44 protein-coding genes, 1 tRNA gene, 1 pseudogene, 2 riboswitches and 1 other annotated feature are annotated in these 49,598 nt (G+C 36.2%); of the genes and pseudogenes, 30 read left to right on the top strand and 16 right to left on the bottom strand.

The genetic code is table 11. From position 1 onward, the window contains the following. Nucleotides 1-121 precede the first annotated feature (121 nt). Nucleotides 122-478, top strand: a complete 357-nt coding sequence (locus tag HNR32_RS09480; RefSeq protein WP_196611117.1) for a NifB/NifX family molybdenum-iron cluster-binding protein — start codon at nucleotides 122-124, stop codon at nucleotides 476-478. A 103-nt stretch (nucleotides 479-581) separates the two neighbouring features. Here HNR32_RS09480 and HNR32_RS09475 read toward each other — a convergent pair whose 3' ends face one another. Further along, nucleotides 582-1,217 carry a GntR family transcriptional regulator gene (locus tag HNR32_RS09475; protein WP_183862022.1) on the bottom strand — a complete coding sequence of 212 codons (636 nt, stop codon included), beginning with the start codon at nucleotides 1,215-1,217 and terminating at the stop codon, nucleotides 582-584. 396 nt (nucleotides 1,218-1,613) lie between these two features. Between HNR32_RS09475 and HNR32_RS09470 the strand changes: the two genes are divergently transcribed. The 7 genes from HNR32_RS09470 to HNR32_RS09440 all read left to right on the top strand — a co-directional run bounded on the left by HNR32_RS09470 (nucleotide 1,614) and on the right by HNR32_RS09440 (nucleotide 8,785). After that, a complete protein-coding gene (locus HNR32_RS09470) occupies nucleotides 1,614-2,111 on the top strand; it encodes an L-2-amino-thiazoline-4-carboxylic acid hydrolase (RefSeq protein WP_183862020.1) in 498 nt (165 codons plus the stop codon). Nucleotides 2,112-2,135: 24 nt separating this feature from the next. Beyond that, nucleotides 2,136-2,537 (top strand): hypothetical protein, encoded by a 402-nt coding sequence (locus HNR32_RS14370; RefSeq protein WP_311636725.1) that lies wholly within the window; start codon nucleotides 2,136-2,138, stop codon nucleotides 2,535-2,537. Beyond that, nucleotides 2,512-2,661, top strand: a complete 150-nt coding sequence (locus HNR32_RS09460) for a hypothetical protein (protein WP_183862018.1) — start codon at nucleotides 2,512-2,514, stop codon at nucleotides 2,659-2,661. The genes HNR32_RS14370 and HNR32_RS09460 overlap by 26 nt, the downstream gene beginning before the upstream one ends. A gap of 152 nt (nucleotides 2,662-2,813) precedes the next feature. Then, nucleotides 2,814-3,908: a YkvI family membrane protein gene (locus HNR32_RS09455; protein WP_183862016.1), complete on the top strand. Its 1,095-nt coding sequence runs from the start codon at nucleotides 2,814-2,816 to the stop codon at nucleotides 3,906-3,908. A 243-nt stretch (nucleotides 3,909-4,151) separates the two neighbouring features. Then, the gene (locus tag HNR32_RS09450) at nucleotides 4,152-4,517 is read left to right on the top strand and encodes a DUF134 domain-containing protein (RefSeq protein WP_183862014.1); all 366 of its coding nucleotides are present in this window, start codon (nucleotides 4,152-4,154) and stop codon (nucleotides 4,515-4,517) included. 30 nt (nucleotides 4,518-4,547) lie between these two features. Continuing rightward, nucleotides 4,548-5,312: an EFR1 family ferrodoxin gene (locus tag HNR32_RS09445; RefSeq protein ID WP_196611116.1), complete on the top strand. Its 765-nt coding sequence runs from the start codon at nucleotides 4,548-4,550 to the stop codon at nucleotides 5,310-5,312. Nucleotides 5,313-5,482: 170 nt separating this feature from the next. Next, a complete protein-coding gene (locus HNR32_RS09440; protein WP_183862010.1) occupies nucleotides 5,483-8,785 on the top strand; it encodes an EAL domain-containing protein in 3,303 nt (1,100 codons plus the stop codon). A gap of 56 nt (nucleotides 8,786-8,841) precedes the next feature. Here HNR32_RS09440 and HNR32_RS09435 read toward each other — a convergent pair whose 3' ends face one another. Then, on the bottom strand, nucleotides 8,842-9,246 hold the full coding sequence (locus HNR32_RS09435) for a hypothetical protein (RefSeq protein ID WP_183862008.1): 405 nt from the start codon (nucleotides 9,244-9,246) through the stop codon (nucleotides 8,842-8,844). A gap of 417 nt (nucleotides 9,247-9,663) precedes the next feature. Between HNR32_RS09435 and HNR32_RS09430 the strand changes: the two genes are divergently transcribed. Together HNR32_RS09430 and tkt are read left to right on the top strand one after the other, a co-directional pair. After that, nucleotides 9,664-10,005: a winged helix-turn-helix transcriptional regulator gene (locus HNR32_RS09430; RefSeq protein ID WP_183862005.1), complete on the top strand. Its 342-nt coding sequence runs from the start codon at nucleotides 9,664-9,666 to the stop codon at nucleotides 10,003-10,005. 459 nt (nucleotides 10,006-10,464) lie between these two features. After that, the gene (gene tkt / locus HNR32_RS09425; RefSeq protein ID WP_183862003.1) at nucleotides 10,465-12,456 is read left to right on the top strand and encodes a transketolase; all 1,992 of its coding nucleotides are present in this window, start codon (nucleotides 10,465-10,467) and stop codon (nucleotides 12,454-12,456) included. Nucleotides 12,457-12,507: 51 nt separating this feature from the next. Here the strand turns inward: tkt and HNR32_RS09420 are convergent, their stop codons facing one another. After that, nucleotides 12,508-13,398 carry a hypothetical protein gene (locus HNR32_RS09420; RefSeq protein WP_183862001.1) on the bottom strand — a complete coding sequence of 297 codons (891 nt, stop codon included), beginning with the start codon at nucleotides 13,396-13,398 and terminating at the stop codon, nucleotides 12,508-12,510. Between the two features lie 117 nt (nucleotides 13,399-13,515). Next, nucleotides 13,516-13,602, bottom strand: a riboswitch (cyclic di-GMP riboswitch). 174 nt (nucleotides 13,603-13,776) lie between these two features. Here HNR32_RS09420 and HNR32_RS09415 point away from each other — a divergent pair. Together HNR32_RS09415 and HNR32_RS09410 are read left to right on the top strand one after the other, a co-directional pair. Beyond that, the gene (locus tag HNR32_RS09415; protein ID WP_183862000.1) at nucleotides 13,777-14,994 is read left to right on the top strand and encodes an EAL and HDOD domain-containing protein; all 1,218 of its coding nucleotides are present in this window, start codon (nucleotides 13,777-13,779) and stop codon (nucleotides 14,992-14,994) included. 122 nt (nucleotides 14,995-15,116) lie between these two features. Next, on the top strand, nucleotides 15,117-15,629 hold the full coding sequence (locus HNR32_RS09410; RefSeq protein WP_183861998.1) for a ferritin: 513 nt from the start codon (nucleotides 15,117-15,119) through the stop codon (nucleotides 15,627-15,629). A 69-nt stretch (nucleotides 15,630-15,698) separates the two neighbouring features. Here the strand turns inward: HNR32_RS09410 and HNR32_RS09405 are convergent, their stop codons facing one another. The 4 genes from HNR32_RS09405 to HNR32_RS09390 form a co-directional block, all read right to left on the bottom strand. Further along, nucleotides 15,699-16,076: a hypothetical protein gene (locus HNR32_RS09405; RefSeq protein ID WP_183861996.1), complete on the bottom strand. Its 378-nt coding sequence runs from the start codon at nucleotides 16,074-16,076 to the stop codon at nucleotides 15,699-15,701. Between the two features lie 113 nt (nucleotides 16,077-16,189). Further along, a tRNA-Gly gene (locus tag HNR32_RS09400) sits at nucleotides 16,190-16,263 on the bottom strand. An 88-nt stretch (nucleotides 16,264-16,351) separates the two neighbouring features. Continuing rightward, a complete protein-coding gene (locus HNR32_RS09395; protein WP_183861994.1) occupies nucleotides 16,352-16,960 on the bottom strand; it encodes a DUF2284 domain-containing protein in 609 nt (202 codons plus the stop codon). 107 nt (nucleotides 16,961-17,067) lie between these two features. Continuing rightward, a riboswitch (cobalamin riboswitch) is annotated at nucleotides 17,068-17,246 on the top strand. A gap of 350 nt (nucleotides 17,247-17,596) precedes the next feature. Beyond that, complete coding sequence (locus tag HNR32_RS09390) at nucleotides 17,597-19,255, bottom strand: acetolactate synthase large subunit (protein WP_183861992.1); 1,659 nt, start codon at nucleotides 19,253-19,255, stop codon at nucleotides 17,597-17,599. A gap of 253 nt (nucleotides 19,256-19,508) precedes the next feature. Here HNR32_RS09390 and HNR32_RS09385 point away from each other — a divergent pair, with 253 nt between their 5' ends. Continuing rightward, complete coding sequence (locus tag HNR32_RS09385) at nucleotides 19,509-20,378, top strand: NAD(P)-dependent oxidoreductase (RefSeq protein ID WP_330999298.1); 870 nt, start codon at nucleotides 19,509-19,511, stop codon at nucleotides 20,376-20,378. A gap of 298 nt (nucleotides 20,379-20,676) precedes the next feature. Here HNR32_RS09385 and HNR32_RS09380 read toward each other — a convergent pair whose 3' ends face one another. The 3 genes from HNR32_RS09380 to HNR32_RS09370 form a co-directional block, all read right to left on the bottom strand. Then, nucleotides 20,677-21,663: an asparaginase gene (locus HNR32_RS09380; protein WP_183861988.1), complete on the bottom strand. Its 987-nt coding sequence runs from the start codon at nucleotides 21,661-21,663 to the stop codon at nucleotides 20,677-20,679. Nucleotides 21,664-21,784: 121 nt separating this feature from the next. Then, entirely contained in the window at nucleotides 21,785-22,774 is a 990-nt protein-coding gene (locus HNR32_RS09375; protein ID WP_183861986.1) for an L-lactate dehydrogenase, read from the bottom strand. Next, nucleotides 22,775-23,206 carry a MarR family winged helix-turn-helix transcriptional regulator gene (locus tag HNR32_RS09370; protein ID WP_183861983.1) on the bottom strand — a complete coding sequence of 144 codons (432 nt, stop codon included), beginning with the start codon at nucleotides 23,204-23,206 and terminating at the stop codon, nucleotides 22,775-22,777. Between the two features lie 232 nt (nucleotides 23,207-23,438). Between HNR32_RS09370 and HNR32_RS09365 the strand changes: the two genes are divergently transcribed. The 3 genes from HNR32_RS09365 (at nucleotide 23,439) to HNR32_RS09355 (ending at nucleotide 28,566) form a co-directional block, all read left to right on the top strand. After that, nucleotides 23,439-24,629: an efflux RND transporter periplasmic adaptor subunit gene (locus HNR32_RS09365; protein WP_183862026.1), complete on the top strand. Its 1,191-nt coding sequence runs from the start codon at nucleotides 23,439-23,441 to the stop codon at nucleotides 24,627-24,629. 13 nt (nucleotides 24,630-24,642) lie between these two features. Then, nucleotides 24,643-27,798, top strand: a complete 3,156-nt coding sequence (locus HNR32_RS09360; RefSeq protein ID WP_183861981.1) for an efflux RND transporter permease subunit — start codon at nucleotides 24,643-24,645, stop codon at nucleotides 27,796-27,798. A 114-nt stretch (nucleotides 27,799-27,912) separates the two neighbouring features. Beyond that, on the top strand, nucleotides 27,913-28,566 hold the full coding sequence (locus tag HNR32_RS09355) for a hypothetical protein (RefSeq protein WP_183861979.1): 654 nt from the start codon (nucleotides 27,913-27,915) through the stop codon (nucleotides 28,564-28,566). A 175-nt stretch (nucleotides 28,567-28,741) separates the two neighbouring features. On the opposite strand, the gene HNR32_RS09350 is transcribed toward HNR32_RS09355, so the two are convergent. Both HNR32_RS09350 and HNR32_RS09345 read right to left on the bottom strand, forming a co-directional pair. Further along, on the bottom strand, nucleotides 28,742-29,404 hold the full coding sequence (locus tag HNR32_RS09350; RefSeq protein ID WP_183861977.1) for a TerC family protein: 663 nt from the start codon (nucleotides 29,402-29,404) through the stop codon (nucleotides 28,742-28,744). 265 nt (nucleotides 29,405-29,669) lie between these two features. Beyond that, a complete protein-coding gene (locus tag HNR32_RS09345) occupies nucleotides 29,670-30,554 on the bottom strand; it encodes a LysR family transcriptional regulator (protein ID WP_183861975.1) in 885 nt (294 codons plus the stop codon). Between the two features lie 422 nt (nucleotides 30,555-30,976). Between HNR32_RS09345 and HNR32_RS09340 the strand changes: the two genes are divergently transcribed. The 10 genes and pseudogenes from HNR32_RS09340 (at nucleotide 30,977) to HNR32_RS09295 (ending at nucleotide 39,011) form a co-directional block, all read left to right on the top strand. Continuing rightward, entirely contained in the window at nucleotides 30,977-31,186 is a 210-nt protein-coding gene (locus HNR32_RS09340) for a cold-shock protein (RefSeq protein ID WP_183861973.1), read from the top strand. 221 nt (nucleotides 31,187-31,407) lie between these two features. After that, the gene (locus HNR32_RS09335) at nucleotides 31,408-32,190 is read left to right on the top strand and encodes an MBL fold metallo-hydrolase (protein WP_183861971.1); all 783 of its coding nucleotides are present in this window, start codon (nucleotides 31,408-31,410) and stop codon (nucleotides 32,188-32,190) included. 50 nt (nucleotides 32,191-32,240) lie between these two features. Further along, on the top strand, nucleotides 32,241-33,377 hold the full coding sequence (locus HNR32_RS09330) for a S1C family serine protease (RefSeq protein ID WP_183861969.1): 1,137 nt from the start codon (nucleotides 32,241-32,243) through the stop codon (nucleotides 33,375-33,377). Then, nucleotides 33,377-33,856, top strand: coding sequence for a 23S rRNA (pseudouridine(1915)-N(3))-methyltransferase RlmH (gene rlmH, locus HNR32_RS09325; protein WP_183861967.1), 480 nt, complete (start codon nucleotides 33,377-33,379; stop codon nucleotides 33,854-33,856). Before HNR32_RS09330 ends, rlmH begins: the two co-directional genes overlap by 1 nt. A gap of 195 nt (nucleotides 33,857-34,051) precedes the next feature. Then, the gene (locus tag HNR32_RS09320; protein ID WP_183861965.1) at nucleotides 34,052-34,276 is read left to right on the top strand and encodes a hypothetical protein; all 225 of its coding nucleotides are present in this window, start codon (nucleotides 34,052-34,054) and stop codon (nucleotides 34,274-34,276) included. Continuing rightward, nucleotides 34,254-34,727, top strand: a complete 474-nt coding sequence (tadA, locus tag HNR32_RS09315) for a tRNA adenosine(34) deaminase TadA (RefSeq protein ID WP_183861963.1) — start codon at nucleotides 34,254-34,256, stop codon at nucleotides 34,725-34,727. The genes HNR32_RS09320 and tadA overlap by 23 nt, the downstream gene beginning before the upstream one ends. Before the next feature lie 139 nt (nucleotides 34,728-34,866). Beyond that, nucleotides 34,867-35,289 (top strand): universal stress protein, encoded by a 423-nt coding sequence (locus tag HNR32_RS09310; protein ID WP_183861961.1) that lies wholly within the window; start codon nucleotides 34,867-34,869, stop codon nucleotides 35,287-35,289. A gap of 114 nt (nucleotides 35,290-35,403) precedes the next feature. Further along, a complete protein-coding gene (locus tag HNR32_RS09305) occupies nucleotides 35,404-37,467 on the top strand; it encodes a methyl-accepting chemotaxis protein (protein ID WP_183861959.1) in 2,064 nt (687 codons plus the stop codon). Between the two features lie 496 nt (nucleotides 37,468-37,963). Next, a pseudogene (locus HNR32_RS14480) lies at nucleotides 37,964-38,294 on the top strand (MFS transporter). A 36-nt stretch (nucleotides 38,295-38,330) separates the two neighbouring features. Beyond that, nucleotides 38,331-39,011, top strand: a complete 681-nt coding sequence (locus tag HNR32_RS09295) for a FadR/GntR family transcriptional regulator (RefSeq protein ID WP_183861957.1) — start codon at nucleotides 38,331-38,333, stop codon at nucleotides 39,009-39,011. A 63-nt stretch (nucleotides 39,012-39,074) separates the two neighbouring features. On the opposite strand, the gene HNR32_RS09290 is transcribed toward HNR32_RS09295, so the two are convergent. Next, the gene (locus HNR32_RS09290; RefSeq protein ID WP_183861955.1) at nucleotides 39,075-42,959 is read right to left on the bottom strand and encodes a phosphoribosylformylglycinamidine synthase; all 3,885 of its coding nucleotides are present in this window, start codon (nucleotides 42,957-42,959) and stop codon (nucleotides 39,075-39,077) included. A gap of 369 nt (nucleotides 42,960-43,328) precedes the next feature. Next, nucleotides 43,329-43,527, top strand: a binding site (T-box leader). 118 nt (nucleotides 43,528-43,645) lie between these two features. On the opposite strand from HNR32_RS09290, the gene HNR32_RS09285 reads away from it, so the two are divergent. Together HNR32_RS09285 and HNR32_RS09280 are read left to right on the top strand one after the other, a co-directional pair. After that, the gene (locus HNR32_RS09285; RefSeq protein ID WP_183861953.1) at nucleotides 43,646-44,125 is read left to right on the top strand and encodes an Lrp/AsnC family transcriptional regulator; all 480 of its coding nucleotides are present in this window, start codon (nucleotides 43,646-43,648) and stop codon (nucleotides 44,123-44,125) included. Beyond that, the gene (locus tag HNR32_RS09280; protein WP_183861951.1) at nucleotides 44,122-45,291 is read left to right on the top strand and encodes an aminotransferase class I/II-fold pyridoxal phosphate-dependent enzyme; all 1,170 of its coding nucleotides are present in this window, start codon (nucleotides 44,122-44,124) and stop codon (nucleotides 45,289-45,291) included. Before HNR32_RS09285 ends, HNR32_RS09280 begins: the two co-directional genes overlap by 4 nt. Nucleotides 45,292-45,359: 68 nt before the next feature. Here the strand turns inward: HNR32_RS09280 and panD are convergent, their stop codons facing one another. The 3 genes from panD to HNR32_RS09265 all read right to left on the bottom strand — a co-directional run bounded on the left by panD (nucleotide 45,360) and on the right by HNR32_RS09265 (nucleotide 47,182). After that, nucleotides 45,360-45,758, bottom strand: coding sequence for an aspartate 1-decarboxylase (panD, locus tag HNR32_RS09275; RefSeq protein WP_183861949.1), 399 nt, complete (start codon nucleotides 45,756-45,758; stop codon nucleotides 45,360-45,362). Between the two features lie 2 nt (nucleotides 45,759-45,760). Next, nucleotides 45,761-46,612 carry a pantoate--beta-alanine ligase gene (panC, locus tag HNR32_RS09270; RefSeq protein ID WP_183861947.1) on the bottom strand — a complete coding sequence of 284 codons (852 nt, stop codon included), beginning with the start codon at nucleotides 46,610-46,612 and terminating at the stop codon, nucleotides 45,761-45,763. A gap of 273 nt (nucleotides 46,613-46,885) precedes the next feature. Continuing rightward, the gene (locus tag HNR32_RS09265; protein WP_183861945.1) at nucleotides 46,886-47,182 is read right to left on the bottom strand and encodes a YciI family protein; all 297 of its coding nucleotides are present in this window, start codon (nucleotides 47,180-47,182) and stop codon (nucleotides 46,886-46,888) included. A 96-nt stretch (nucleotides 47,183-47,278) separates the two neighbouring features. Between HNR32_RS09265 and HNR32_RS09260 the strand changes: the two genes are divergently transcribed. Together HNR32_RS09260 and HNR32_RS09255 are read left to right on the top strand one after the other, a co-directional pair. Then, the gene (locus HNR32_RS09260) at nucleotides 47,279-47,872 is read left to right on the top strand and encodes a TetR/AcrR family transcriptional regulator (RefSeq protein WP_183861943.1); all 594 of its coding nucleotides are present in this window, start codon (nucleotides 47,279-47,281) and stop codon (nucleotides 47,870-47,872) included. A gap of 149 nt (nucleotides 47,873-48,021) precedes the next feature. After that, the gene (locus tag HNR32_RS09255; RefSeq protein ID WP_183861941.1) at nucleotides 48,022-49,479 is read left to right on the top strand and encodes a DASS family sodium-coupled anion symporter; all 1,458 of its coding nucleotides are present in this window, start codon (nucleotides 48,022-48,024) and stop codon (nucleotides 49,477-49,479) included. Nucleotides 49,480-49,598: the final 119 nt, after the last annotated feature.

Here is a 49,598-nt window from a genome sequence, read left to right as displayed (position 1 = left end):
GCTACGCCAAATAGCCTGAAATATTGCTATTTAAATAACGCCAATTATTGAATTTTCAAGGTACATCGACTTTTATTGATGTGCGAAGTTTGAGTAAATAACTATTATAGGAGCGATGAAGATGAAAATAGCAGTTGCCAGCGAAAATGAAATGGTAACGCAGCATTTTGGCCATTGTGCCAATTTTAATATTTTCACGGTGGAAAATGGACAGATTGTCAGCAATGAGTCTGTAGCTAATCCAGGCCATAAGCCAGGATTTTTACCAGTCTTTTTGCACGATAAGGGTGCTGAAGTAGTAGTGTCTGGCGGAATGGGACAAGGGGCTATTGATATTTTTAATGCCAAAAATATTGAAGTAATCACTGGAGCATCCGGTAAAGCTGCAGATGCAGCTTTGGCTTATGCTAAGGGGAATCTTGTTTCTACAGGTTCTGTATGCCATAGTCATGAACATCACGACGAATGCAGCGAATAAGCTGCTTTAAAAATCTAAACTGTATATAAAAAGGACTGCTGCACGTTTTGGGTGCAGCAGTCCTTTTTATATACAGTTTGAGAGGGGATAAATCTAAAATTCATTAAGAAAAATTATCAGTATGTGAAGTGGTTGATAAAAGAAATTGTCCGATATCAGCCTTTAAAATATTTATGGCGGTATCAATATCCTTTTTTTCTAAATAATCAAGTATAGTTAAATGCAGACTTGTCGAAGCATAATGGCGGCTTTGGACAAAAAAGAGTGTTTGGATAGATAGGGAATTTTCTAATGAGGTATAAGCATAATCATTATTGTAAGTGGAAAATAGTTTTAAATGAAATTTACAATTATAATTCCAGCGAGTCATGAAATCATTAATAGGGCAGGCATCAAATAATTTACAAAGCTTATGCAGTTCATTAATAGTATCAGGGGTAATACAGGCATGATATATTTGTAAAAATGCTGGTTCTAAAGCTGTACGGAATTTCACGATATTGTGTATTTGTGTTAAGTTTGGTGAAATTATTTTATAACCCTGCCGTGGAATGCTGCATAATATAGAAGTGCCGGTCAGCTGCATAAGAGCCTCACGGATAGGTGCCCGGCTTACATTATAGGTATCCATAAGGAATTTCTCGGTTAATATTGTATTTACCGGATATTTGCCATTTACAATAGCAGTAAATAAATCGTTATAAATGTGTTCTTTTAAAGTAGTAGATGCTGTATTCATGGGAACCTCTTTATATATAAATAGTGTTAGTTATTATAAAAATGCTGATATGATTAGCAGATATATTTATTATAGCTTATATTATAGGGATTGCAAGTTATCACGAGCAATCTTTAATGACAATAGCTAAAATGTTTATTCATAAACATGAAATATGGTAAAATATGTGAGAAAACAGTTGTTGCAATTAAAATATATAATATAAAATAATTTTATAAGAATAAAAGTGTTTTAGAAAAAGAAAAAAATGTAATTTAAATAAATAAAAGTGTTGCGTTGTTTTCTCTGCCGTGATATGATTACGACAAAGAGATGAATATGAATCATTAATTTATTTAAAGCAATGGTACTGTTATTAGCATTTGATTCTAATCATATTAAAGGAGGAGACGGACAATGAATGATGACATTAAAGAAAATGACAAGGTGATTGATTTGCAAAGGGGTGCTATTGGCCATAGAGCTATTTGGATGGGGTTAACCTATGTGAAGGCCAGAGAGGCTGGCCGGGCTAAAGAAGCAGAAGAATATATTCGGGCGGCGATTGCCCAAACTGGAATAATACAGGGCAATGATATAAAAGATAAATGTGCTGATCCCAATAATGTGGAATGTTTTGCTGACACTTTTCTTACCGATACTACGGTAAAAACTTTTGCGGTGGAATTCGCTGTGAAAACTGCCGATAAAATCGAAATGGATTTTCATCATTGCCCGCTGCTTAAAGCGTGGCAGGATGCCGGCTTTGATGCAGGCACTTGTGAAAAGCTTTGTGATATGGCGATGGATGGAGATAGAAATATAGCTAAAGCTATGGGATTTGATTTTAAATTAACTGATACAATTGCAGATGGCTGTCCAACCTGTAAAATTGCTTTTTCCAAGAAAGCATAATAGTAATTATTGAAGGAGTGGGCTATGGAAAATAAGCAATATCAAAATTATATAAAAATTCTCCAGGGAGAATTACTGCCAGCAATGGGCTGTACTGAGCCAATTGCAATCGCTTATGCTGCTGCTAAAGCAAGGGAAGTACTGGAAAATATGCCGGAAAAAATGCTGGTACGCTGCAGTGGTAATATTATTAAAAATGTAAAAGGTGTTGTAGTTCCCAATTCCGGCGGACAAAAAGGCGTGGCAGCAGCTGCTGTTCTGGGCATGGTAGCGGGAGATGCTGTACGATTTTTCTTTCCAAAAGGAACTAATTTCCATAACGTTACGCAAAAAGAACTAGATGATGTTCTTTACCTTATTAATTCCAGACCTAGAAAATGTCTGCATTGGCTTTCTCCTATTGAGTTTATTAAGTGTTGCACTTAATTTGACAATCTGTCGTGTAATAGAAGAAAACTATGAAAAAAGTATTCGTAATATTGGCCGTATTGGTAAATACGGCATGAAGTCGACAGATGTAGAAATATTGAATATTATGCTGGGCCATTAAAAAAATATAGAAGAAACGTATTCAACGAAGAAGCCGTTAAAATAAAGTATGCATTATATTTAGATTAATTAAAGATGAGTACTTGTATTTTGACGGCTTTATATTTAAATTAATTAAATGAAAATTGCAAATATTGAAATGGAGTGGGAGAAATGGGCGATAAAACGATAGACATAAAAAAGGTATTCTTATTAGCAGGGGCATTGGCTGCTTATTGGATAGGTTCGGGCTTTGCTACAGGGCAGGAAGCTCTGCAATTTTTTGCGGTATATGGCATAAAGGGAATTGCTGGCGGGATAGTGTTTTTAGTGATAATGGGCATTATTACTTATATTTTATATGGTGCAGGACAAAAAAATAAATTTGCCAATCCTTATGATGTTTTTGAATATTATTGTGGAAAAGTTTTAGGCCAGATATATATATGGTATAGTTTGACGCTGATATATTGTATTTTTGTTGTAATGCTTGCTGGCGGTGGCGCTACTATAAACCAATATTATAATTTACCGACATATATGGGAACAGCTGTTATTGGTGTTTTGGCCTTGGGTACAGCATTATTGGGAGTAGAAAAGCTTATTGATATTATTGGTGTTATTGGCCCTGTTAAAATAGTTTTTTTGGCGATTATCGGGATAGCAGGACTTAGTCTATTGTATGGAACTCCACATTTATTGGCAGAAGCAGATAGTGCTATGCCGAATCTAGGCTTTAAGGCAGCATCTTCAAATTGGCTGTGGTCAGCTGTCTTATATGCTTTTTTGGCACTTATTGTAAGTATTCCGTTTCAGGTTAACTGCGGGGCTTCAGCCAATAGAGTGAAGGAAGCAAGGATGGCAGGGATTTTAGGAACAATAGCATTCGCGGCAGCCATTATATTATTGGTAATAGGCGAAATGGTTTATTATAAGCTGATAATAAACCAACAGGTTCCTACATTGGCGATTGCTAAAGATATTTCACCATTATTGGGATTGCTGTTTTCCATACTGATTGTAGTGTCAATATATTCGGCAGTAGCATCATTTTTACTTATGGTAGTAAGAAAATTTGCTGTTGATAAAACAAAGAAATTTAATATTATAGCTACAGTCTTGACGATGGTTGGTATATTTTGCGGCGGAATTATTCCTTTTGACGAATTAGTTAATATACTTTATCCTATTGCGGGATATTCGGCAATTGTATTTTTTGCTTTTATGTTGTTTAAGGAACTAAAAATGAAGATCATCGCTAAAGACTAATTTTATCCTATCGGGATTATTGACATATGTTATAAAAATGTTATTATTAATAATAGATGGCATATGTCGATAATACTTATATTGAAATAGTATATTTTACAAGTAGAATTACTAAATGAAAAATAATATAAAATAGCAGCCTGCCATGAAAGTAAAGTCTTTTGCGGCAGGCTGTTTTGCTGTAAAATATAGTAGTTAGAGGATAAAAATGATCAGGAATAAGAACATATAGGAGAAATGGATATGGCTAGACCAAAAAAATGGCGCAAAGTCTGTTGCCTGCCTAAGCAAAATCGTTTTGGCCCAATGGGAAATAAAACAACGGATATAGTAACGATGTCAATAGATGAATATGAAACAATTCGTTTAATAGATGCGGAGGCTTTTACGCAGGAAGAATGTGCTCGCCAAATGAATATCGCACGAACTACAGTTCAGGGGATATATAATGCTGCCCGGGGAAAATTAGCAGAAGTTTTGATTCATGGCAAAATGCTGGTGATAGAAGGCGGCGATTATAAATTGTGCAATGGCACTGAAGAATACTGTAGCTGCGGGGGATGCCATAAGCATCGCTGTAGAGATATGAGCGATGCGAATAGTATATAATTTAAAAAAAGGAAAATGAGGAATGGAAAAGTGAGTATAGCAGCAATATTTTTTTCGCCAACAGGAACATCGAAAAAGGGGGCAGAAGCAATAGCTCAAATATTACAGAATGATGCTGAAAGTATAGATATGACCCTTAATAAAGAATATAAAAAAAGAAGTTTTTCAGAAAATGATGTAATTGTTTTTGGTGCGCCTGTTTATAGTGGCAGGATGTTTAAGGGGGTCAAGGACAGATTAGCAGCAATAGAGGGTAATAATACGCCATGTATAGTCACTGTGACATACGGTAACAGGGATTATGATGACGCATTATTGGAGCTTTCTGATATGGTTAAAGCTAAGGGTTTTATACCTATTGCAGGAGCTGCATTGATTGGTGAGCATACTTATGGGAAAATTCAGGTGGGGCGACCTGATGGTGAGGATATCAAGGAAGATAGAGTTTTCGCTCAAAAAATATTGGCTAAATTGTCTGCTGGTGATAGGAGTGAAGTCGTTTTTCCCGGCAATATAGAATATAAAAATAGTGAAGGCAGCGCTGGTGGTAAATTTAGACCGCTTACTAATGATAACTGCACTAATTGTGGCTTATGTGCCGAGCAGTGTCCGGAAAATGCCATTGATAAAGGAGACTATAATCAGATAGATGATGATAAATGCATTGCCTGTTTTCGTTGTATTCGTATTTGTCCCGTGCAGGCTAAGCATATGGAAACGCCTGAATATATGACTTTTGCGGCGGAGTTTACTAAAAAGCTGGCACAGCCGCGTATTAATGAATATTTTATGTAATAATAATTTTTTGGTTGAAAGCTTTATCTTACATTTTTAATGATAAGATAGAGCTTTTTTATATAAAATAGTGAAAGGATTTTGTCTTAAAAAAAGAGAATAAAAAACTAATATCAATAAATTTGAAAATTAATAATTAGCATTTGTTGTATATAAATGGGGTTGGGCATATGAAAAAAATCATAAAAGGAGAAAAAATTAAGAAAATTTTTAAAATAAAAAATACTCGTGTCAGACTTCTGCTATTGGTGACAGCGATTATGATTGTGTCATTATTAATAATGGCAATAGTTAATTATATATTTTTTGATAATGTTATCCAAAAGAATGTTAATCGCAATGCTGCCTCAATTGGAGCAGATTATTCTAGCCGCATTTATGGTTTTTTAAATAGAATAATTGTATATGTAAATAATGTGGCAGTAGATACAGATTCGATAGATGTCAATGATAAAGCTGAATTAATAGCAATATTAGCTGAAGCACTGCACAGAAATGATAATTTTACAGAAATAAATTATATCGATATGTACGGCAATATGATACGGGCGGATGGTTTGGAAACAAAGGTAAATAAAGATTATTATCAAAAACGGGTTCAAGGAAAACGGATATCAATAATTACGGATTCAGTGCGCTCACGTGAATCAGACCGGATGTTTTTGGAAATTATATCACCTATAGTAAAAAATGGACAAATGACAGGAATAATACAAGGCATAATGCCTGTTGATAGCTTGATGTCAATTATTGGTGATATTAAATTTATGAACCATGGTTATGGTTATATAATAGATGAATCCGGTTTGCTGATAGCACATGAATTACGATCAAGTTTAAATGGCAGGATAAATGTTTTTGCACCATCTAAATCGGAAAAGGCAGCATTCCGTTCTATTGATACGCGATTGGTAGTATTGCTGAAAAAAGCATTAACGAGCGATAAACCTATATATGGACAATATAATGTAGATGGTACAGACGTTTTTACAGTGATTACACCACTGGATTTACCCGAAGGCTCGCGTTGGCTTATGGCAATCTCAGCACCTGATTCGGAAGTTGCTGAGATAATCAGCCGACATAATATGACTTTGTTGTTTACGGGGATTTGCTGTATGGCGGGCGGGATACTTATTGTTTTTCTTATAAGTAATATATTTGTCGAAACAGAAGAAAAATATTTTAAGACATTTCAAAAAGTTACTGATGTTGTTGGACTAATAGATAACAAAACAAAAAATGTTTTTGAAGTTAATGATGCATTCTATAAGGTTTTTGGTTACACAGAAGATGAAACCATTGGTAAAAAAATAGATTTTTTTTGGCAGGATCCTGACAAAACGACAGAAAATATCATCGCAGAACAAGAAGTTTGCTGGCAGGCTAAGGATGGCAGCAAAAGAACAGGTATTTTGTCGGCAGATACTATAAAAATAGGTAAAAAAACATATGAAGTATTTGTATGGCATGATATTACAGAGAAAAAGAAAAATGAGTTAAAATTGCAGCAGGCATATGATTTGTTGGAAAAGAAAGTTGAAGAACGCACACAGGATTATTATGCAGCTAATCAGGAATTGACAGCAATGAACGAAGAAATGATTGCGATAAATGAAGAGCTTGGTCAAAGCAATAAACAGCTGCATCAAGAAAATCATATTAGAAAGCAGGCTGAAAATAAGCTGCTACGCAGAGAAAAACAGTATCGGGCGACAACAAATCTATTGATAAAGACGGCTGATGCTAATGATAATTTACCAGAAATTGTTTTATTTAATGCCCTTCAGCTTGTAGAAGCCCAGGATGGTTTTATTGGCAGATATGAAAATGAAGGTCAGTATTTTATTTTGCATTGTGGCTTGGGTATCTATGAAGACAAATTCAATTATAAATTAGATGTTAGAGAAGGTCCATTGCAAAAAATATATGAATTGGGAAAAGTAATAAGCAAAATTGACAATGAGCAATATGGCGTATTGTTTACTGAAGTAAAGCGGGCAGTTGAGAGTGTTATATTAGTTCCTTTTAAAAAAAGCGGGAAAGTAAAAGGCCTTTTAGCCGTGACTTGGAGCAATAAAAAAAATATATTATCGGAGGATATAGAAATTTTGCGGCAATTTGCTGATTTGGCTTTTTTAGCTATGGAAAAAGCGCAGATTCAAAATCAAATTGAAAAGATTGCTTTTAATGATGCCTTAACAGGTTTGCCTAATAGAATAAACTTAAATATGTATTTGGCTGAGGAACTGGAAAAGGCTGAACAGGGAGATGCCAGCGGGATAGTATTTTCTGTGGATATTGACGAATTTAAAACAGTCAATGATACTTTTGGTCATAACGCTGGTGATAAGGTTATTATTCAGACAGGGCAGCTGTTGCAGGAATTTTTTGGTGTTAATACTTTTGTTTCGCGTATTAGCAGTGATGAGTTTATTATAGTTAAACGCGGTGAGTATGGGCAGGAAGATATGGATGATATTGCTACGGCACTTTCACAGAAATTGCGGCATAAATATGATGTGGAAAATGGACAAACGACGCAATTAGCGGCAAGTATTGGTATAGCTATATATCCTAGTCAAGGAAATAATGTAGAAGAGATTTTAAAAAAAGCTGATGCTGCTATGTATGCAGCAAAAACAGCTGGTGGAAGTTGCTGGCGATTTTTTATGCCGGAATTATTAGAAAAAACTACAGAAGATACTATTATGATTAATAATTTACATCGTGCTTTGGAAGAAAATGAATTTTTCCTGCAATATCAGCCGCAGTTTACAGCTGATGGCAGTAAATTAGCTGGATTTGAGGCGCTCATACGCTGGAAGAGCCAAAAGTATGGACTGGTTTCACCTGGCAAATTTATTCCGTTAGCAGAACGCAGCTGGCTTATTAATAAAATTGGTGAATGGGTTTTAGCCGAAGGCTGTAGGTTCGCCCAAAAATTAGCACAGCTGGGGCATGAGGAAATAAAAGTAGCAATAAACATATCACCGCGACAAATAAAAATGAATAATTTTGTTGATAATGTGCGTCAAATAATTGATGCAGCTCATGTATTTGCGCCGCAGATTGAAATAGAGGTTACCGAAAGCATGATTATGGAAAATCTGGACGCCAATATTCCCAAGCTGGAAACTTTGCAAAAAGATGGCATGAATTTGGCATTGGATGATTTTGGGACAGGTTTTTCATCGTTAACATATCTGCGGACATTGCCAGTAAACTATTTAAAAATAGATAAATCATTTATTGATAAAATTGCAATTAGTGAAACACAGGTAAAATTAGTGGCGACAATTATTGAGCTGGGGCATGCATTAGGCATGAAAATTGTAGCAGAAGGGGTGGAAGCGGAAGAACAGCTCGTGAAAATTCAAGAATGTGGCTGTGATTACGTGCAAGGTTATGTCTTTGGTAAGCCGTTATCAGAAGAGGCTGCTGTAGCCTTATGCAAGCAATATGACAAATAAAAAAGTTGCTATGATTGTAAAATCATAGCAACTTTTTTATTTAAGTATTTTAGATATTAGCAGCTGCCGCCAAGGTTTAATTTAGGTGCTTTAAATGTATTATTAGTTATATGAACATCATTGCTGTAACCGTACTGACTGTGGTTGTTGGAATTTACAAATGGTGTTGCACTTTTTTCCAGACCATTATCAATAGTGGTTTGTTTGGTTATATTACCATCAACAGCAGTATAAGCAATATTGTTTTTTACCCAGCTTTCCAAAACATGGCCGTTAACTTCACTTTTGCTATAAGAAGTAGGATTGTGGTCGATTACCTGAGTGGTACCATATTCACTGCTGCTCATATTATTCATGGTGATTGTTTCTAAACCATTATTAGCTACAGGATTAGCATATACCATACTGCTAAAAGCCATACCGATTAAAATTGATGATAAGGTAAATAATTGTTTTTTCATAAAAAAGAACTCCTTCATAATAAAAAAATATTTAATAGTAATTTGTTACCTAGTAACTAATTAACTATATACACATAATAAACTAGTACAATGAAAAAGTAAAGTAGTATATTTTAAGTTCCTAGATATTTAAAGTATACTAAGAGAGGAAATATTGGTAAAACTTGTTAGGTAGTGTATTTATAAATAGTAATAGTAGGGAACGAATATTAGAATAATACTTGATGTGGACTCTAAGTCAAGTGTTATATTTTTTTATAATCATGTAAATGTATACATAATTACTAATAAGAGAGCATAAAAGACGATTGTAATGGAGTTTTTTATATGATAGTATAATAAATGTATGCACGATATAATTTTTATGTATAATATTTTCAGGCATTAGTATTTAAAATATACTATAGGGGTGCTTTTATGAAAAATAAAAATTTATTTGGAACATGTCCTTATTTTACTGCGCAAAAAATTTTGGTAGGTAAATGGTCGTTATTAATTTTACATTATTTAGATGGAGAAGTTTTACGTTTTAAACAACTGGAACGCTTGCTGGCACCGATAGCGCAGACAACTTTGACAAAACAACTGCGGGGCTTGGAAGAACATGGCTTAATTGAACGAAAGGTATATACGCAGATTCCGCCTAGAGTTGAATATTCTTTAACGCAAGTCGGGCGGGAATTTAAACCAGTATTAGAAAAACTAGAACTATGGGGTGAGATTTATATAAAATATTTGGAAAATAAAAATAAAACCTGAATTTACTGTCAAAAAGCAGTAAAATACAGGATTATGATTTATAGCTAATTTTTTTGTTGAAATATGGGGATAGCTAAAAATATCGTAATAAATTACAATAGGTAAGGATAATATTTATCCAGTGGATAGTTAATTCCAGAATAAGTGATATTTTTTATTGCATTTTATTCTAGCTTATATGATAATATATGTTGTGTAATAATTAGAAAATTATATACTTACATAAGAAAGTATACTCTGGCAAAATGAGTATTCGTATAATTGCATTAAATTATTATATGATTTATTTTAGCTAAAAAATTTGATTTTGTTTGAAAATTATTAATTGCTATCCAATCTGTTATATGAATATATGAATTCTAGTGGGAGAGGTTTACAAAGTTGAAGGAAGGCTTTATTCATAATTCTCAGTTGTAAGTAATTGAGAAACAGATAAAATAAATAAAGAGGAGACATAGTATGAGTAATATTGATGTAAAATGTGTTAATGCTATTCGTGTGTTATCTGCTGAAGCGGTACAAAAAGCAAATTCGGGGCATCCAGGACTACCATTAGGATCTGCGGCCATGGCTTATGAATTATGGGCAAACCATATGAATCATAATGGGAAAAATCCTAATTGGGAAAATCGTGATCGTTTTATTTTATCTGGGGGTCATGGATCAGCATTATTATATTCATTGCTTCATTTCTTTGGATATGGACTTACTTTAGATGATATGAAAAATTTCCGCCAAGATGGGTCCCTTACTCCAGGGCATCCTGAATATAGACATACTGTAGGCGTTGAAGCAACTACTGGCCCATTGGGTGCCGGTATGTCGATGGCTGTAGGAATGGCTATGGCTGAAGCTCATTTAGCAGCTACTTTTAACAAACCAGAATTTCCTGTTGTAGATCATTATACATTTGCTTTAGGCGGCGATGGCTGTATGATGGAAGGTATTTCCTCTGAAGCATTTTCTTTGGCTGGAACATTGGGTCTAGCAAAATTAATCGTATTATATGATAGTAATAAAATTTCTATTGAAGGCAGTACTGATATTGCCTTTACTGAAAATGTACAAAAACGTATGGAAGCATTTGGTTTCCAGACAATTACTGTTGAAGATGGCAATGATTTAGCACAGATTGCTAAAGCAATTGAAGAAGCTAAAGCTGATAAAGTACGTCCTTCCTTTATTACAGTGAAAACACAGATCGGTTATGGCTGCCCAGCTAAACAGGGTAAAGCTAGTGCTCATGGTGAACCACTTGGTGAAGACAATGTAAAAGCACTCAAGGAAAACTTGAATTGGCCAACTCAGGATGCGTTTGCTATTCCTGATGATGTTTATGCACATTATGAAGATGTATGTAAAAAAGGCATTGACGCTGAAGAAAAATGGAACAAATTATTTGCTGATTATGCAGCTAAATTCCCAGAAGCTAAAAAATTATGGGATAAATTCCATGGTGAAGTTGATGCCGACGCATTATTAAGCGATGAAGAATTCTGGGCTTATGAAGATAAACCACAGGCTACAAGAGCTCTTTCTGGTACAATGATAAATCGTATAAAAGATTTATTGCCACAGCTTATCGGTGGTAGTGCTGACTTGGCACCATCAAATAAAACTCATATGAATGATGAAGGCGACTTTAGCAAGGAAAATTATGCTGGCCGCAATCTGCATTTTGGCGTAAGAGAATTGGCCATGGCAGGTATGGCTAATGGCCTTGTTTTACATGGCGGCTTGAAACCATATATTGCTACTTTCTTTGTATTTAGTGATTATATGAAACCGATGATGCGCTTGGCAGCATTGATGAATATTCCGGTTACATATGTCCTTACCCATGATAGCATTGGTGTTGGCGAAGATGGCCCAACACATGAACCAATTGAACAATTAGCAATGCTTAGAGCTATGCCGAATATTAATATCTTCCGTCCAGCCGATGCTACGGAAACAGCTGCTGGCTGGTATCTTGCTATTACCAGTAAAACAACACCAACAGCACTTGTTCTTACTCGTCAAAACTTACCACAACTTGCCGGCAGCAGTAAAGATGCACTTAAAGGTGCATATGTTGTAGCTGATGCTAAGAAAGACATTCCTGATGGTATTTTCTTGGCTAGTGGCTCAGAAGTGTCCTTGGCTATTGAAGCTAAAGAAGTATTGGCTGCTGCTGGAATGGATATACGTGTAGTAAGTATGCCTTGTGTAGATTTATTTGAACAACAAAGCGATGAATATAAAGAAGCTGTTTTACCAAAAGCTGTACGCGCTCGCGTAGCAGTTGAAGCAGCTACTGATTTTGGCTGGGGTAAATATGTAGGTATTGATGGAACTACTGTTACCATGCAAGGTTTTGGCGCATCAGCACCAGCAGGAATATTATTCAAAAAATTTGGTTTTACCAAAGAAAATGTTGCTGCAGCAATGAAAAAAGTTTTAGCAAAATAAGCTGTTAGAAAAAAGGGATTGTACACATTTATGCTGTGTACAATCCCTTTTTTAAGCTGATTTATTAGTCATAGTCAATTGTAAAATAGGAAGATGTTTATTTGAAAAATGTTGCTGCTGGGAAAATTTTCTTTGAAAAATATCCTCTACTTTATTTATATATAAGGCGGGGATAGCTGCAAAGGGCATATTGCTTAAATGATAACGTTGTAATACGTATTGCAGAATGTGCAGATAATAAAGAGTTTTTTTAAATTCTGTCTGGACCAAGTGATTATTATTTATTATGGGCAAGGATAAGCTGTTATTATAAATATGGCAGGCAGATATATATTTTCCCTGTGCTTTGTAAATATTGGCAATGGAAATAATTATAAAAATGGCATAATCGTTGTTTTTATAGTAGATTAGAGCATTATGATAGAGATAAAGAGCTTTGTCATAATGCTTTTTATTTGCTTCAGTGAATGCAAAATTAATGAGCTGTTCGTTTAAATACTCCAGGCAGTAGTTTGTATGATTGCTATAAAAATATTTATGAACGAGTGTAAAAGATTGCTGAAGATATTTAGGCAGTCTGATTGATGATGTTTTTGCAGTGTTTATAGAAGGAAGCAATAAAATATTTTGTGAATGCATAGGAGTTTTTATGGCAGAGGTCGGTAGGCGTCTATGCTTTAAAAAAATTTTAAATATAAAGTAATTTTCATTATAATATGATACGCTAATGATGGTGATTATTAAAAATACTAGAATATTAACTAAATCAAGCACCTTGAATGAGGGGAATGCAACAAATGTTGAAAAATTGGCATAAGCTGCAATACACGCATATAGTAGTAAGGTTTTATATTTTGTTTTGATATTAAAATAATGAGTCAGTAAAACGATACAGGCTATGTCAAGTAAAGTAATTATGACTGTAGTATAGAAAAAAAACATATGAATCACCACTTTTTCAAAATATAAATAATTATTCTAAAAAAAATAACACTATATACATAAAAATCATAAAATTTAATAAATTCATAAAAAAATTGCCAGACTGCACTTATCTATGAGTGCAGCCTGGCAGTCATAGATAATAATATCGGTAGACCCATAGCTTTGCGTCACTGATTTTCACCAGTTTTGCTAAAATATAATAATTTTATACTAATGATAACATAAATAAAATTAAAAGAAAATAAAAAAATATAATATAAGGAAAGTGCCAAGTTATTAGTATAAAAATACTTATAATAGCAGGTAGCGATTATAAATGTGGCGAATTACTCTTAGTGTAAACTTGTTGCAAAGCTGAGAAAGGAATAAATCTCAATGAATGTATATGTAGCACGTCAACCAATATTGGATAAGAATAGGGAAACTGTAGCCTATGAATTGTTGTTTCGTGATGGAACAAGCAATTACATGAGTGGAAATACTGATGGCTATACAGCAACAAAAAATATTTTAACTAATAGTATGGTATCACTAGGTTTAAATACATTGACCAATAACAAAAAGGCCTTTATTAATTTTACAGGGAAAAATATTGAAGATGGGAACGTACAATTACTATCAGCAGAAACATCATATATAGAGATATTGGAAAATACAGAACCAACACCATCTTTGATAGAGTCATGTAAAAAATTGCGTCAAAAAGGTTATAAATTTGTTCTAGATGATTTTATTTATGATAAAAAATATAAGCCATTGATAGATTTAGTCGATATAATAAAAATTGATTTTCTAATTACAACTAATCCGACAGAACGGCGGATGATGCGCAGTATTATTCCATCACACATCAAGCTTTTGGCAGAAAAAATTGAAAATGAAGAAGATTATTATCAAGCGGTAACATTTGGTTATGAATTATTTCAAGGGTATTTTTTTTGTAAGCCACTCGTTATTTCTCGTAAAGCGTTGCCAACAAAAGAATTATCACAGTTGTTATTATTGCGGGAAGTAAATGCGGAAAATATTGATACCAAGAAATTGGAAAATATTATTAAACAGGATATTTCATTGGTACATAAACTTTTAAACTACATAAATTCACCGGGAGTCGGTTTGTCCAATAGCGTATATAATATTAGGCAGGCTATAGTATTGATGGGAATAGAAAAAGTGCGCAATTGGCTTAATTTGATCTTTTTACAGAAATTTATTGAAAACAAACCAAATGAAATATTTATAATGTCAATTATACGGGCAAGATTTTGTGAACTTATGGCCGGCAATATGAATTGCTCGGAAACAGAAAAAGATGCAGCTTTTTTGGTGGGTGTATTATCATTAAGTAATATTGTATTGGATGAATCATTGGAACAGGCTGTGATAGATTTAGGTCTTAGCGATAAGATAAAAGAAGCATTGTTTAATGAAAAAAGTTTTTTGGGTCAGTTATTGGAAATTGCTGTAATATATGAAAAAGGACAATGGACTAAAGTGGATGAATGGTTGAAAAAATATTCTTTTTCAGCGGTAAAAATAGCACAACTGTACAATAATGCACTGGTATGGGCTAACGGCATAAATACTGATTAATATATGATAATAAACATATTGGATATGAGCTAGGGGTAGATATGTTATAAATAAAACTTGTAAGTTTTATTACAGTAACTAATTATAAAAAATTTAGTATATTAAAATGGGAGGTATTTTTAATGCTCGACAAAAAATTGGCAGCAATGCTAAACAAACAAATTAATTTGGAATGGTACTCAGCGTATTTTTATCTTGAGGTATATGGTTATTACAGTGAGCAAAGTTTAGATGGTTTTGCTAATTGGTTCAAGATACAGGCGCAGGAGGAACGCGATCATGCAATGTTGTTTATGGAGTATGTTTTAAACAATAATGCCCATCTTGAACTGCAGGATATTAAAGCACCAACTATGAAATTTAAGGATTTTAAGGAACCATTAAAAGAAACATTGGACCATGAACTAAAGGTAACAAAATCTATTAATGAAATATATGCTAAAGCTTATGAATTAAAAGATTTTCGTACTATGCAATTTTTGGATTGGTTTATAAAAGAACAGGGCGAAGAAGAAAAAAATGCTGAGGACAATATCAGTAAATATGATTTATTTGCCAAAGATGCCAAAGGACTCTATTTATTGAACTCAGAATTGGCAGCACGAGTGTATACTCCAGCAACACTGACATTATAATGATAATTGAAAAAATAATGGGGCTGTTTGATTATTAATAATCAAACAGCCCCATTATTTAAATGTGTATTAAATTGCTGAATTAAATAAAGAACCAGCAGTAGTGGCAGTACTGGCAGAAGAATCATTAAATTTATCAAATTGATTCGAAACTAATGCAGAACCAACTTTTCCTTGTTTACTGGAATTTGAATCGGGAGCAGGTAGCTTTGTTTCGGATATAATGGTATCACCTTGACTTACAATTACTAAAGTGGAACCATCCGCTAAAGTTTGAGTTGTAGTTGTGGTATCATTGCTGCTGCTGTTATCTCCAGAAGATGATGAGGAGGACGCAGCTGGTGTGGCACTGGAAGTACTGGAAACATTTGAGGAACTGTCAGTACTTTGAGGATTAAGAATACTCAGCAGAGATGAAGCTCCGCTAATAGGAACAATACTACTCATAATTTAACCTCCTTGATATTATTGTTATATATAGAATATCGTAATCTTTAAAAAAATATTAAATAAAAATAAAAGACCTCGCAGCAAAATGCCGTGAAGTCTTGAGTTTCCTATGGAGCGGGCGATGGGAATCGAACCCACCTCTTAAGCTTGGGAAGCTCACGTTCTACCAATGAACTACGCCCGCGTAACTAACTTAATTATTCTAGCATATTAATCTTTATTTGTAAAATATATTTGGTAAAAGTTATGGCTATTATAAATTTTTTATTAGGTTATTTAAGAACAGGCGCATGGTCGTCTAATAAATGTTCTAACTGGGCTTGGCTGATAGACTGCTTAGCCAGTAAACCATGGATTAAGGTTGTATAGGCAGGCAGCTTTTCACTGTTCCATAAAAGTTTTATATTTAGGATATCCTGCGTGATTTGACTAAGATCGATGCCAAAAGCATCTAAGGAATAGCGCATTTTTTCTGGTTTGCGGCAGGGTTCGTTTTTAATACGGCTGCAACGACAGCAAAAATCACAGCCGCCAGCTGATATGGATAAGGTTTGTGGGAAGATTTTTTCAGCAGTTAGCAATATTTCACTGATTTGTTTTTTTAGTGATTTGGCTGTTTTTATGGGAAAAGCAGTGACTTTTTCTGTAGTATTTACAGCAGCGATAGTAGCATCATCATAAAAATATTGAATGCCAATAAGATAAATATAAGGATAGGGCTTTAGATATTCATTAGCAGAAAAATTAAGCGGGGGACATGACCAGCGGCTATTATATTTGTGACACTGCTTGCAGTATGCCATGAATTTTTCTTGCTGCTGATAATTACTTAGTAAATCATTTACCGTAAATTTTTTTATAGTAATTTGCAAATTATTCATAATGCCTCTCCTATATACAAAAATTGTTTTATAGAGATTAATATACAGTTATTTTATTTTTGTTGCAAGATTGACAAAAAATATATGAAGTGCTATTATAAGAGAAAATTAATACCGGGGGATTAGGCGTCAGAAATGACTTAATAGGGAAATCGGTACAAGCCGATGCGGTCCCGCCACTGTAACACGGAGCAAACCCGCAAGCTATCCATTAAGAGAAATCTTGAGAAGGAGCGGTAAGGTTATGATGTGAAGCCAGGAGAACTACCTAATCAGCAATCACCGTTTATGCATTTTATTGCATAAGTACCTGCGAGCGATGGGAAGGGGATTATTGAATAAATAATTTGGAATATTATTTTACCCTCTTTTAGCTTTTTAAAAGAGGGTTTTTATTTTATCCAATGACGAACCTCTGTACTCAGAACTTTTATAGGTAGTGAGTATTAGGACGGTTGTCCCAAGGTAAAAATTTTTAAAGCCTTTATATCATCAGCTAATATAGAGGTTTTCATGCTCATAGAGTCTTACTTTCCTCTAAAACACTGCAGTAGCAGGGCCTTGCTTTTAGCAAGGCTTTTTTTTATAAAAACAGCAGGGCATAGTAATTTTACTAAGCTCTGCTGTTTTTATAGATTATAAGGTTTCCATAAGCTCTTTTAAGTGAGCGGTAAGTTTTAAATTTTCATCATAATCAACACGACAATCAATGATGGCAGGAACATCTAATTTAAATGCTTTTTCCAAAGTAGGCAGAAGTTCTTCAGCTGATTCAATACGGAATCCGGCTGCATGCATGCTTTCGGCAAATTTAACAAAATCAGGATTGGTGAAATCTACCCCATAAGAGTGATTGTATTGGTTTTCCTGTTTCCATTTTATTAAGCCATAGTTACTGTCGTTAAAGATTAAAGTAACGAAATTTGTACCAAGACGAATAGCAGTTTCAAATTCCTGGCAGTTCATCATAAAACCGCCGTCACCACTAATGGCAAGGACTTTTTTATTAGGATTGATGAGTTTGGCAGCAATTGCGCCGGGAACAGCTATACCCATGGTAGCAAAGCCATTAGAAATGATGCAGGTATTTGGTTTATAGCAGTTGTAATGGCGGGCAATCCATACTTTGTTGGCTCCGACATCGGAAAGAACGATATCATCGGGTCCCATTACTTTGCGTACATCATTTAAAATACGCTGTGGCTTCATCGGGAAGGAATTATCATCAGCATAGCTTTCATGTTCGGCGACCATTTTCGCACGCAATTCTAAAGCTTCTTTTGGTTCCTGCAGGCGGGCTGCCCGTTCGGTTATACGTTTTAAGGAATCACGGATATTGCCGACAACCTCAATTTCGGCTTGATATAATTTATTTATATCGGCGGCTGAGGCATCAATGTGGATAATATCGACATTACCGTTTTTATTCCATTTGGATGGAGCATATTCAATAATATCATAGCCAACAGCGATAACCAGGCTGGCTTTTTCTAGTAATTTATTTTGATAATCGGAGTGTGGAATACCAATAGTCCACATAGCGTATTTGTTATCGAAAGGAATGGCACCTTTAGCCATCATAGTATTAATTACTGGGATTTTTAGTTTTTCAGCAAATGCAGTTAATTCTTTGGCAGCATGTGCGCGAATTACGCCACTGCCAGCGAGAATTACTGGTGTTTTAGCGTAAGAAATCATTTCGGCAGCTTCGTCTATTGTATGGACGGCAGCATATTCCTTTATTGGATATTGTTTTTGTAATGGTTTTTCGTCATCGGGAATTGGCATCATACCAATATTAACTGGTAAATCAATATGGCAAGCACCTGGTTTTTCTCTTTCAGCGTATTTAAAAGCTAAACGAACAATTTCATTGACAGTATCAGGACGGACAACCATTTTAGTGCGACGGGTTATCGGTTCAAACATTTTTACAAGGTCAAGAAATTGATGGGATGTAATATGCATACGTTCGGTACCAACCTGTCCGGTTATTGCTACTAATGGAGCACCATCACTGTCAGCATCGGCAACGCCGGTAACGAGATTGGTAGCACCAGGTCCTAAGGTAGCAAGGCAAACGCCGGCTTTACCAGTTAAGCGGCCATAGACATCAGCCATGAAAGCGGCACCTTGTTCATGACGGACAGTTATAAACTGTATTTTAGAATTTTCTAAAGCCTTCATAACAGCAAGATTTTCTTCACCGGGAATACCGAAGATGTATTTGACACCCTCTTCTTCCAGACATTCAACTAATAAATCAGCGGTACAACGATTCTTTTTTTCACCCATAATATTTTTAGCAAAGCCTCCTAAGAAAATAAATAGTAATATCATACTTATGATAACGACTAAACAAAAAATTATCAACAGTAAAATGCCAATAAATTGTATTATATTAGAAAAAAATCAGTAAATATATATTTTTTTAGATAAAACAGAGATGAGACCTAAAAAATATAAAGCGTATAAATGAAATCTCATTATCTTTTTAGTAGAATTATTGTTATTATATAAGTATATTTTAATGATGCCAAATAGGAGGATGACTATGAATAAAATTGGTTTTATCGGGACAGGGATTATGGGAAATGCTATGGCTGAACATTTACTGGCTGCTGGCTATGAACTCAGTGTTTATAATCGGACTAAAGCGAAGGCAATGAACTTAGTGGAAAAAGGAGCTGTATATTGTGAAAGTGCCGGTCAATGCGCTAAAGACCAGGATGTAGTCATAACTATTGTAGGTTATCCCCAGGATGTGGAGCAACTATACTTGGGTGAGGATGGAATTATTGCTAATGCTAAAGAAGGTGCATATCTTATCGATATGACAACATCTTCACCGGTATTGGCAGATAAAATATATAGTGAGGCAAGTAAAAAAGGACAGCAGGCATTAGACGCACCAGTAACAGGTGGAGATAGCGGTGCTAAAAATGCATCATTATCAATTTTAGTCGGTGGCGATGAAGCGGCATATGAAAAAATGTTGCCAGTTTTTTCCTGCATGGGAAAAAATATTGTTTATGAAGGCAGTGCTGGTGCTGGGCAAAAAACCAAAGCCTGCAATCAGATTGCTATTGCTGGAGCCTTAGCCGGAGCGTGTGAGGCTTTTGCTTATGCCAAGGCATCGGGACTTAGCATAGAAAATGTTTATGATGCTATTTCGCAGGGCGCGGCAGGTAGTTTTCAGATGAATAATGTGTTAAAACGAGCATTTTCTGATGATTTTGAACCGGGATTTATGCTGAAACATTTTATTAAGGATATGAAAATCGGTACCGATACAGCAGAACAGTTTAGTATTAAATTACCAGTATTAAGTCAGGTGCTGTCTGAAGCGGAAGAGCTGCAGCAAGATGGCATGGGGGAAAAGGGTACACAGAGCTTATTTAAATTTTATGTAAAATAAGTTTGAAAAAATATTAGATATATAGGGTTGTCGCATGTATTATATATTAATGTTTCATCCCAAAAGGCTCCCATATATGCTATAGTTCTTTGCGCTTTAGCGCTTAGAAATATAGTACACGTTGTGTGCGGAGCTGGCAGCTTTAGCTGACTGAGGGGTTAAGTTATAAACCCTTCCGTCACTGCTTTGCAGTGCCACCTTCCCTGAAGGGACGGCTTTAACAGCATAAAAGATGGAAGCAGACGCACATAGTTATTAATATGCATCTGCCTCTTTTAGCAACGAGTATAATAGAAAATTACAAGATTTGTTCCACATATTCTTTGATGAGTTTATTATCGCTGGTCTGTGCCAATATTACCATAAGACGGATGGTAAGTTCTTCGGTAGTGAGGGTAGTGCCGGAGATAGCACCAAGGCGGGCTGCTAATATGCCAATGGGATATTTATCCAAATGGACACCATCGTATAGGCACTGTGTGGTGCAGACGATGCTGACATTTTTAGCAATTGCTCTTTTTATAGCAGGAAGGAAATTATTAATGGCTTTATCAGTGGGGACACCGCCGGCACCATAACCTTCAATGATGATGGCTTTATAGTCATGCTCAACTAATATATCGAGAATGTCAGGCTTTAAGCCGGGGATTAGTTTTAATATATATATTTTTTCTTCTAATTTATCAATTAATTTTAAGGAAGGATTTACTGTAGAAATAGTAGAATAAGAACTGAGCCAGTTGATACTGTTTTGAACGATTGTTCCTGCGGGTTGTTCATTGATACTGGCAAAGCCTGCAAAGTTTTCGCTGTAGACTTTTTTCACGACGGAACCTTTGTGGATGTTGCCGTTGAATACGAGAAAAACGCCGGGAATTTTGTCGGCAGCCGTAATGAATGAATCAATGATGTTTTGTGCAGCGTCGGTGGGGGTGGCTTGCAGTGGCTTTTGTGCGCCGGTTAAGATAACAGGTTTATCTAGATTGATTAAAAGATGGGACAAGGCAGCTGCGGTATAGGCCATGGTATCGGTGCCGTGGGTTATGACGAAACCATCATATTTATCGTAACTTTCATAAATAGTTTTAGCCATAAGCAGCCAATTGTCAGGACAAATATTGGAACTGTCTAAATTCATTAATTCGAGACATGTTATATTGCAGATGTTTTTTAAAGCAGGAATCATTGTGAGCATCTTTTCGCCGGAGAGTTTTGGCACAAGACCATCAGCAGATGGTTCACAGGCGATGGTGCCACCAGTAGCCAACATTAGGATATTTTTCATGAGAAGTCCTCCTGATAATAGTAACGATTTTCTTATGTAAGTATATCATTAGGAAATAATTATGGAAATAGAAAACACCCTAAGCATAGGTTATTATGCTTAGGGTGTTTGGCCAAAGTAATTAGTTGATAAGATTATTAGCTTTTAAAACAGTTTTTATACTGTCAGCGCTTTTGTGCAAGTCAGTTAATTCACTGTCAGGTAAATTAATAGCCAGGCGTTGCTCAACACCATTTTCGCCAATAATACTAGGCAGACTTAAAGCAACATCATTTAGACCATATTCGCCATTTAATGGCAGCGAAACAGGGGTAATGCAACGGCTGTTAAATAATACTGATTTTGCCAAATAGCAGGCTCCCATTGCAATGCCGGTATTAGTCCAGCCTTTTGATAATAAAACATCATAAGCTGTCTTTACTACTAAATCGGCAGAAGCAGCTTTATCGAATGGCATTGGGGGATTATAGTACTTATCAAGCTCGTTAAAAGGAACGCCACCGATACTGATGGTGCTCCAAGCAGGGAATGCTGAATTTCCGTGCTCACCGAGCATAAAGCCCTGCACATCTTTGGCATTTACATTGTAATGATTAGCGATAATGCGTTTTAACCGCAAAGTTTCAAGTGTAGTGCCAGTGCCAAAAAGTTTGCCCGGTGCATAATCAAATTTGCTGGCGGCAAGATAGGTGGTGATATCTAATGGATTAGTTATCATAATAAATATAGCATCTTTAGTATAAGTGGTAACTTCAGTCATGATATCAGTGATGACCTTTATATTGCGTTTAGCCAAAATAAGACGATCAAGTTTTTCGTCAGGCAGGATGCTTGGGCCACCGGCACAGATAATAATATCGGCATCCTTACATTCTTCAAATCCGCCTGAACGGACACTAACTGTTGGGCTGCATAATGCAGGGGTAGCATGTGTCATATCAAGAGCTTCACCATGAGCCTTTTTTTCATTAATATCCACACAGACTATTTCAGCGGCTAATTCCTGTGCTACTGCTTGTACTAATACAGCTGAACCTACATTTCCCATTCCGATGATTACAAGTTTATGCTTTTGCAATATAAACGTCCTCCCTAAAGATAAAAATGTCATTTATGACATTTTTATTTTACCAAAAATTTTCATTAATGTCTTTAGGGATTGCCCAAGTTCTTTGATTTCTTTTTCACTGAGTGTTACCATGTCACTTTCCAGATGTTCTTTAACCATGGATTGGTGACGATTTATAAATTCATGACCTTTGGGAGTTATTTTAATGTTAGTGCGGCGTTTATCATGTGAATCAGGCAGGCGCTGCACCAATTCATTAGCTTCGAGACGATTTATTAAAGGTGATAATTGTTGTTTAATGATAGCTAAGCGTTTGCCAATTTCAGAAAATGTCAGACTGCCTTCATCTTCTAGGATACATAGTACGACAAATTGGTTAATAGGAAGTGGTATGGAAATATGCCGAAAAATACGATGGCGCATTAAAAAAAGCATTTCAAGAAAATCATTGGAAATTTCATTTTTGTCAATCATTATATAAACCCTTTCATTCTAATAAAGTATTGACTTTTCAATAAATATACTATACTATAATGTTCATTGATAGTAAATAATTATTTACTATGTTTCAATGTGATAACGGATTAAAATGTTAGTAAAATAATATTTTGGATAAAATCTATCAATTGCTTTTATAAGAGTGTAAGACAGATTATACTACTATTTATAAGGACTATTTAATAATGTATGGGGGTAGAACAAAGTGATGGTAAAAAGCTGGAGGAAATTTGTCGGTGCATGCACATTATTAATGGCGGTGCCAATGATATTTGCTGGCTGTGGAGCGAATAAACAGCAGGCTGCTGGGGCTGTACAAGTAAAGACAATGGCAGCTATTCAACAGAATACACCACTTTCTTTTGAATATGCAGGTACGGTAAAAGGAACAAATGAAGTTAGTGTACAGTCAAGAGTTTCAGGCTCAGTTGTGGCTAAGTATATTCATGGTGGGGAGCAGGTTACAGCAGGGCAGGCGTTATATAAGGTTGATGATGGTAATTATATCAATTCATTAAACCAGGCTAAAGCAAATTTAGCGCAGGCACAGGCAACTCTTAGCAACGCTCAGCAGGATTTATCGCGTTATGCTCAGCTGGTAAATAATAATGCAATTTCAGAACAGACATATACAAATCAACAGCAAACAGTTGCGTCGTATCAAGCTGCAGTGGAAGCTGATGAAGCATTAGTGGATACAGCAAAGAAAAATTATAATGATACGATTGTTCGGGCACCTATTTCGGGACGACTTGATGTTAATGATGTTGCTACTGGTACATATGCTACTGGCGGCAGTACAACGCTTGTTACACTTGGTGCAGTAGATCCAGTATATGTGCAGTTTAGTTTGAGTGAAAATGAATATTTAAAATTCAATCAGGTATTTAACGGGCAATTTATTGGTACTGCTGTAAATATTGTTCTAAGTGATGGCAGTAAATACCCAATTGCCGGTAAAGTTGCTCAGGTTGATAGATCAATGACTGATAATACAGGAACATTAACAGTAAAAGCAGTATTTGACAATCCTAATACATTGTTATTACCAGGGATGTTTGCTCGTGTTGAATTGACAGGTGAAACAGTGCCTAATGCTATTTTGGTTCCACAACGTGCAGTACAGCAGGTTTTGGATAAATCATTTGTCATGGTAGTAGGTGCTGATAATAAAACAATATCACGCGCTGTAAAACTTGGCGAAAAAATTGGTAGTTACCAGATTATTGAAAGCGGTATTAAAGCTGGTGATAAGGTGATTGTAGAAGGTCTTACCAAGGTTAGGGATGGTGTTCTTGTAAATCCAACAATGACAACAGCAAAAGAACTGGGGTTGACAATGCAAAATAGTGCAGATATAAAGGATGCTTCTTCTGCAGGCGCTAGCCAAAAACAGTAAGGGGTGAGAGATTTTGTCAAGATTTTTTATTAACAGGCCGATTTTTGCTATCGTAATATCGTTGATAATCGTCTTATTGGGATTAATTTCAATGTTTAGTTTGCCGATAGCACAGTATCCGCAGATATCACCGCCGACTGTCAGGGTTAGTGCTACTTATAATGGTGCTAATGCCAGTGTTATAAATGAAACAGTTGCGCAGGTTATAGAAGAACAGGTAAATGGCGTTGACGGAATGGATTATATGTCCTCAACATCAAGTGATAATGGTAGTTACAGCTTGCAGGTTGTCTTTAAATTAGGTACAGATGGTGATATTGACTCAGTAAAAGTTCAAAATCAGATTTCTGCGGCTAATGCCAGTCTGCCAAGCGATGTTCAATCAAATGGTGTAACGACAGCTAAAGCGTCTACCGATATGGCATTTATTTTCGCTTTATCATCACCTAAGGGAACATATGATAAAACTTTCCTTAAAAACTATGCCGATGTTTATTTGAAAGATAAAATAAAACGAGTTTCTGGGGTAGGGGATCTTAATGTATTCGGCTCGGATTATTCGATGCGTGTTTGGATAAATCCGGATAAAATAGCTGAATTGGGACTTACCGTAAGTGATTTGACAACGGCAATTACTGAGCAGAATAAACAGGCACCAGCAGGTAGCGTAGGCCAGCAGCCAACACCGGATAAACAGGAATTCCAGTATACCGGCAGAATTGAAGGACGTCTTTCAACACCGGAACAATTTGGCAATATAATTGTAAAATCTAATTCTGATGGATCTTTTATAAGATTAAAAGATGTTGCCAGAATAGAAACAGGTGCTAAGGATTCCAGTATAGTTTCTAAAATGAATGGTGAAAATGCTACAGGTATTGGTGTTATGCTGACAAATGATGCTAATGCTATGCAGACTGTAGCCGGAGTCAAAAAAGTAATAACTGAAGCGGAAGCCAGCTTCCCACCAGATTTGAAATATAGTGAGATTGTTGATAATACCAATTATATTCAAGAATCCATTGTAGAAGTTGTGAAAACCTTTGCCGAAGCATTGCTTTTGGTTATGGTTATAATCTTTTTGTTCCTGCAGACATGGCGGGCAACTCTCATACCAATGCTGGCAGTTCCGGTATCACTTATTGGTACCTTTGCTACGTTTACGGTATTAGGGTTTTCAATTAACACGTTGACGTTATTCGCAATGGTACTGGCGATAGGACTGGTTGTCGATGATGCGATAGTTGTTATTGAAAATGTGGAGCGTCATATTCGTGAGGATAAACTCAATGCTAAAGAGGCTACACGCCGTGCGATGGATGAGGTATCCGGGCCGGTTGTAGCGATTGCTTTTACTTTGGCATCCGTATTTATCCCGGTAGCTTTTTTAAGTGGAACAACAGGGGTCTTGTATAGACAGTTTGCCTTGACCATTGCAATTTCCATGGGTCTGTCAGCGTTTGTGGCACTGTCGCTGACACCGGCACTATGCGGTATTTTATTAAAGCCGCATGATCCTAATGCTCATGCTGGGAAATTAGCTAAGTTTTTTGATGCTTTTAATAATTGGTTTGATAAAATTACACGCGGCTATGTAAAAAGAGTAGCTGTGTTTATTGGCAAAGCTAAGTTCTGTGTAGTTTTCCTTGTTATTATCATTGGACTGATGGGCTGGTTGTTTAAAACACTGCCGTCGACTTTTGTTCCTGATGAGGACCAAGGCTTTTATATAGTATCAATAAATTTGCCGGAAGGCGCATCGGCTAATCGTACACAGGCGGTTATTGATGATTATACAAAATTGATGCAGAAAATTCCTGGCGTAAAAAATGTAATGGGTATATCAGGTTATGATATACGCTCCAGCGCAGCAAAATCAAGTGCTGGTACATTATTCATTGGACTTGAGCCATGGAGTAAAAGAACAACACCGCAGACACAAATAAAAGCTGAAATTGGCGCAGCTTTCCAGACGGGAGCTAAATTCCCGCAGGCGTCTATTATCGCGTTTAGTATGCCATCCTTGCCTGGTCTTGGCTCTGTAGGTGGATTTAATATGCAGCTGCAGGATATGAGTGGACATACGGATGAAGAATTAAATGAAATAACGCAGAAAATAGTGGCGGCAGCTAATCAGCGCCCAGAGCTGGCAGGCGTTTATTCCACCTTTAAAACTAATACACCGGTTTATGATTTTGAACTAGACCGTGAAAAAATAAAGAATCTTAATGTATCACTTAGTGATGTATTTACGGCTATGCAGGTTAACTTTGGTGGTTATCCGGTAAATGATTTTAATTTATTTGGACGTACCTATAAAGTTATGCTGCAAGCGGACAAGAAATATCGTACTGGTCCAGAGTCTACCCGATTTATCTATGTAAAAAATTCTGCGGGTGATTTAATTCCTTTAAATACATTGTTAAAGCCTAAATTAGAAACTGGGGCATCGGTAATTTCCCGTTTTAATGCGGCAAAAAGTATAACTATCCAGGGGAATCCAGCCGATGGTTATAGTTCTGGACAAGCGATGAATGCTATTGAAGAAGTGACAAACCAGATAGCACCATCTGGTTTCCAGATTGAGTGGTCAGGACAAAGCCGTGAAGAAAAAGCAGCAGGTAATACTACGACACAGGTTATGATATTAGCATTGGTATTTGTCTTTTTATGCTTGGCAGCACTGTATGAAAGCTGGAGTGTGCCATATGCAGTATTATTGTCGGTTCCTGTTGGTATATTTGGGGCATTGCTGTCGGAATATATAACAAATCAACAAAATAGTATTTATATGCAGATAGGTGTTATCATGCTGATTGGCCTGTCGGCAAAAAATGCAATACTTATTGTTGAATTTGCGAAAGTCAGGGTTGATACGGGGATGTCAGTGCTGAAGGCGGCTTTGGAAGCAGCCAGACTGCGTTTGCGGCCAATATTAATGACTTCACTGGCATTTATCATTGGGTGTCTGCCGTTGGCGATTGCTACTGGTGCTGGTGCTGCAGCCCGTAATAATATGGGGATTGCAGTTGTAGGCGGAATGTTTGTGGCCACACTTGTAGGGGTTTTCCTTATACCGGTTATGTTTGTGGTAGTAGAAAAAGTAGCATCATTATTTGCCCGCAAACATAAAGTCCATAAAAAACAAAATCCTGACGAATATATGTAATTTGTAATTGACTTTTTTGCTGAATTAAAATATGATATGAATATAGGGGTGTATAGCATCCCTATATTTTTTTGTAAAGGAATATATTACTGGTTATTAACAGGAGGAATTACAGTGAAATTGATAAACATAGTAAAAACATTGGTAGGCGTTTTCTGTCTGTCCATTGCAGTGGGCACAATATTGCCGGCACAGGCCTCAGCATATACATATACCAGCAAAGAATATGGATATAGTATTGAGTGTCCGCAAAAACCATTGGGAGCAATTCCTTTGATTGATGCTAACCAAAAAGGCGAAATGCTTGTATTTAAAAATGAAGGATATACAATATTAAAGGGTTGGATAGTAGCAACAAATGCTTTCGATAAAAAGGATATACCTGACTTTGATAAAATGACCAAGGCTGATTCGGAAAAATACGCTGCTAATTTAATAGCTAACAGAGGCTATGAAACAGTTTTATTTATTCCTGTAAATGGACATAAAGTTATGTATGCTGTATGGCCTAAGGAAGTATATGTTGATTCGAATAAAGATGGAAAAAATGATAAAAAGCCACAGCAAAACACAAGCCAGCGAATTGATACATATATTCAAGGGCAAAAAACCAACTATGTTATAACGTTTTTTGCATCTGAGGCTGTAGATAAGCAGGATATGACGGATTATCAAAATGGATTAATGTCCTTTAAAGAAGTAAGTGCTGATGTTAAGACAACTGATAATAAAACCGAAACAAGTAAAAAAACAACTAAGAAAAAATAATATACGAAAAAATAGAGGCTGGTGCGCATTACTAAATATGTGTATCAGCCTCATTTTTGTGATGGTAAAGCTTGGTCATTTATTGCGTGGAGAGTCAGGTAGTAAGAAACTGAGATTTGCAGCAAGATATTTGGTAGTAGAGCATTGATGTATTGTGTTTGGACTAAGATTGTCTTTATTTCTTGTTGTTAATAATGCGCAGTATATAAGGCGAAGTGATTACTATTATAATGAAAAATACTGGCAGGATATAGCGTAAATATTCGTTAAAATCCAAGATAATATTGCCTATGGCAAAATCGTGGATGATCATAATACCGGAAGTGTAAGCGAGAATGCTGGCACCTATTGTGACCAGTAAGGGAAATCTGTTCATATAAGCGGCGATGATATTGCTGCCCCAGACAATGATGGGGACGCTTATTAACAGTCCTAATACAACTAAAAGGAGATTGCCGTGGGCAGCACCAGCGATAGCCAGGACATTGTCAATACCCATTGCAGCATCAGCAATTATAATTGTTTTGACGGCAGCAAGAAAATTGGCTTCAGAGTTTATTGTTAAGGTGTTTTTATCACTGGGATTCAATAATTTTATGGCAATTGGCAGCAATAATAATCCTCCGATGGCTTGCAAAAAAGGAATAGTCAGTAAATAGGCAGCAATGATGGTCATTAGAATCCTGATGATTATAGCACCGGCAGTTCCCACATAAATTGCTCTTTTTCGTAGGTTGTAGGGTAGACGGCGAGCTGCTAAGGCAATGACGACAGCATTATCACCTGCTAATACCAAATCTAAAATAATAATTGTTCCGAGGGCCGCGATAAAATCCATAATAGTTCTCCTTATATAGAATAAATATATTGTATACGGGCAGCTTTATATTAAAAAGAGTCTTCGATAGGCAATGAAGTATATCCTGTATATAAAAAAAGAGACTTTTAATGCACAATTTGTGCATTAAAAGTCTCACTTATCGATGAACGACGCCATTACCAGCTGGTTACAGCAGTGATGTTGATAATGACTATCAAGTTACTCCCTTTTAAATATAAACTAAATATACATAAATTATGAAGTAATGTCAAGTGTTTAAAAATTAAACTATGACAGGGATTTGCCGGCAGCTGTCAATAAAAGACTGCATCAGATTAGTAATGAATTTATCTTTGTGATAGGCAAGCCAAAAACAACGGGAGAATTTAATATTAGGGAGAGAAAAACTAATTAATTCACCGGAATGCAACTCTGTAAGTACAGCGCGTTTGGAAATAACACTAATGCCGAGATTGGCAGAAACCGCTTTTTTTATAGTTTCAGCACTGTTATAAATGCCGACGATATCATATGGTATTCCGGCATCCTGCATGTTCTTTTCAAATAATTCGCGGGTTCCGCTGCCAGCTTCGCGGACAAAGAATTTTTGTTTTTGTAAATCAATAGGGGTGATGTCATTCTTTATGGCTAATTGGTTATTGCAAGAGGCGATAAATATCAGTTCATCTTTCAGGAAGGAAAGCTGTTGGAGATGGTCTGAATGGATGCTGCCTTCAATTAGGGCAAGATCCAGCTTGTTGTTTAAAAGCATTTCTTCAAGAACGGCAGAATTATGTATCTGCGATAATATTTCTGCTTGGGGATATTGGGTATTAACCTTCTTTAATACATCTATTAATAACGATTCGCCAATAGTTATACTGGCACCAACACGGATTTTGCCAGTGGCATTAAAAGAATGCATTGCTTCTTCGGTTTGCAGATTAAGATGAATGATGTTTTGGGCATACGTTAGTAATCTTTGCCCAGCAGCTGTTAGGAAAAGACGACGCCCCAGACGTTCAAATAATAGTATATTATAATGTTCTTCTAATTCACGGATTGCCTGGCTGACAGAAGGCTGGGTGATGTGTAATTTTCGGGCAGCTGCTGTTATGCCGTTTTCGTGGCATACACAAATAAAAATTGAAAAATGTCGTAAAGTCATATAGTTTACATTACTCCTCGCTGGAAACAATATTTATTGTAAATTGAATATGCATGATTAGATAGTATGTGATTAAAATATAATAGTGCTTTAATTATAACTTAAAAAATACACTGTTGAAAGCATAAAATATTATGTTGGTAGTATACAAGACAAAAAGTAAAATGTATACAAAAAACAAAATTTACATTATATTTAAATATTTTACAAAATAATGTAAAAAAGCCCTAAAAGGGCAAATATTTATTTGACAATTCAAAAGCTACATGATATAGTAAAGCTGTATTCAGAGATTGGCAACGGACTCACATGCTCTTGTAAGTCATTGATTGATTCATTCGATGTTTTACAAGAGCATGTGTTTTTTAGTTTAACTCTATTGAATATATAATATTTTTTTAATTCTCAGGAGGACTCATACGATGACAGGAACAGTAAAATGGTTTAACGCTGGTAAAGGCTATGGCTTCATTACTAATGATGATGGAAGTGGCGATTTATTCGTTCATTTTTCCGCTATTCAGGTTGAAGGCTATAAAACCCTTGAAGAAGGCCAGAAAGTAACCTTCGATGCTGAACCAGATAGCCGTGACAGCAGCAAAATGCGTGCTGTAAATGTTTGCGTTGCCTAATTATATAGGAATACGAATATAAAATGCCGCCTAGCAATATATATAATATTGCTAGGCGGCATTTCTGCTATATAAAGTCATAGATTTGCCATAAATTATTGGTATATTTATTTTAATTTATTATTCTTGCTATGCTGATTCGTTGCTGATATATATATTATAATGGTATAATTATAGCTATCTAATGTTTATTATCAATAGGATAAGAGAGGACGATAAATTTGCAGGTTGCTGTATTAGCAAGTGGTAGTAAAGGGAATGCTGTCTTTGCCGAAATTGGCGGGACGCGATTATTAATAGATGCGGGAATAAGCACTAGGCGTATAGTTAAAGCCTTAGAAGGATTAGGCGAGGATATTAAAGATGTACAGGGTGTAATTATAACCCATGAACACCGTGATCATATAGCAGGGTTGACTACGTTGTGCAAAAAATATCATATACCGCTTTATTCACGTTTGGAAACTTTTAGATCAATGTATTGTTTAGACAAATTACCGCAGGATTGTCTTAATCCTATACAGGATAGTTTTAAGATTGGCCAACTGGCAGTAAATGCCTTTAACATTTCCCATGATGCAGCCAATCCGGTAGGGTATAGCCTTATCGGAGATAATAAAAAAATTACAGTGGCAACTGATTTGGGGTTTGTGACAAGTAATGTTCAAGAGGCAATTGATAATTCTGATGTATTGGTACTCGAAGCTAATCATGACCCTGAAATGCTTTCGGAAGGGTCATACCCCTGGATGCTCAAAAAACGTATTATGGGTAATCGCGGACATTTATCTAATGGTGATGCTGCTTGGGCATTGGTAAGAATGAAAAAAAGGGAATCGCATGTGTTTTTGGCACATATGAGCGCTGAAAATAATTGTCCTAAACTAGCCGCAGAAACTATTACTGGTATAATAAAAAAGCAAGGCATAAAATTGGGCTCAGAGCTTATGCTGCAGCTAGCGAAACAAAATGAGGTAGTAACATTGGATGGACAATTTATATAAAAGCTGGACTGTGAATTAAATAGTATATTTTAATGAGGGGGACGAAATATATGTTAAAAAAATTAAAAGAAAAAAAATATTTTTCCCAGACATTATCATTTCTGGCAGGAGCGTTAGTGATCATTACAATAGTGGTGGCAGGATGCTCTTTGGGGGCAAGTGATAGTAATAAAGGTGCATTAAAAAATTCCCCGAATACCGATAAAGTTGTTCAGGCTACACCGCCAAAAGGTCCGGTGTCGGATGCCCGTAATACACCTGTGGTTAGAGCTGCTAAGGCTGTAGGTCCTGCTGTGGTGGGAATAACTAATAAAGCTGTAGCACGTGATTGGTTTAACAATCAGGTGGAAGTAAAGCAAGGCGTTGGTTCAGGTGTTATTTTTAGAAGTGACGGCTATATCGTGACCAATAATCATGTTATTGCTGGCGCCAAGGAAATTACTGTATCACTTGCCGATGGACGAAGCCTGCCAGGAAAGCTGGTTGGAACAGATCCGGTGACAGATATAGCCGTTGTAAAAGTTGATGCCAAGGATTTGCCAGTAGCTAAATTTGGCAATTCTGATGATATTTTAGTAGGCGAACCAGCGATAGCTATTGGTAATCCGATGGGATTGGAATTTCAAGGCAGTGTTACTGCGGGTGTTATAAGTGCTCTAAATCGTACATTGGATATAGGTGAGGGCCGAGTCAAATTATTGCAGACGGATGCTGCTATAAATCCAGGTAATTCCGGTGGCGCGCTTGTCAATACTGATGGTTTTGTTATTGGGATAAATAGTGCTAAGCTGGCTGCAACGGGTGTGGAAGGAATGGGATTTGCTATTCCGATAAATACAGTGCAGCCAATAATAAAACAAATTATTGAACAGGGACATGTGGCCAGACCGTATTTAGGGGTAGGTGTATTTGATAAAAATACAGCAGCTAAAAATGGCTATTTGCTTAATATTGATAAAGGTGTATATGTAGTACAGGTTGAAGCCGATGGACCGGCGGCACAGGCAGGACTGCGGCGTGGCGACATAATCACAAAAGTAGATAATAAAGAAATTAATACTGTAGCTGATTTGCGGGACGCTGTTGCTAAACACAATATTTCTGATACGGTTTCTGTGGTAATAATTAGAGATGGACAGGAAACGACGGTATCTGCCAAATTGCAGGAAATGCCGGCGAAAAATTAATGAAAATAACAATAATAAGTGCAGGAAAGCTAAAAGAGTCTTATCTGCGTGAAGGCATAGCAGAATTTTCCAAGCGGCTGCGGCCTTTTACGCAGCTTGATATCATTGAACTTAATGAAGAAAAAATGCCAGATGCACCATCGTTGGCCGAAAAAGAAAAAATATTGCTGGCTGAAGGACAACGGTTGTTAAAGCGAGTTCCCGCCAATGATTTTTTATTTGTCCTTGATGTTTATGGCAAACAGATTTCATCGGAAGAATTGGCGGTAAAAATCAGTGATTTGGGATTGAATGGCAAAAGTAATCTTAGCTTTATAATTGGCGGGGCATTTGGCCTTTCTGCGGAATTACGGGAAAAAGCTGATATGAAAATCAGCTTTTCCCGCATGACTTTTACGCATCAGATGGTTAAACTATTGTTGGTAGAACAAATATATCGTGCGTTTAAAATAAATCGTGGTGAAAAATATCATTGGTAAAAATTACGATGAAACTATTTTGTGAGAATCGTTGTAAATAAAAAATATTCAGAAAAATACTTAACAAAATTACACATTGTACGATATAATATATATAGGGATAGTTTTATATTCATAAAGGGCAGCCAAGAGGGCTGCAATAAACTATCCTGTGTGAATGCTTTATAAAAAGGAATTTATAAAGGAGGAATTTGTATGGTACCGCGTGTTGAAAAAATAGCTAGGGCTGGCAATGTTATAATAAGGTATAACTATAAGCCGGTAGACAACCGATTTGATGACTCCGAGAAAGAAAAGAAAAAAAATCAAGTGCCATTTAAAAAAATGCTGAATAAAGCAATGGAAAAAAATAAGGCAGAGGATAAAATTAATACTGCTCCTTATAAGGTGGAGATACATGTCTCGAATTTCTCTAGATGAAAAAATGATGCGGCAGGCATTGCTGCAGGCTAAGCAAGCTCAAAATAAAAATGAAGTACCGGTTGGTGCAGTGCTTGTTGATGAAAGAGGCGAAATAATAGCCTTTGCCCATAATGAGCAGGAACAAAGACGTGATGCGACAGCACATGCGGAAATTTTGGTAATGAGAAGAGCTGCTGCTAAACTGCAGCGATGGCGGCTTACGGATCTTACTTTGTATGTAACATTGGAGCCATGCCCTATGTGCGCTGGAGCGATACTTTTAAGCCGGATAAGGCGTGTAGTATATGGAGCCCTGGATACTCGCATGGGTGCAATGGAGTCTTTGTTTGCTATACCGACACATCCGGCATTAAATCATAGAATTGAAGTCCGGGCAGGAGTTTTAGAAGATGAATGCAAAATGCTTTTACATGAATTTTTTACTGCTAAACGCAAAAAAGGGAGATAATACTCTTTTAGTGTTTAGCAGTTTTTTATAATATGATATAAGCTGGATAATATGTTGATAATTGCTGTACGTAATGGACAAATAGTATGAATTGCATTATAATTAAATCAAGTTCTATAATAGCGATGGAGGGGTTAATATGAATGATATAAAAACTATTCTTGTTCCAGTAGATGGTTCGGAGGGTTCTGATAGAGCGGTAGATTTTGCTATAAATTTAGCACAGATTTATAAGGCTAAATTGGATTTTTTATACGTCGCCAATATTAATCAGTTGGCTATTAATGCATGCTTATCGGATGCAATATTAGATGCTGTTACCAAAGCAGGTGATGCTGTTTTGGATGGGGCACTGGCTAAAGTACCGCAGGATGTTGAATCAGAAGCATTTTCAGAAACAGGTTCCCCGGCAGTAACGATTTTGGAATTTGCTGAAGACAACAAGAATGATATGATTGTAATGGGTAGTCGCGGCCTTGGTGTTGTGAAAGGCGTCCTTTTAGGAAGCGTTAGTCAATATGTAGTTGAGAATGCAAAAGTACCGGTTTCTATTGTCAAATAATCTCAAACCCTGTATTTTATTGTTAATAAAATACAGGGTTTTTGTTTTTTAGCAGGAATTTATTTATTAATGGGAAATAATATTATAGATAATATATTGCTAGGAGGCTAGGTTATGTTGAAAAAATATTTTAAATCAGCTAATGTAGCGGATTTACAAGATAATGATCCCTTTGAAGCTGAACTTTCCGTAAATGAATCGAGAAAAAAACTTATTGATACAATTTACATTGATGCTAATCAAATTAGTATGGATAAAATGAAAATATTTTTAGATGTTGAAGAAGGACCAGCATTGATTATTGGGTTTATTTCAGCAGACAATCAAATGGATACAATAGCTTCTAAGATAAAAGCAATATTATCGAAAGAAACTAAATTGTTGATGGTCTCAACTGCTGGGGAACTTGCTTCTATACCTGATAATAATAGTATATATTGTAGTGCGGATGAAAACAGGCATAAAATATTATTGCAGGTTTATTCAAGAAAAGTAATTAAAGATATATATATGATGAGCATACCGTTGCCGGATAAGGACTTAAGCAGTGGGAATATTAAACTGACAGTAGAAGAACGGGTATCAGCGCTGCAGCATGAAATGAGAAAACATAAGGTGCCATTTACTATAAATGTTAAAGATACTTTTGCATTGATATATGTTGATGGACTGTCAAACTGCGAAACTTTTGTTGTACAGGCTTTATATAGAGAAAAAGAGTTCCCGTGCCCTTTTGTTGGGGGCAGTGCCGGGGGCAAACTTGATTTTCAGCATACGTATATATACGATAACAATAATGTTTTGGAACATCACGCAGTAGTTACTTTTATTAAACTAAATAAAAATTATCGTTATAGTATTTTTAAGACTCAGTCGGGTGAGAGAACTGGTGATGAGTATACAGCTGTTGCAACGAATACTGCATTACGCTATATTGAAACAGTTGTAGATGAAAAAACACAACAGTCAGGATCTTTTATAGATATTTTAAAGAGTAAATTTAATTGCCGGACAGTTGCTGAGCTTAATGAGAAGATGCACGAATATACATTTGCGATAGATGTACAGGGAGAAAACTATATAAGATCTGTGGCATCGATAGATGAAAATAATAATCATATTAAATTTTTTTGCGATATATTTTCAGGAGAAAAACTGTATTTATTGAAAAGAACTTCTTTATTGGAAACATTTTATAATGACCTAGAGAGGTATTTTGCAAATAAGCCTAAACCAATTGGCGCTGTTTTTAATGACTGTATTTTAAGACGTTTGTGCTATACTCATGAAATAAATAAAGTTGGGAATATTAATGCTGATGCTATTGCAGGATTTTCCAGTTTTGGGGAAATAAGCGGACTTCATGTAAATGAAACTTTAACGGCGATCTTTTTTTATGATATAACTGATGAGCGTGATTTTGAAGATGAATATATTGATTCATTTCCTGTGATTTATGCGGCATGTCAAAGATTTTTCTTGGCTAGAATTATTGAAAGACAACAGCAAAGCGAAAATCTTAAAAATGAAATAATAGGAATGTTTAAACATTTACAGGGGAAACTGCCTGATATCATAGAAGTTATTACTAAACTATCTGATGATTCACGTAATATACAATCTTTTATGCAGGAATTATCTGGAAAAATAAAAGAACAAAGTGGTTTGTTTGATGAATTAATGCAGAGGAGTAATACAATTACACCTAAATTAGATATGCTTAATGACAGTACGAAAAAAATTGATGCTGTTATGAATATGATAACAGATATTTCTTCTGAAATTAATTTGCTGGCATTGAATGCAGCTATAGAGGCAGCTAGAGCTGGAGAGGCTGGCAGAGGTTTTTCGGTTGTAGCTCAAGAGGTAAGAAAATTATCTGAAAATACGCAAGCGAGTCTGCAGACATCAAATGAAGCTATCAATGTATTGCTCAAAGATGTAAAAGACATAGATGATATTATCAAAGAAAATAAGACTTTTGAAAAAGGTATAAGAGAATTTCAGGAAGACTTCACTAAACAGGCTGTAACGTTGAATGAAAATCTGGATGAAAGCATGAAACACATTAAAACATCATCACAGTCGATAAAAGAATTAAATGAGATAGGGACAATGACACAAGAAGGCTTGAAAAATTTAACAGATTTAATTCGCAATATCGAGATGGGAATATAAAAAGGCTGGTGCACAGATTTAATAATGTGCATCAGCCTTTTTATTTAAAGAGTATTGACTTTGTAATGAAGTGGTTTATTGGCAAAAAAACGAACGGTTTCTTCTGCAACCTTGCGATTCAGCTCCTTAGCAGCCTCTTCTGAATACCATGCCATATGTGGTGTTGCGATATAGTTGTCTAAGGAAAATATTTGTTGTCAAGAGACATGGGTTCACTGGCACGACAAACGCATGAATAAAAAATAAATATGTTCAAGTAAACATCCGGCCTTATGATTAGCTTAAGCACTGAAAAATATATCGAAAAAATTATGCAGATTTAAGTTCAATTAAAAAATTTATTATTTGCCATTTATTTGTTTGAATTTAATTCCATGCGTTTGTCGTGTATAATTGCGGTTCTTATGTTGACAGCAATTGTTGTTAATTATTTAGATAGAACTGTTATGTTAGCAGCACCAGAAATAATGAGAGAGCTAAATATTAATTCGCAGAAATGGGATATATAATGTCGATGTTCTTTTTTAGTTATGCTTTAATGCAAATTCCTGCTGGATGGATAGGAGATAAATTTTGGCAAAAAATAATAATGGCAATAGCAGTTGTATGGTGGTCTTTAGCAACAGCTGCAACTGCTGGATGTAGGTCAGTAAATGGTTTTATTGGAGCTAGAATATTTATGGGGGGCTGGTGTATATCCTTGTAATGCGAGGATTGTAGCAAAATGGTTTCCAGATCATGAAAGAGGTAAGATAACGGCTTTATTTGATAGTGGTAGTAAATTTGGAACAGCTTTTGCGATGCCTTTAGTAGCATGGCTCATTTGAATAAAATATTTAGATAAATGTAAATTGGATGGTAAAATGGGAACTTCATTAGTTAATGTGACAATCAATAATATAGTAGATATGTTAAAAAATAGGAATATGCAGCCAGGGGATAAACTGCCAACAGTTACAGAAATAGCTGCTAGATTTAAGGTTGGTAATAGTACTGTTAGGGAAGCGTTAAAATCATTATCAACACAAAATATTTTAGTTATAAGACAAGGCGCGGGTACATTTGTTTCTGAAAAACGAGGGATTGGAGTTGATCCTTTAGGATTAGGTCCTTTAGGTAATGATATATCAACTACGTTTGATATGCTTACTGTACGCCTTATTTTAGAACCAGAAATAGCATTGATAGCAGCGCAAAAAGCTAATTTAAAAAATATAAAACAAATAAATGATTTATGTGTTACGGTGGAGGAATTAATAAAAGAGGGAAAAGATTATGATGAAGAAGATAATCTTTTTCATACATCAATTGCAAGTGCCAGCGGCAATAAAATTATCCATAAAATAACACAGATAATACATGCATCTATAAAGAAAAATATTTTTATTACGGATAATTCATTATGTCAAGAAACGATTGTTGCACATAGACAAATTGCTAGAGCAATATCTGTTGGAGATAGTGTAGGAGCTAAAAATGGCATGATTTTGCATTTGAATGCACAAAGAGAATATTTATTAAAAAATTATGATTTGCAAATGTAAAAAATAAAAAAACAGCAAGTAGACAATTATTGCCTACTTGCTGTTTTTTTATTTCTTAGTAATTTATTTATAATAGGCTACGCCAGATTCAAATATCAATTGGTTTTTTTCACCAGGTATATTTATGGCTAAGTCTTCTGTTATACGTTCGGAATGCCCCATTTTACCAAAGACACGTCCATCAGGACTCGTAATGCCTTCGATGGCATTGATAGAACCGTTAGGATTGAATTTTATATCCATAGATGGAGTTCCTTGAAAATCAACATACTGGGTGGCAATTTGGCCGTTTTTACGCAATTTGCTGATCACTTCTGGTGAAGCATAGAAGCGTCCTTCGCCATGCGATACAGCAACAGTATGCATATCATTGAGATTAGTCTTTTGCAGCCATGGGGACAAATTGGAAACAACTTTTGTCTGAACCATGCGTGATACATGGCGGCCAATTTCATTATAGGTAAGTGTTGGCGCGTCTATATCAAGGTTGCGGATTTCACCATAAGGCAAGAGCCCTAATTTTATAAGTGCCTGGAAACCGTTGCAGATACCGAGCATCAGACCATCGCGCTGATACAGCAGTTTTTGGATAGCATCAGTAATTTGTGGGTTTCTAAAGGTAGCAGCAATAAATTTACCGCTGCCATCCGGTTCGTCACCACCGGAAAAACCGCCTGGCAGCATTACGATCTGACTGGAACGAATAGCTTTAGCAATTGCAGCTACTGATTCTTCTACTGCAGCTGGTGTTAAATTTTTAATGACTAAAATATTAACATCGGCGCCGGCACGTTCAAAAGCTGCTTGTGTGTCGTATTCACAATTTGTGCCAGGAAATACTGGTATAAAGACTTTAGGGCGGGCAATAGCAATAGCACGTCTGATAGTTTTCTTAGCATTATAAGGCATGTCAATGACTTTAGCAAAAGCATTATGACTGTGCAGTGCGATATTAGCGCTTGTGGTAGAAAACATTTTTTCTACTTCAAAGCCAACACTGGATTCTTCAGGTAATACAGGGCTTTTATCATGTGTTTTTGTTGCTTTTATTGCAGTTGGAAATATTTTTTCCAAAGGAGAATTAAAGGATTTATCAATATCATTTAGTGATATTGTGATGTTATCAAAAACAATATTAGGGGAGCTGGATACATGACCTAATAAAATTGCGCCAGTTTTCTTTAAATCATCGAGTTGAGCTTCCTTGGCAACTTCAATAAGAATACTGCCGTAATTGCTGCCAAATAGCTTGTGGTTGTCATAAGTTATATTATCATTAAATTTAAAGCCGAGATTTTCACCTAAACACATTTTACTTATCGCTGCGGCAACACCACCTTTGCCAACGCTCATAGCAGAATATATTTTTCTGTCGTTAGCAAGAGCATGAATTGAAGCAAAATTTTGTTTTAGTTTGTCAAATAAAGGAATGTCTTCTTCATCACGATGAACAGGCAATACATAGACAAGATTGCCTCCCATCTTAAATTCTGAGGAGATAACTTTGTCAGCAAGGATGGGGCAGACTGCAAATGCGATAAGAGATGGTGGAACAGTCATATCCATAAAGGTACCAGACATGGAATCTTTGCCACCAATGGCAGCTGTACCAAATTCATGCTGAGCTTTTAAAGCACCTAAGAGTGCTGCAAATGGTTTACCCCATTTTTCAGGATCTTTGCCAAGACTTTCGAAATATTCCTGGAAAGTTAAGCGGACACGTGTATAATCGCCGCCCATAGCAGCTATCTTGGCAAGAGCTGCTACTACAGAATAAACAGCACCATGATATGGACTCCAACTCATTAAGTATGGATCAAAGCCAAAGGACATAAGGGTAGCTGTATCGGTATCACCACCGATGACCGGAAGTTTTGCAGCCATACCTTCAGCTGGAGTGCGCTGGGTATAGCCACCAAATGGCATTAATATAGAACCAGCACCGATCGTTGAATCAAAACGCTCACTAAGGCCCTGTTGATTGCAGACGTTTAAATCCTGTAGGTTTTTCAGCCAAAGACTAGTGAAAGCATCATGATCAGCAGTGATTTCTGGCAGCTGGGAAAAATAGGTATTATCCTTATTAGGAGTACTTAGTTTTACATCAATATGCTGCTGCACCCCGTTTGTTTGCAAGAAGGAACGGTTTATATCAACAATAGTTTTATCACGCCATACCATTTGTAAGCGATTATTGTCGGTTACAGTAGCAACGATGGTTGCTTCGAGATTTTCGGCAGCGGCATAATCAATGAACTTTTGGGCATTTTCTTTATCAACAACTACAGCCATGCGTTCTTGAGATTCTGAAATAGCTAATTCAGTACCGTCAAGACCATCATATTTTTTCTTTATTTTATCTAAATTAATATGAAGGCCATCGGCAAGTTCGCCAATAGCAACAGCAACACCACCAGCACCAAAGTCATTGCAGCGTTTGATAAGCAGGCTGACATTTTTATTGCGGAATAAACGCTGTAATTTACGCTCGGTAGGAGCATTACCTTTTTGAACTTCAGCACCGCAGGATTCTAATGATTCAACAGTGTGTTCTTTGGAGGAGCCGGTAGCACCGCCGATACCGTCGCGACCAGTACGTCCACCTACAAGGATAATTACATCATCTGTTTGTGGAACTTCGCGTACCACATTTTCCTGTGGAGCGGCACCGATTACAGCACCTACTTCAAGACGTTTGGCTAAGAAGCCTTCATGATAGACTTCATGAACCTGGCCGGTAGCAAGACCTATCTGGTTGCCATAGGAACTATAACCATGAGCGGCATCACGGGTGATTTTCCGTTGCGGCAGTTTGCCGTCAATTGTTTCACTGAGGCTGCGGCGCGGGTCAGCGGCACCAGTAACACGCATGGCTTGATATACATAAGAGCGCCCTGATAATGGGTCACGGATAGCACCGCCAAGACATGTAGCAGCACCGCCAAAAGGTTCAATTTCTGTAGGATGGTTATGTGTTTCATTTTTAAACATAACAAGCCAATTTTCTTTTTTACCGTTAACCATAGCTGGTACAACTATACTGCAGGCATTTATTTCTTCAGAAACATCAAGATCATCTAATTTGCCGCTTTTTTTCAACACTTTCATGCCGATTACAGCAATGTCCATTAAAGTCATTGGGCGTTCCTGGGCATAAATACTGTCACGATAGTGTTTGTATAGCTCAAATGCTTCTTGCAGGCTTTTGCTGTAAGTACCATTTTCTATAGAGACATTATCAATAGCTGTTGTAAAGGTCGTGTGGCGGCAATGGTCAGACCAATATGTATCGATAACGCGAATTTCTGTTATTGTAGGATTGCGGTGTTCTTCTTCTTTAAAATATTTACGGCAAAATAAAAAATCCTCATAACTCATTGCTAGGCCTAATTTGTCATGAAGTAACTGTAATTCATTGTCAGCCATGCTAATAAAATTTTCAAGGTTAGCAACATCGGCTGGTTGGTTAACTTGCATAGCTAATGTTTCAGGTTTATCCATTGAAGCTTCACGACTTTCAACTTCGTTTATACAATATTTTTTTATTTGCGAAAAAGATGTATCATCTATATTGCCGATAAGGGCAATTATTTTTGCAGTTCGGATAAGGGGACGTTCTTTTTGTGTTATTAGCTGGACACATTGTGCGGCTGAATCTGCGGTTTGGTCAAATTGTCCGGGTAAAAATTCTACAGCAAATGTGCGGGCATTTTTCATTTGCGGCAATTCTTCATCATAAATGATATCGACAGGTGGTTCAGCAAAAACTACATTTTTAGCTTTAGTGAATTCTTCATTGGTCATGCCTTCTATATCATAGCGACGAAAGACACGGGCAATTCGTAAATCGGTTACATTAAACATGCTTTTGAGGTCGGCACAAAGTTTTTGTGCCGGAATATCAAAGGATCCAGGACGTTTTTCAACATAAATTCTCTTAACTGACATTATCCAGCCTCCATAATAAAGTAACTACAAAGATGACATAAGCATTGTTGGAAAAATAACTAACAATTAGCTTATACACTAACATTTTACATTAGAAATAAGCTATTGTCTATTCTTTGCCGGTAAAATGAAAATATAAAAAAATAGAATGTTTTTTGAAAAATAAAGAAAGTAAAATAGTGTTAACAAATAAAAAAAAGAGGTTTTTAAAAAAAAATCCTGGCAAAAAGTATAAAAAAATTACAGGTGCAATACTACGGGAATAAAGTAGTATATATTAAAACCTGCCAATTGAATAAAAATGTAAAATAGCATAAAAATAGCTTGCAAAACTAGTTTTAAATATGCTATGATAGTTAGCACATAAAGAAGTAAGCGATGAGCAAATGAGTATGATATATCTGTTTTTCAGAGAAGCGGCGGGTGGTGTGAGCCGTTAAAGCATATGTATCAGAAGGCTACTTGCGAGCTGCCATAAAAATTGGTCGTTTTATCTGGCGTTAACGGATACAAAGTGAGCTTTTTGCTAACTAAGGTGGTACCACGGGAATAATGTCTCGTCCTTTTCGGACGGGGCTTTTTTTTATATTTTTTTAAGGGAAAACCATAAAATATTTATGGTGGTCTTAGTAGGGTGGTGTGTACAGCCAGCTGCTAAGAATTGGTATTTATGAGGAGGATTTATTATGAAAGAATTACTGGAACTTTTAGAACATGATGCCCGTCGCTCGATTAAAGAATTGGCGGCGATGCTTAATAAATCAGAGTATGAAATAGAAGAAGCCATGAAAAGATTAGAGCAGGATAAAATAATTATGAATTACAATACTTTGATTGACTGGGAAAAAGCTGGAGAACATACGGTGACCTCAGTTATTGAAGTTAATGTGGCGCCGCAAAGAGAAGTGGGGTTTGATGCTATTGCGGAAAGAATATATCGTTTTGATGAAGTAAAATCGGTATATCTTATGTCGGGGAGTTTTGACTTATTGGTAATAATTGAAGGGCAGTCATTGAATAAAGTTGCTGACTTTGTTGCCCGCCGTTTATCAACTATTGAAGGGGTTACTTCAACACGCAGCCATTTTATGCTTAAGGCTTATAAAAAAGATGGCACGATTATGGATGATAAAGAAAATGACCGCAGGCTGGTGATGACACCATGAAAGATTGGCAAAAGACATTATCGCAGACAGTAAACCAAGTGCCGCCATCAGGAATAAGAAGATTTTTTGATGTCGCAGCTAAGATGGAGGATGTAATAACCCTTGGTATCGGTGAGCCGGATTTTGTTACACCATGGCATATTAGAGAAAGCTGCGTTTATGGTTTGGAAAAAGGCTATACATCTTATTCCAGTAATAAGGGAATGTTGCCTCTGCGTCAGGAAATCAGTAATTTATATAAAAGAGAATACAAAATAGAATATGATCCAGAAACAGAAATCATTGTGACAGTTGGGGTTAGTGAGGCCGTTGATTTGGCGATGCGGGCTGTTTTAGACCCAGGTGACGAGGTGCTTATACCAGAGCCTTGCTATGTTTCCTATAAATCATGCGTGATTTTAGCTGGTGGTACAGCTGTACCGGTACCGACAGGGATTGATAATGAATTTCGTGTAACGGCAGCTGACTTGGAAAAATATGTTACGCCCAAGACCAAAGTATTGCTTATAGGTTATCCTAATAATCCTACTGGTACGGTTTTGACTAAAACAGAAATGGAAGGGTTGGCGGCCTTTGCTAAAAAGCATGATTTAATAGTTATGTCCGATGAGATTTATGGCGATCTTACGTATGGCGGATTGGAGCATATTTGCTTTTCAACTTTGCCGGATATGAAAGACAGAACGATTGTTTTTAATGGATTTTCCAAGGCTTATGCTATGACGGGCTGGCGATTAGGTTATGCTTTGGCTAATCCAGTCTTTATTGAAGCAATGAACAAAATTCATCAGTATACAATGCTTTGTGCACCAATTACTGCACAATTGGCAGGGATTGAGGCACTGCAAAATGGTGAAGTTAATATGAAAAAGATGGTGCAGGAATATGACCGTCGTCGTCATCTTATATATGAAGGTTTTTGTCGTATGGGCTTGGAAACGTTTGAGCCTAAAGGTGCTTTTTATATATTTCCTAAAATTAGCAGCACCGGTTTATCATCAGAAGAGTTTGTGGAACAATTATTGCAACGTGAGCATGTAGCAGTTATTCCGGGAAATGCTTTTGGTGCCAGCGGAGAGGGCTTTATTCGCTGTTCATATGCAACCTCAATTGATAAAATTGCTGCTGCTTTAAAACGTATTGAAAATTTCTTGCAGCATATATGATTTTATAGTAAAATAGCTGTCCGTTCGATAAATAATCGAATGGGCAGCTATTTTTGCAGGATGCTTTTTTATTTGACAGCCATTTCGGTAGTTGTACAAGGCTGTTCATTGTTATTTATACAGATAGGCCGATTGTTTTCATCGACAATGACAATTTTTGGTTCGCAGGAAGTAGCTTCCTGCTCATTCATCATGGCGTAGGCAATTATTATTATGGTATCACCAACAGCAGCCTGACGGGCGGCTGCACCGTTAAGGCAGATAATACCACTATTTGGCTTGCCGGCAATAACATAGGTTTCGAGACGGGCACCATTATTGTTATTGACAATCTGCACACGTTCACCGGGCAGTATACCGGCAGCTTTTATGAGGGTGCTGTCAATTGTGATGCTGCCAACATAAGCAAGATTTGCTTCGGTAACTGTAGCACGGTGTATTTTGCCATGAAACATATTATATAACATATTCAGACCTCCAAAATGATATTATCAATTAAGCGTGTATTGCCAAATTTAACGGCAACAGCTAATAAAGCTGTTTTATCAATAATATCAGTAAGTGGAGTTAGGGCAGGCAGCCCATGTATTTCGATGTAATCAATGCTGCTAAGTGGCTCAGACTCAATTATTTGTTGTACTGTTTTTAAGATGTTGTCAGGATTTCTTTCACCGGCAGTAAAAATTGCTTTAGCTTTTTGCAGACTTTTATATAAAATAAGGGTAGCAGTTTTTTCAGCAGGGGTTAGATAAGCGTTGCGGGAACTTTTAGCTAGGCCGTCACTTTCACGTATAATTGGCATGATGCGTAGCTCTACAGGGATAAATAAATCGGATACCATTTTTCTTAAAACTTCGACCTGCTGGGCATCTTTTTGACCAAAATAGGCTTTATCAGGTTGGATTAGATTAAATAATTTAGTAATAATGGTAGTAACACCGCGAAAATGTATTGGTCGGGTGCGGCCGCACAATACTTTAGTGATATCTCCGGTTACTTCTACCCAGGTCATATCTTTGCTGGGATAAAGTTCATCAGCTGCCGGGGTAAAAATAATATCAGCACCGGCTTTTTCAGCAGTTTGGCAGTCTTTAGCAAAACTGCGGGGATATTTATCGTAATCCTCATTGGGACCAAATTGTGTCGGATTGACAAAAATACTGACAATACTAATAGTGTTTTCCTGATGACAGGCTTTTATTAAAGAAGCATGGCCTTCGTGCAGGGCACCCATTGTTGGTACAAGGCCAATCGATTGGCCTGTTGCATGTGCTTCGGTCGTCAGTTTTTGTAATTCGGGAATTGTTCGACATAAAATCATTTAAAATCTCTCCTTAAGATAGTGAAAGTTTTATTGATAGCGGCTTTATAGAGGCAGCTATTTATAGGCAACAAGGCAAAAAGACAAATAAAAAAGCGCACCTACAGAAAATGTGCGCAGATATCCTATGGCATTCGTCTCGGTCACAGTGATCCAAGCGCTATAATCGTATGATAGTTAAACGGCATATTGCGATACAGTTCATAAGATACTGTTCAGCCAATGCTTGTTACTCGCTTATAATAGCATAGATAAAATAAGGATGCAATAATATCATTTATCAGGATTAAGGCATGCGGCAAAAGCAGTACTGTATTTAGTAGGTTCAAATTCAATAATGTCATATTGGGCAGCGTCATCTTGATAAAAAGGATCATTTTTAATAATGTTATTTACCTGTGTAATATCAGCAGCATTGCATAAAATTATACCGCCATTGCGGAGATTTTTTCGACCAGAACAAAGAAAAGTATTTTTATCATAATTATAATTGAGAAATTTTATATGTTCAGGCAATAGTTCTTCAATACGCGTTAGAGGTTTTTTATAAGTTAGATTAATAATAAACATTTACAAGACTCCTTTATTTTAATATAATGACTATAGTCAGTGACTTTGGTCATTATATTAAAATAAATGGCATAATTTGTCAAGAGGATGAAATAGATGAAGCGTATAGAACAGGCAAAATTAACTAAGAAAAAAATTTTTACGACAGCAGTTGCAATGATAAAGAAATTTGGCTATGAAAATATTACGATTAGTGATATATGTCAGCAGGCTAATGTAGCAAAAGGAACTTTTTATGTTCACTATAAGTCCAAAGAGGATATAGTGAAAGAAAGCTACTATAATGATATGAGCGACTTTATGATTGAAGCATATAATAAATATTGTATTGAAAACGAAAATGCTGTTATTTTAGATAAGATAAAGATGTTTTTAATATTAGAACTGCAGTTTGCCCAAAATATGGGAGTGGAAATGACCAGTCGGGCATTTTCAATGAATTTTACCGAATGCGCTGCTGGTGACAGCCGGCATTTTATAAGACGGGAAGATTTTACGCGAATTTTATATGACTTATTAGAAGAACTGAAAAAGAGAGGGAACTATTTTAAAAAATTTACACAAGAGGACGTTTTTTTGTATTTGGAAACGTTTATTAGAGGCTTGATGTCATCATGGTGTTTTTCTAATGGTGTATTTAATTTAGTTGAGAAAGGAAGTGTTTTTATCGATGAATTAATGCTTAAGTAAAACTGCCAGCAAAAAATAAACATTCTGTATTGAAAATGTTTATTTTTTATACTATAATAATGTAAAAATATTATACTTATGAGCAATGGAGCTCCAAAACATAAAAGTTTTGGGGCTTTTTCTGTCTTTTTTAATAAGGAGGCCTCTGTATGGGGAAAAAATATGGTCTTATTTTAGGAGCATTAGTATTATTGGTTATATTATTCCTGCCGACGCCGGCTGGATTGACGATTGCTGGTCAGCGGGTGTTAGGAATCTTATTATTTTCAGTAATTATTTGGATGACGGAAGCCGTGTCATATCCGGTGAGTTCTATTATTATTATTTTATTGATGACGATTTTGCTGGGAATGTCACCTGATCCAGCTAGTCCAGCTAAATTATTGGGAACGTCACATGCCCTAAAATATGGTTTGTCGGGTTTTAGTACCAGCGCAGTGACCTTGGTGGGCGGTGCAATGTTTATTGCGGTGGCAATGGTAAAGACGGGGCTTGATGAACGTATAGCATTGGTGATACTATCAAAAATAGGAACCAAGACAAATCGTGTACTTATCGGGGTGATTGCCGTTGGATTTATACTGAGCTTTTTTGTGCCCAGTACAACAGCCCGTGTTTCTTGTATGGTACCGATAATTCTGGGTATTATTAATTCTTTTGGGGTATCGATGAAAAGCCGTTTTGCGGCAGTTATGATGATTGCCGTGGCTCAGGCGGATAGCATTTGGAATGTAGGGATAAAGACGGCAGCTGCGCAAAATATGATAGCACTTAATTTTATTGAAAAACAATTAGGCTATTATATAAGCTGGGGTGAATGGTTTATTGCTGCGGCACCATTTGCGGCAATTATGTCAGTCGCATTGTATTTTATCTTATTAAAACTTATACCGCCTGAAACAAAAGAAATTGTCGGTGGTAAGGAAGCAGTAGCTAAAGCTTTGCAGAAATTAGGGCCAATGTCGCGCGATGAAAAAAAATTAATGATTATTTCACTTGGCATGCTTTTTTTATGGGCAACGGAAAAAATTGTTCATCCGTTGGATACAACAACAATAACTATTTTGGCGGTTACTATTATGCTGTTGCCTAAAATTGGTATAATGGACTGGAAGTATGTACAAAATCGCATCAGCTGGGGTACATTGATGCTTTTCGGCACAGGTATCAGCTTAGGGTCAACAATATTATCAACGAAGGCGGCACACTGGATAGCACAGACTATCGTAAATAAATTTGATTTATATACGATGACGGCTTTTGGCATATTGGCAGTATTAAGTTTGTTCTTAATCGTTATACACCTGGGCTTTGCTAGTGCGACGGCATTGTCAGCAGCGATGATACCGATAATGATTTCCATACTACAGGGGGTAAATCAACATCATTCTGTTAATATCATTGGCATGACGATGATATTGCAATATGTAATTTGTTTTGGCTTTATATTACCGGTTAATGCACCGCAAAACCTTGTGGTATTTAGTACAGATACAGTTACTGCCCGTGATTTTATTCGCACTGGTATTCCAATAACAATAGTGGCATATTTGTTGATATTATTAATGGCAGCTACTTATTGGAAATGGTTGGGATTGATTTGGTGAATTTGATATAAATTAAATATATAAGGTTAATTGTATAATCAAATTGAACAGTAAATAAAAAATCCATAGGGACTATTCTCGTGTTAGAATGTAATCACCACAAAAACATCTACACGGGG

Origin of the sequence: Pectinatus brassicae (assembly GCF_014201835.1) — a bacterium.
In the GTDB taxonomy this organism is placed as follows: Bacteria; Bacillota; Negativicutes; order Selenomonadales; family Selenomonadaceae; genus Pectinatus; species Pectinatus brassicae.
Note: the sequence above shows the minus strand (reverse complement) of the source record. Positions and strands in the feature narration are given on the sequence as shown.

What these genes read in the sequence shown, in the direction of transcription:
- HNR32_RS09480 (WP_196611117.1), top strand. Translation starts at nt 122, where the DNA reads ATGAAAATAGCAGTTGCCAGCGAAAATGAAATGGTAACGCAGCATTTT.
- HNR32_RS09475 (WP_183862022.1), bottom strand. Translation starts at nt 1,217, where the DNA reads ATGAATACAGCATCTACTACTTTAAAAGAACACATTTATAACGATTTA.
- HNR32_RS09470 (WP_183862020.1), top strand. Translation starts at nt 1,614, where the DNA reads ATGAATGATGACATTAAAGAAAATGACAAGGTGATTGATTTGCAAAGG.
- HNR32_RS14370 (WP_311636725.1), top strand. Translation starts at nt 2,136, where the DNA reads ATGGAAAATAAGCAATATCAAAATTATATAAAAATTCTCCAGGGAGAA.
- HNR32_RS09455 (WP_183862016.1), top strand. Translation starts at nt 2,814, where the DNA reads ATGGGCGATAAAACGATAGACATAAAAAAGGTATTCTTATTAGCAGGG.
- HNR32_RS09450 (WP_183862014.1), top strand. Translation starts at nt 4,152, where the DNA reads ATGGCTAGACCAAAAAAATGGCGCAAAGTCTGTTGCCTGCCTAAGCAA.
- HNR32_RS09440 (WP_183862010.1), top strand. Translation starts at nt 5,483, where the DNA reads ATGAAAAAAATCATAAAAGGAGAAAAAATTAAGAAAATTTTTAAAATA.
- HNR32_RS09435 (WP_183862008.1), bottom strand. Translation starts at nt 9,246, where the DNA reads ATGAAAAAACAATTATTTACCTTATCATCAATTTTAATCGGTATGGCT.
- HNR32_RS09430 (WP_183862005.1), top strand. Translation starts at nt 9,664, where the DNA reads ATGAAAAATAAAAATTTATTTGGAACATGTCCTTATTTTACTGCGCAA.
- tkt (WP_183862003.1), top strand. Translation starts at nt 10,465, where the DNA reads ATGAGTAATATTGATGTAAAATGTGTTAATGCTATTCGTGTGTTATCT.
- HNR32_RS09420 (WP_183862001.1), bottom strand. Translation starts at nt 13,398, where the DNA reads ATGTTTTTTTTCTATACTACAGTCATAATTACTTTACTTGACATAGCC.
- HNR32_RS09415 (WP_183862000.1), top strand. Translation starts at nt 13,777, where the DNA reads ATGAATGTATATGTAGCACGTCAACCAATATTGGATAAGAATAGGGAA.
- HNR32_RS09410 (WP_183861998.1), top strand. Translation starts at nt 15,117, where the DNA reads ATGCTCGACAAAAAATTGGCAGCAATGCTAAACAAACAAATTAATTTG.
- HNR32_RS09405 (WP_183861996.1), bottom strand. Translation starts at nt 16,076, where the DNA reads ATGAGTAGTATTGTTCCTATTAGCGGAGCTTCATCTCTGCTGAGTATT.
- HNR32_RS09395 (WP_183861994.1), bottom strand. Translation starts at nt 16,960, where the DNA reads ATGAATAATTTGCAAATTACTATAAAAAAATTTACGGTAAATGATTTA.
- HNR32_RS09390 (WP_183861992.1), bottom strand. Translation starts at nt 19,255, where the DNA reads ATGGGTGAAAAAAAGAATCGTTGTACCGCTGATTTATTAGTTGAATGT.
- HNR32_RS09385 (WP_330999298.1), top strand. Translation starts at nt 19,509, where the DNA reads ATGACTATGAATAAAATTGGTTTTATCGGGACAGGGATTATGGGAAAT.
- HNR32_RS09380 (WP_183861988.1), bottom strand. Translation starts at nt 21,663, where the DNA reads ATGAAAAATATCCTAATGTTGGCTACTGGTGGCACCATCGCCTGTGAA.
- HNR32_RS09375 (WP_183861986.1), bottom strand. Translation starts at nt 22,774, where the DNA reads ATGACATTTTTATCTTTAGGGAGGACGTTTATATTGCAAAAGCATAAA.
- HNR32_RS09370 (WP_183861983.1), bottom strand. Translation starts at nt 23,206, where the DNA reads ATGATTGACAAAAATGAAATTTCCAATGATTTTCTTGAAATGCTTTTT.
- HNR32_RS09365 (WP_183862026.1), top strand. Translation starts at nt 23,439, where the DNA reads ATGGTAAAAAGCTGGAGGAAATTTGTCGGTGCATGCACATTATTAATG.
- HNR32_RS09350 (WP_183861977.1), bottom strand. Translation starts at nt 29,404, where the DNA reads ATGGATTTTATCGCGGCCCTCGGAACAATTATTATTTTAGATTTGGTA.
- HNR32_RS09345 (WP_183861975.1), bottom strand. Translation starts at nt 30,554, where the DNA reads ATGACTTTACGACATTTTTCAATTTTTATTTGTGTATGCCACGAAAAC.
- HNR32_RS09340 (WP_183861973.1), top strand. Translation starts at nt 30,977, where the DNA reads ATGACAGGAACAGTAAAATGGTTTAACGCTGGTAAAGGCTATGGCTTC.
- HNR32_RS09330 (WP_183861969.1), top strand. Translation starts at nt 32,241, where the DNA reads ATGTTAAAAAAATTAAAAGAAAAAAAATATTTTTCCCAGACATTATCA.
- rlmH (WP_183861967.1), top strand. Translation starts at nt 33,377, where the DNA reads ATGAAAATAACAATAATAAGTGCAGGAAAGCTAAAAGAGTCTTATCTG.
- HNR32_RS09320 (WP_183861965.1), top strand. Translation starts at nt 34,052, where the DNA reads ATGGTACCGCGTGTTGAAAAAATAGCTAGGGCTGGCAATGTTATAATA.
- tadA (WP_183861963.1), top strand. Translation starts at nt 34,254, where the DNA reads ATGTCTCGAATTTCTCTAGATGAAAAAATGATGCGGCAGGCATTGCTG.
- HNR32_RS09310 (WP_183861961.1), top strand. Translation starts at nt 34,867, where the DNA reads ATGAATGATATAAAAACTATTCTTGTTCCAGTAGATGGTTCGGAGGGT.
- HNR32_RS09305 (WP_183861959.1), top strand. Translation starts at nt 35,404, where the DNA reads ATGTTGAAAAAATATTTTAAATCAGCTAATGTAGCGGATTTACAAGAT.
- HNR32_RS09295 (WP_183861957.1), top strand. Translation starts at nt 38,331, where the DNA reads ATGGGAACTTCATTAGTTAATGTGACAATCAATAATATAGTAGATATG.
- HNR32_RS09290 (WP_183861955.1), bottom strand. Translation starts at nt 42,959, where the DNA reads ATGTCAGTTAAGAGAATTTATGTTGAAAAACGTCCTGGATCCTTTGAT.
- HNR32_RS09285 (WP_183861953.1), top strand. Translation starts at nt 43,646, where the DNA reads ATGAAAGAATTACTGGAACTTTTAGAACATGATGCCCGTCGCTCGATT.
- HNR32_RS09280 (WP_183861951.1), top strand. Translation starts at nt 44,122, where the DNA reads ATGAAAGATTGGCAAAAGACATTATCGCAGACAGTAAACCAAGTGCCG.
- panD (WP_183861949.1), bottom strand. Translation starts at nt 45,758, where the DNA reads ATGTTATATAATATGTTTCATGGCAAAATACACCGTGCTACAGTTACC.
- panC (WP_183861947.1), bottom strand. Translation starts at nt 46,612, where the DNA reads ATGATTTTATGTCGAACAATTCCCGAATTACAAAAACTGACGACCGAA.
- HNR32_RS09265 (WP_183861945.1), bottom strand. Translation starts at nt 47,182, where the DNA reads ATGTTTATTATTAATCTAACTTATAAAAAACCTCTAACGCGTATTGAA.
- HNR32_RS09260 (WP_183861943.1), top strand. Translation starts at nt 47,279, where the DNA reads ATGAAGCGTATAGAACAGGCAAAATTAACTAAGAAAAAAATTTTTACG.
- HNR32_RS09255 (WP_183861941.1), top strand. Translation starts at nt 48,022, where the DNA reads ATGGGGAAAAAATATGGTCTTATTTTAGGAGCATTAGTATTATTGGTT.